The organism is Rhizobium sp. BK376, assembly GCF_004341625.1.
GTDB lineage: Bacteria > Pseudomonadota > Alphaproteobacteria > Rhizobiales > Rhizobiaceae > Rhizobium.
Genome location: NZ_SLZG01000006.1, coordinates 57,672 through 115,342 on the forward strand (window position 1 = coordinate 57,672; position 57,671 = coordinate 115,342).

General features: G+C 59.2%; 54 protein-coding genes and 1 pseudogene (1 of these 55 only partly in view). 43 read left to right on the forward strand and 12 right to left on the reverse strand.

Translation table 11 applies throughout. From position 1 onward, the window contains the following. The first annotated feature begins 63 nt into the window (after positions 1–63). Complete coding sequence (locus tag EV561_RS16635) at positions 64–2,772, forward strand: sensor histidine kinase KdpD (protein WP_132523417.1); 2,709 nt, start codon at positions 64–66, stop codon at positions 2,770–2,772. Continuing rightward, positions 2,769–3,461, forward strand: a complete 693-nt coding sequence (locus EV561_RS16640) for a response regulator transcription factor (RefSeq protein ID WP_132523418.1) — start codon at positions 2,769–2,771, stop codon at positions 3,459–3,461. Before EV561_RS16635 ends, EV561_RS16640 begins: the two co-directional genes overlap by 4 nt. 72 nt (positions 3,462–3,533) lie before the next feature. Here the strand turns inward: EV561_RS16640 and EV561_RS38540 are convergent, their stop codons facing one another. After that, positions 3,534–3,743 (reverse strand): KTSC domain-containing protein, encoded by a 210-nt coding sequence (locus tag EV561_RS38540; protein WP_132523674.1) that lies wholly within the window; start codon positions 3,741–3,743, stop codon positions 3,534–3,536. Positions 3,744–4,295: 552 nt separating this feature from the next. On the opposite strand from EV561_RS38540, the gene EV561_RS16655 reads away from it, so the two are divergent. The 12 genes from EV561_RS16655 to cax all read left to right on the forward strand — a co-directional run bounded on the left by EV561_RS16655 (position 4,296) and on the right by cax (position 18,288). Beyond that, complete coding sequence (locus EV561_RS16655) at positions 4,296–4,766, forward strand: hypothetical protein (protein ID WP_132523419.1); 471 nt, start codon at positions 4,296–4,298, stop codon at positions 4,764–4,766. Between the two features lie 159 nt (positions 4,767–4,925). Further along, entirely contained in the window at positions 4,926–6,503 is a 1,578-nt protein-coding gene (locus EV561_RS16660) for an AMP-binding protein (RefSeq protein WP_132523420.1), read from the forward strand. Next, positions 6,503–8,002, forward strand: coding sequence for a hypothetical protein (locus EV561_RS16665; RefSeq protein WP_132523421.1), 1,500 nt, complete (start codon positions 6,503–6,505; stop codon positions 8,000–8,002). Before EV561_RS16660 ends, EV561_RS16665 begins: the two co-directional genes overlap by 1 nt. Further along, positions 8,002–8,253, forward strand: coding sequence for an acyl carrier protein (locus tag EV561_RS16670; protein WP_132523422.1), 252 nt, complete (start codon positions 8,002–8,004; stop codon positions 8,251–8,253). The genes EV561_RS16665 and EV561_RS16670 overlap by 1 nt, the downstream gene beginning before the upstream one ends. A gap of 92 nt (positions 8,254–8,345) precedes the next feature. After that, positions 8,346–9,272: an ArsR family transcriptional regulator gene (locus tag EV561_RS16675; RefSeq protein WP_132523423.1), complete on the forward strand. Its 927-nt coding sequence runs from the start codon at positions 8,346–8,348 to the stop codon at positions 9,270–9,272. 220 nt (positions 9,273–9,492) lie between these two features. After that, positions 9,493–11,001 carry an alpha-N-arabinofuranosidase gene (locus EV561_RS16680; RefSeq protein ID WP_132523424.1) on the forward strand — a complete coding sequence of 503 codons (1,509 nt, stop codon included), beginning with the start codon at positions 9,493–9,495 and terminating at the stop codon, positions 10,999–11,001. A 201-nt stretch (positions 11,002–11,202) separates the two neighbouring features. Continuing rightward, positions 11,203–13,104, forward strand: a complete 1,902-nt coding sequence (locus EV561_RS16685) for an ABC transporter substrate-binding protein (RefSeq protein WP_132523425.1) — start codon at positions 11,203–11,205, stop codon at positions 13,102–13,104. A gap of 123 nt (positions 13,105–13,227) precedes the next feature. Beyond that, positions 13,228–14,232 carry an ABC transporter permease gene (locus EV561_RS16690; RefSeq protein ID WP_132523426.1) on the forward strand — a complete coding sequence of 335 codons (1,005 nt, stop codon included), beginning with the start codon at positions 13,228–13,230 and terminating at the stop codon, positions 14,230–14,232. 3 nt (positions 14,233–14,235) lie between these two features. Then, positions 14,236–15,093 carry an ABC transporter permease gene (locus EV561_RS16695; RefSeq protein ID WP_132523427.1) on the forward strand — a complete coding sequence of 286 codons (858 nt, stop codon included), beginning with the start codon at positions 14,236–14,238 and terminating at the stop codon, positions 15,091–15,093. 2 nt (positions 15,094–15,095) lie between these two features. Further along, positions 15,096–16,085, forward strand: a complete 990-nt coding sequence (locus tag EV561_RS16700) for an ABC transporter ATP-binding protein (protein ID WP_132523428.1) — start codon at positions 15,096–15,098, stop codon at positions 16,083–16,085. Continuing rightward, a complete protein-coding gene (locus EV561_RS16705) occupies positions 16,082–16,888 on the forward strand; it encodes an ABC transporter ATP-binding protein (RefSeq protein WP_132523429.1) in 807 nt (268 codons plus the stop codon). Before EV561_RS16700 ends, EV561_RS16705 begins: the two co-directional genes overlap by 4 nt. 254 nt (positions 16,889–17,142) lie before the next feature. Continuing rightward, entirely contained in the window at positions 17,143–18,288 is a 1,146-nt protein-coding gene (gene cax / locus EV561_RS16710) for a calcium/proton exchanger (RefSeq protein ID WP_132523430.1), read from the forward strand. Between the two features lie 75 nt (positions 18,289–18,363). Here cax and EV561_RS16715 read toward each other — a convergent pair whose 3' ends face one another. Both EV561_RS16715 and EV561_RS16720 read right to left on the reverse strand, forming a co-directional pair. Next, positions 18,364–18,672, reverse strand: coding sequence for a potassium channel family protein (locus EV561_RS16715; RefSeq protein ID WP_132523675.1), 309 nt, complete (start codon positions 18,670–18,672; stop codon positions 18,364–18,366). Between the two features lie 297 nt (positions 18,673–18,969). Next, positions 18,970–20,772, reverse strand: a complete 1,803-nt coding sequence (locus EV561_RS16720; protein ID WP_132523431.1) for a chloride channel protein — start codon at positions 20,770–20,772, stop codon at positions 18,970–18,972. Between the two features lie 259 nt (positions 20,773–21,031). On the opposite strand from EV561_RS16720, the gene EV561_RS16725 reads away from it, so the two are divergent. Continuing rightward, positions 21,032–21,466, forward strand: a complete 435-nt coding sequence (locus tag EV561_RS16725) for a helix-turn-helix domain-containing protein (RefSeq protein WP_245512713.1) — start codon at positions 21,032–21,034, stop codon at positions 21,464–21,466. On the opposite strand, the gene EV561_RS16730 is transcribed toward EV561_RS16725, so the two are convergent. The 3 genes from EV561_RS16730 to EV561_RS16740 all read right to left on the reverse strand — a co-directional run bounded on the left by EV561_RS16730 (position 21,463) and on the right by EV561_RS16740 (position 23,127). Further along, positions 21,463–21,786, reverse strand: coding sequence for a cupredoxin family copper-binding protein (locus EV561_RS16730; protein WP_132523433.1), 324 nt, complete (start codon positions 21,784–21,786; stop codon positions 21,463–21,465). The two genes, EV561_RS16725 and EV561_RS16730, sit on opposite strands and share 4 nt — an antisense overlap. Positions 21,787–21,796: 10 nt before the next feature. Beyond that, positions 21,797–22,318, reverse strand: coding sequence for a DUF4142 domain-containing protein (locus EV561_RS16735; protein WP_132523434.1), 522 nt, complete (start codon positions 22,316–22,318; stop codon positions 21,797–21,799). Positions 22,319–22,434: 116 nt separating this feature from the next. Continuing rightward, positions 22,435–23,127: an RNA polymerase sigma factor gene (locus EV561_RS16740; RefSeq protein ID WP_245512714.1), complete on the reverse strand. Its 693-nt coding sequence runs from the start codon at positions 23,125–23,127 to the stop codon at positions 22,435–22,437. 427 nt (positions 23,128–23,554) lie between these two features. Between EV561_RS16740 and EV561_RS16745 the strand changes: the two genes are divergently transcribed. Next, positions 23,555–24,190: a VOC family protein gene (locus EV561_RS16745; protein ID WP_132523436.1), complete on the forward strand. Its 636-nt coding sequence runs from the start codon at positions 23,555–23,557 to the stop codon at positions 24,188–24,190. Between the two features lie 123 nt (positions 24,191–24,313). Here EV561_RS16745 and EV561_RS16750 read toward each other — a convergent pair whose 3' ends face one another. Then, a complete protein-coding gene (locus EV561_RS16750) occupies positions 24,314–26,791 on the reverse strand; it encodes a glycogen/starch/alpha-glucan phosphorylase (RefSeq protein WP_132523676.1) in 2,478 nt (825 codons plus the stop codon). Positions 26,792–27,325: 534 nt separating this feature from the next. On the opposite strand from EV561_RS16750, the gene EV561_RS16755 reads away from it, so the two are divergent. The 15 genes and pseudogenes from EV561_RS16755 (at position 27,326) to EV561_RS16825 (ending at position 41,317) form a co-directional block, all read left to right on the forward strand. Beyond that, a complete protein-coding gene (locus tag EV561_RS16755; RefSeq protein ID WP_245512696.1) occupies positions 27,326–28,246 on the forward strand; it encodes a MurR/RpiR family transcriptional regulator in 921 nt (306 codons plus the stop codon). A 73-nt stretch (positions 28,247–28,319) separates the two neighbouring features. After that, entirely contained in the window at positions 28,320–29,324 is a 1,005-nt protein-coding gene (locus tag EV561_RS16760; RefSeq protein WP_132523437.1) for an extracellular solute-binding protein, read from the forward strand. Positions 29,325–29,340: 16 nt separating this feature from the next. Further along, a complete protein-coding gene (locus tag EV561_RS16765) occupies positions 29,341–31,146 on the forward strand; it encodes an ABC transporter permease subunit (RefSeq protein WP_132523438.1) in 1,806 nt (601 codons plus the stop codon). After that, on the forward strand, positions 31,143–32,186 hold the full coding sequence (locus EV561_RS16770) for an ABC transporter ATP-binding protein (protein WP_165927827.1): 1,044 nt from the start codon (positions 31,143–31,145) through the stop codon (positions 32,184–32,186). The genes EV561_RS16765 and EV561_RS16770 overlap by 4 nt, the downstream gene beginning before the upstream one ends. 30 nt (positions 32,187–32,216) lie before the next feature. Continuing rightward, complete coding sequence (locus EV561_RS16775) at positions 32,217–32,972, forward strand: COG4280 domain-containing protein (protein ID WP_132523440.1); 756 nt, start codon at positions 32,217–32,219, stop codon at positions 32,970–32,972. After that, complete coding sequence (locus tag EV561_RS16780; protein WP_132523441.1) at positions 32,969–33,175, forward strand: hypothetical protein; 207 nt, start codon at positions 32,969–32,971, stop codon at positions 33,173–33,175. Before EV561_RS16775 ends, EV561_RS16780 begins: the two co-directional genes overlap by 4 nt. A 474-nt stretch (positions 33,176–33,649) precedes the next feature. After that, a complete protein-coding gene (gene phnC / locus EV561_RS16785; RefSeq protein ID WP_132523442.1) occupies positions 33,650–34,474 on the forward strand; it encodes a phosphonate ABC transporter ATP-binding protein in 825 nt (274 codons plus the stop codon). 55 nt (positions 34,475–34,529) lie between these two features. Beyond that, positions 34,530–35,171 (forward strand): annotated as a pseudogene (gene phnD / locus EV561_RS37900) (phosphate/phosphite/phosphonate ABC transporter substrate-binding protein); the annotation flags it as partial. A gap of 34 nt (positions 35,172–35,205) precedes the next feature. Further along, positions 35,206–36,201: an MFS transporter gene (locus EV561_RS16795; protein WP_207910549.1), complete on the forward strand. Its 996-nt coding sequence runs from the start codon at positions 35,206–35,208 to the stop codon at positions 36,199–36,201. A 159-nt stretch (positions 36,202–36,360) separates the two neighbouring features. Next, entirely contained in the window at positions 36,361–36,747 is a 387-nt protein-coding gene (locus EV561_RS16800; RefSeq protein WP_132523678.1) for a cytochrome c family protein, read from the forward strand. Positions 36,748–36,889: 142 nt separating this feature from the next. Further along, positions 36,890–37,705, forward strand: coding sequence for a cytochrome c oxidase subunit II (locus EV561_RS16805; RefSeq protein WP_132523444.1), 816 nt, complete (start codon positions 36,890–36,892; stop codon positions 37,703–37,705). Positions 37,706–37,759: 54 nt separating this feature from the next. After that, on the forward strand, positions 37,760–39,538 hold the full coding sequence (locus EV561_RS16810) for a cbb3-type cytochrome c oxidase subunit I (protein ID WP_132523445.1): 1,779 nt from the start codon (positions 37,760–37,762) through the stop codon (positions 39,536–39,538). Continuing rightward, positions 39,535–40,239, forward strand: coding sequence for a cytochrome c oxidase subunit 3 (locus EV561_RS16815; RefSeq protein WP_132523446.1), 705 nt, complete (start codon positions 39,535–39,537; stop codon positions 40,237–40,239). The genes EV561_RS16810 and EV561_RS16815 overlap by 4 nt, the downstream gene beginning before the upstream one ends. A gap of 12 nt (positions 40,240–40,251) precedes the next feature. Continuing rightward, positions 40,252–40,974, forward strand: a complete 723-nt coding sequence (locus EV561_RS16820) for a heme-copper oxidase subunit III family protein (protein WP_132523679.1) — start codon at positions 40,252–40,254, stop codon at positions 40,972–40,974. A gap of 10 nt (positions 40,975–40,984) precedes the next feature. Further along, positions 40,985–41,317, forward strand: coding sequence for a cytochrome C oxidase subunit IV family protein (locus tag EV561_RS16825; RefSeq protein WP_132523447.1), 333 nt, complete (start codon positions 40,985–40,987; stop codon positions 41,315–41,317). Positions 41,318–41,325: 8 nt separating this feature from the next. Here the strand turns inward: EV561_RS16825 and EV561_RS16830 are convergent, their stop codons facing one another. The 3 genes from EV561_RS16830 to EV561_RS16840 all read right to left on the reverse strand — a co-directional run bounded on the left by EV561_RS16830 (position 41,326) and on the right by EV561_RS16840 (position 44,091). Further along, entirely contained in the window at positions 41,326–42,138 is an 813-nt protein-coding gene (locus tag EV561_RS16830; RefSeq protein ID WP_132523448.1) for a PfkB family carbohydrate kinase, read from the reverse strand. Between the two features lie 166 nt (positions 42,139–42,304). Further along, positions 42,305–43,111 carry a pyrroline-5-carboxylate reductase gene (locus EV561_RS16835; RefSeq protein WP_132523449.1) on the reverse strand — a complete coding sequence of 269 codons (807 nt, stop codon included), beginning with the start codon at positions 43,109–43,111 and terminating at the stop codon, positions 42,305–42,307. 74 nt (positions 43,112–43,185) lie between these two features. Continuing rightward, positions 43,186–44,091, reverse strand: a complete 906-nt coding sequence (locus EV561_RS16840; RefSeq protein ID WP_132523450.1) for a sugar-binding domain-containing protein — start codon at positions 44,089–44,091, stop codon at positions 43,186–43,188. 199 nt (positions 44,092–44,290) lie between these two features. Between EV561_RS16840 and EV561_RS16845 the strand changes: the two genes are divergently transcribed. The 12 genes from EV561_RS16845 (at position 44,291) to EV561_RS16900 (ending at position 55,677) form a co-directional block, all read left to right on the forward strand. After that, a complete protein-coding gene (locus tag EV561_RS16845) occupies positions 44,291–45,232 on the forward strand; it encodes a tagatose-bisphosphate aldolase (protein ID WP_132523451.1) in 942 nt (313 codons plus the stop codon). Next, positions 45,225–46,637 carry an ROK family protein gene (locus tag EV561_RS16850; RefSeq protein WP_132523452.1) on the forward strand — a complete coding sequence of 471 codons (1,413 nt, stop codon included), beginning with the start codon at positions 45,225–45,227 and terminating at the stop codon, positions 46,635–46,637. The genes EV561_RS16845 and EV561_RS16850 overlap by 8 nt, the downstream gene beginning before the upstream one ends. Positions 46,638–46,859: 222 nt before the next feature. Continuing rightward, a complete protein-coding gene (locus EV561_RS16855; RefSeq protein WP_132523453.1) occupies positions 46,860–47,846 on the forward strand; it encodes a substrate-binding domain-containing protein in 987 nt (328 codons plus the stop codon). Positions 47,847–47,951: 105 nt separating this feature from the next. Next, the gene (locus EV561_RS16860; RefSeq protein ID WP_132523454.1) at positions 47,952–49,016 is read left to right on the forward strand and encodes a ribose ABC transporter; all 1,065 of its coding nucleotides are present in this window, start codon (positions 47,952–47,954) and stop codon (positions 49,014–49,016) included. Next, complete coding sequence (locus EV561_RS16865) at positions 49,009–49,755, forward strand: ATP-binding cassette domain-containing protein (RefSeq protein WP_132523455.1); 747 nt, start codon at positions 49,009–49,011, stop codon at positions 49,753–49,755. Before EV561_RS16860 ends, EV561_RS16865 begins: the two co-directional genes overlap by 8 nt. 106 nt (positions 49,756–49,861) lie before the next feature. Beyond that, positions 49,862–50,938 (forward strand): Gfo/Idh/MocA family oxidoreductase, encoded by a 1,077-nt coding sequence (locus EV561_RS16870; RefSeq protein WP_132523456.1) that lies wholly within the window; start codon positions 49,862–49,864, stop codon positions 50,936–50,938. Further along, positions 50,938–51,756, forward strand: a complete 819-nt coding sequence (locus EV561_RS16875; protein ID WP_132523457.1) for a sugar phosphate isomerase/epimerase — start codon at positions 50,938–50,940, stop codon at positions 51,754–51,756. Before EV561_RS16870 ends, EV561_RS16875 begins: the two co-directional genes overlap by 1 nt. Then, positions 51,756–52,583 (forward strand): alpha/beta hydrolase, encoded by an 828-nt coding sequence (locus EV561_RS16880; RefSeq protein WP_165927828.1) that lies wholly within the window; start codon positions 51,756–51,758, stop codon positions 52,581–52,583. Before EV561_RS16875 ends, EV561_RS16880 begins: the two co-directional genes overlap by 1 nt. Further along, on the forward strand, positions 52,583–53,308 hold the full coding sequence (locus EV561_RS16885; RefSeq protein WP_132523681.1) for a ribulose-phosphate 3-epimerase: 726 nt from the start codon (positions 52,583–52,585) through the stop codon (positions 53,306–53,308). Before EV561_RS16880 ends, EV561_RS16885 begins: the two co-directional genes overlap by 1 nt. Beyond that, positions 53,305–54,249, forward strand: a complete 945-nt coding sequence (locus tag EV561_RS16890) for an ROK family protein (RefSeq protein WP_132523458.1) — start codon at positions 53,305–53,307, stop codon at positions 54,247–54,249. Before EV561_RS16885 ends, EV561_RS16890 begins: the two co-directional genes overlap by 4 nt. A 177-nt stretch (positions 54,250–54,426) precedes the next feature. Then, positions 54,427–54,858 carry a hypothetical protein gene (locus tag EV561_RS16895; protein WP_132523459.1) on the forward strand — a complete coding sequence of 144 codons (432 nt, stop codon included), beginning with the start codon at positions 54,427–54,429 and terminating at the stop codon, positions 54,856–54,858. A gap of 240 nt (positions 54,859–55,098) precedes the next feature. Further along, positions 55,099–55,677 (forward strand): hypothetical protein, encoded by a 579-nt coding sequence (locus EV561_RS16900; RefSeq protein WP_132523460.1) that lies wholly within the window; start codon positions 55,099–55,101, stop codon positions 55,675–55,677. 19 nt (positions 55,678–55,696) lie between these two features. Here EV561_RS16900 and EV561_RS16905 read toward each other — a convergent pair whose 3' ends face one another. Continuing rightward, positions 55,697–56,563 (reverse strand): amino acid ABC transporter substrate-binding protein, encoded by an 867-nt coding sequence (locus EV561_RS16905; protein ID WP_132523461.1) that lies wholly within the window; start codon positions 56,561–56,563, stop codon positions 55,697–55,699. A 211-nt stretch (positions 56,564–56,774) separates the two neighbouring features. Continuing rightward, positions 56,775–57,671, reverse strand: the 3' portion of a protein-coding gene (locus EV561_RS16910) for an aldehyde dehydrogenase family protein (protein ID WP_132523462.1). Its footprint extends 495 nt past the window's final position; 897 of the gene's 1,392 nt are visible here — the last part of the coding sequence; the start codon falls outside the window, past its right edge; the stop codon is at positions 56,775–56,777.

Genomic DNA, 57,671 nt, shown 5'->3' on the forward strand with positions numbered 1-57,671 from the left:
GCAGGCCCTTGCGTCTTGTCGAGCCGGCGCAAGGGCCTCTTCCAGTGAACAAGGATCACGTGGATGCCAGATGATAGCCGCGAACAGGCCGGCAGGCCGTCGCCCGAGGCGCTGCTCGAAAAAGCGCGCGCCGAAGCACGCGGCCGTTTGAAGATTTTTCTTGGTGCCGCCCCCGGTGTCGGCAAGACATATGAAATGCTTGCTTCGGGCCGCGCAAAAATAGCCGACGGCCAGGATGTCGTCATCGGCATCGTCGAAACCCATGGCCGCAAGGAAACCGAGGCCCTTGTCGAGGGTTTCGAAATCATTCCCCGCATTCGCACCGACTATAAGGGCAGAGCGCTGGAGGAGATGGACCTCGACGCCATACTCGCGCGAAAGCCGGATCTGGTGCTCGTCGACGAATTGGCGCACAGCAATGCGGAAGGGAGCCGTCATCCAAAGCGCTACCTCGACGTCAAGGAATTGCTGGAGCGCGGCATAAATGTCTATACGACGCTCAACATCCAGCATGTCGAGAGCCTCAACGACGTTGTCTCGCAGATCACCCGCGTCCGGGTGCGGGAAACCGTCCCGGACTCCGTCATCGACATGGCCGACGATGTCGAGATCATCGATCTGACTCCGGATGATCTCATCAAGCGCCTGCACGACGGCAAGGTCTACATGCCGAGAACGGCGGAACGGGCGCTGACCAACTATTTTACCCCGGGCAACCTGACGGCCTTGCGCGAACTGGCGCTGCGGCGCACCGCGCAGCGGGTCGATGATCAGTTGCTCAACCATATGCAGGCCCATGCCATTCCCGGTCCCTGGGCCGCGGGCGAGCGTGTCCTCGTCTCGGTTGACCACCATCCGCGTTCGGCCTCGCTGGTGCGCTATGCGGCCCGCATGGCATCGCGGCTGCGAGCACCGTGGACCGCCGTTCACATCGAGACCGCAAGTTCCTTGCATCTGAGCGAGGCCGATCGCGATACGGCAGCAGCGACCTTGCGGCTTGCGGAGCAACTCGGCGGCGAAGCCCTGACGTTGCCGGGATCGAGCATTCTCGAAGAGCTGGTTCGCTATGCTACCAGCAACAACGTCACGCATATCGTCATCGGCGCGCCCAAGAAGCAAACATGGCGCGAGATGATGACGCGCTCGCTTGCCGACCAACTGATCCGGCGCGCCGGCGACATCAGCGTTCACGTCATTTCAGGGCGAGAAACGGACGCTCTGAAAAGCCGCGGTGTCGAGGCGGCGTCGACAGGCCAGCCATTCGATCTGAAAGGTTATCTCCTGGCGACCGCCTACGTCGCCATCGCGCTCGGCGTCAGCGTCATATTGGATCAGGTGCTCGACGTCCGCAATCTCGCGCTCGTCTTCCTGATGGCGGTGCTCACATCGGCCGTTCTTCACGGGCTACGGCCGGCGCTCTATGCCTGCGTGGCAAGCGCGCTCGCCTTCAACTTCTTCTTCCTGCCGCCTCGCTATACGCTGACGATCAGCGATCCAGAGAGCGTGATTGCGCTCGTCTTCTTCCTGGTCGTCGCGGTCATCGCCAGCAACCTGACGGCCACGGTGCAGCGGCAGGCCGCGGCGGCGCGGCAGCGCGCCCGCACGACAGAAGACCTATACCTCTTTTCCAAGAAGCTCGCAGGCACGGGCACGCTCGACGACGTCCTGTGGGCGACCGCCTTCCAGCTTGCCTCCATGTTGAAAGTCCGCGTCGTGCTGCTGCTGCCCGAAGGCGATACGATCGCCGTCAAGGCAGGCTATCCGCCGGATGATACGCTTGTCGATGCCGATATAGCCGCAGCTCGTTGGGCCTGGGAGCACAATCATGCCGCAGGCCGCGGCGCCGATACCTTGCCCGGCGCGCAACGCCTTTACGTGCCACTTCGCACCGGGCGTACCGCCGTCGGCGTTATCGGGCTCGACAGCGACCGCCGCGACGGCCCGCTCCTGACGCCGGAACAACAGCGATTGCTCGATGCGCTTGCCGACCAGGCAGCCCTTGCAGTCGAACGCATTCAGCTCGTCGCAGATGTGGACCGCGCCAAGTTAGCGGCTGAGGCCGACCGGCTGCGCTCCGCCCTGCTGACCTCGATCTCGCACGACCTCAAGACCCCCCTCGCCGCTATCCTCGGCGCCTCCGGGACGTTGCGCGAGTATTTCCACTCCATGCCGGAGGACGATCGCAACGATCTTCTCTCGACGGTCATTGACGAATCCGAGCGCCTGAACCGCTTCATCGCCAATCTGCTCGACATGACCAGAATTGAATCGGGCGCGATGGAACCCAACTACGCACTGCACTATGCCGGTGATATCGCCGGCAGCGCAATGCGTCGGGCAGCAAAAATCCTTGGGCATCACAAGACAGACATGTCGATCCCTTCGGATCTGCCGATGGTCCGCGTCGATGCCGTCCTGTTCGAGCAGGCGGTTTTCAACCTGCTCGACAATGCGGCCAAATACGCGCCTGAAGGCTCGGTCATCCGAATCTCAGCGAGAGCGGATGAGGAAAACGTCATCATCCAGGTCTCCGACGAGGGACCTGGTATTCCACCCGGGGACTTGAACCGCGTATTCGACACTTTCTACCGCGTGCGCAAAGGCGATCAGGTGCGCGCCGGAACCGGCCTCGGTCTTTCGATCAGCCGAGGCTTCATCGAGGCAATGGGCGGCACGATCGTTGCCGGCAACCGCACGGATCGGTCCGGCGCGGTATTCACCATTCGCCTTCCCATACCTAACGACATTCCCAAATTGGACGAACTGCCATGACCGGCTCAGCCGTCAAGATTCTCGTCGTCGACGACGAGCCCCCAATTCGCAAGTTGCTTCGTGTCGGTTTGACCGCGCAAGGATATGACGTCAACGAGGCTGCAAGCGCAGGTGCTGCGCTGCAATCCGCAACCGATGACCCGCCGGACCTTATTGTCCTCGACCTCGGTCTCCCCGACAAACCAGGCCACGACTTGCTGCGGGAATGGCGCGAGGCGGGTCTGTCCGTGCCCGTTGTTATCCTTTCGAGCCGCACCGACGAGGCCGGTATCGTCAAGGCGCTGGAGACCGGCGCCGACGACTATGTGACCAAGCCCTTCGGAATGAACGAGCTTGGCGCCCGTATCCGCGTGGCACTTCGCCACCGCCTGCAGCAGCAGGGCGAGAAAGCAATCTTCAAGACAGGTGGCCTGTCGATCGACCTGGTCAAGCGCATCGTGAAGATCGATGACAAGGAGATCAAGCTTTCACCGAAGGAGTACGACATCCTGCGCGTGCTCGCCCAGCATGCCGGCAAGGTGCTGACCCATCAGTTTCTGCTGAAGCAGGTGTGGGGACCGGCCGCGGATGTGCAATATCTGCGCGTCTATGTCAGGCAACTGAGGCAGAAGGTCGAGCAAAGCCCGGATCAACCCCACTACATCACGACGGAGACGGGGGTCGGATATCGCCTGCGCGAGCCCGACTGAGAACTGAGATTGGCGGCACCCGTCGCGTAGTCGGGAGGTGCAAGGACAGCGGTCCGCGCGTGCTGGCAATCTCTACGCGGCGATGCGCTTAAAGTTCGGTTTGATCCGATCGGCATAGTATCGGCCCGGCGACGGGGCCACGGCCATTGCGAGTGCCTCTTCTTCGGGAACGCCTTCGAACAGACGCTGCTCGCCATTCCTGAACCGTATGCGCAGGCGCCCGTCGGCCTGACCGAAATAGATCGATTCGATCAGCCGTGAATCCACGGCCAGTCGCGTCACCGGGTTGATCCCGTCACTCAAGGCCGGTAAATGCCGCCCAGGCCGCGATTGACGCGAGGATTTCAGCGGGCCTCGCCTTGATGAGATCTTGCGCTCACGGATGATGTTCGCGGCTTGGGCGAACAGCGCTCCAGCCAAAGCTCCTGCGGCCTTGACAGTTGCATCGTCCAATCTCGCGTGACGTGTCGGAGATAGCTGCTGCAGAAGTTCGATACCGCCTGCGCCCATGACGGCGAGGACGGAGTGAGCAAACCAGTGCCTGGGATAGGCCGCGACGAATAGTGCCGTCATTGCCGCAAAGGCGAGAGCCCGATCGATGTCGACGGGCAAAATGTCCCGCGGTCGCCACTCGATCGGTGATATCGTCACGAACACGATCGCAACGAGTGCTGCCCAGGCGGCAAATTGAATAGTTCTCTTTTTCATGCTTCGAGCCTAAAACAACGGTCGTTAAGGCCCGGTCATGACCCCTCCGGCAAGTGTCGGCACGGTTAAAGAATGGTACTGCGGACGATGGGACGGCTGGCAAAAGCGGGGAGCTTTTTTGCGCGAATGATGTGTATCAAGACCATGGCCTTTGCGGCGCTGACAGTGCTTGGCTTCTCGACCATCGTCTATGGACAGACGATCCAGGTGCCATTGTCCTCCACCTCGTCAGTCGGCTTGACGTTGCAATTTTCCTGCGGGGAACCCAATCCGGGGATCTCGGTGGACCTCGATCGCCCGCCTGCTGAATTTCGCAACTCCGAGGAGGTCGTCGCAATCTTCGACCAACAGACCGCCAACCCGTTTTCGGTGCATGGATTTACGGTCCCGATCGAGCAGGAGCGGGAAAGACTTGTGCTCGACCCAAGCTACAAGACCGTCGTTCGCGACCTGTTTGATATATGGGGCCAAAATGGCAGCAATCACGACTTGACGATACTGGTGCCCAAATACAGCCTGACGGTAAACGCGACCATCAGCCAGGAAACCGTGTCGAAAGTCGAAAGCGACTATCGACAGGCGTGCCCTATTCAATAAGCAGATGGCAATCACAAAGGCCACGTTCACAAAGCGGTGAACGTTAGTACTTCGCCCCCTCCACGGTAACCATACCGCCGGAAATGCGTTGCATCGCTTCGGCTTTCGGAAAAACTGCGCCGGTCACGAACGGGAGGTCCTTTCCGGACCACGATTGCCATGACCGCCAACCTCGCATCGCCGCTATACAACCACAGTCTCGAGAGACCGGACGCGCTTGCGCTTTCCGTCAACGGGCGGGATCTGAGCTATCGCGAGCTTGCGGCTTTGGCGAGGGGGATAGGCGGCCGGCTGGAGCAGGTTGCAAAGACTGGCCGCGTCGGCATTCTGGCATCCCGCAGTCTTGCTGCCTGTGCCGGCATCCTCGGCACGGCATGGGCCGGCGGGACCTATGTCCCTCTTAACCTCAAATTGCCGGAAGCAAGGCTCGTTCACCTGCTTTCGACACTCGACCTCGATGCCCTGATCGTCGACTCTCGCGGCATGGCGCTGCTGAGTACGGCAGCCTTGGCTGCCGCACCGCGCACAATCATCGTTTCCGACGATATTGAAGTCACTCCATCGGTCGAGGGCAAGACATTCGTCTCTTTCGCTGCCATCGAGCAAAGAGGCTCGCCGCGACCCGTTGAAATTTCCGACAATCATCTCGCCTATATCGAGTTCACCTCGGGCACGACGGGTTTGCCGAAAGGTGTCATGGTGCCGGTCCGCGCGGTCAATCACTATCTGAAAGTGATGCAGGACTGGATCGGTCTGACACCGGACGATCGCGCCGCCGAGACCTGCGACATTACCTTCGACCTTTCCGTGCATAACATGTTCCTGACCTGGCAGGCCGGCGGTTCGCTGCATGTGATGAACCCGTTGCAGATGGTCGCGCCCGCGCGCTTTATCCGTGACCGTGCGATCACGACATGGCTCTCGGTTCCGTCAATCATCGCGATGATGCGGCAGAACCGGACGCTGGAAGTGGGAAGCCTGCCGAGCCTGCGCCATTCCTTCTTCTGCGGAGAGGCCTTGCCTGTGGGTGCAGCCCGCGCCTGGGCAAAAGCCGCGCCGAACAGCCGCGTCGAAAATATCTATGGCCCGACCGAGGCAACGATCGCCTGCCTGCGACAGCCAGTCATCGAGCCCATTGCGGTGACAGTCAATCGCGAGATCGTGGCGATCGGCAGGGCCTATCCCGGCATGGCCGCCCAGATCGTCGATGCTGCATTGCGCCCGCAGCTACCAGGCGTCCCCGGCGAAATCGCACTTTCAGGCGCGCAGATCGCCGAAGGATATTTCGGACAGGCAGAGCTTACCGCCAGCCGATTTCCGACGATCAACGGTAAGCGCTGGTATCTGACCGGCGATCTCGGCGTCGAGGATGACGACGGCGTCTTCCACCACCTCGGGCGGCTCGACAATCAGGTGAAGGTTCTCGGCAATCGCATCGAGCTGGAGGAGATCGAGATGCATCTTCGCACCGCCTCCGGCTCCGACCACGTTGCCGCCGTAGCCTGGCCGATTTCGGATGGCTCCGCCAAGGGCATCGTCGGTTTCCTCTCGAACTCGCGGCAGAGCGCGGAGACAATCAAGAACGATCTACGCAAGGGTCTGCCTGCCTATATGGTGCCGAGCATCATTCGACACCTCGATGACCTTCCGCTCAACAGCAATGGCAAGGTCGATCGAAAGGCTCTTGTGGCAATACTCGATTTCGAGGCGGCCGTCCCGGTCGCGGAGCGCGCCTGATGACCGACAGCACGTTTCCCGGCGTCACTAGCCGCCCTTCCGCAATCGGGCGCCTCCTTGCTATGCGCCGCGCATGGCTGGAGATGGACAAGAATCCGGATGCCATCCGATTTGCCGGCACTGCGCGCGGCGTCACCGTCCTTCACCTCGCCTTCTTCGCTGTCCTTCTCGTCGCAGGGCCGGACATCGGCTTCGGGACCGCGGCAATCGCCATTGCCGGGCTCACCGGCTGCGCGATCCTTCCCTCGAAGCGATCGCTTGTGATTTCGGTTTCGACGCTGATCTTTCTGGTGGTGCGCCCGTTCCATGCCTATGAACTGGCGGTGATACCGCCGGCCATCCTCGAGCGCGTCGGTCTGACAAACATAAGCGCCCGAAATCTTGCCTGGGCGGCGACGGCCGCCTTCATGGTGCTGGCCTGGCTCGCCTTGTATCTGCAGGGTCGCTATCGCGACACGTCAGCCGCCAAACGCCCCTTGCTGTCCATGGTCATTGTCTTCTGGTGCCTGGTTCTGGTTGCGGTATCGGGCTTCCTGCCGGCGCTGCCGCTTGCTTTCCTGTGGACCTTCCTCGCGGCCTTTGCCTCCGGCTTCTGGTTTCTTGCCTATGCGCTGGCAGATCAAAAGGCAAAGGATCCGACATCCAACGCAAAGCGGCTCGGTCTCTTTCACCCCTTCTGGGAGGGCCCACCTCTGCCGACGGGCAAAGGGGCGGCCTACCTGCGCAAATTCGAGGCCAAGGATGACGCCGGCCTTGCCGTCACCCGGCTGAAGGCGCTGAAACTTCTGGTCTGGGGCGTCATGCTGACCGGCCTCTATCTCGGCCTGTCGAGACTCATCAACGAGACGGCCGGCCTGCCGACGCTGCACCATGCGATGGAGCTTTCTTCAAGCGGCACGCCGATCCCGGCTTATGAGGCGTGGACATCGCTGGTTGTGCATTACCTGCTTGATGTCGCTTTCATCGCCGGCTGGAGCCATGTCGTGGTCGCTATCGTGCGCATGACCGGCTATGCGATCCCACGCAACACGGCACGGCCCCTCTCCTCGCGCACGCTCGCCGAATTCTGGAATCGCTACTATTTCTATTTCAAGGAACTATTGGTCGATTTCTTCTTCTTTCCCGCCTTCCTTCGCTATTTCAAGAAGCAGCCAAAGCTAAGAGTCGCCTTCGCTACGCTATGTGCGGCGTCATTCGGCAATGTGCTGTTCCATTTTACCTGGAACCTCAATCTGACGCTCGAATACGGCCTTATCGGCGCCATGCGGCATTTCGAGAGCTATGCAGTCTATTCGTTGTTGCTGGCAGGCGGCCTCATTATCTCCCAACTGCGCGGCCGCAAACCGAAGCCGGAAGATGGCTTCCTGCGTTATGAGGTCCTGCCGCGTGTCGGCGTTGGCCTCTTCTTTTGCCTGGTCGCAGTCTTCAACGAAACGCCGGAGCTCTTTTCGATGCATGACCGGGCCGTATTCTTTCTCAGCCTATTTGGAGTGATCTAATGACCATCATGGTGATCGACCGACTGCGCAACACTGTTGCCGACCTGCTTGCCGCAAGAGGCGACCGCAATCCCTTCTCGGATAGTGAACCGCTCTTCACAGCCGGCCGCCTGGATTCGCTTGCCGCAACCGAACTGATCGTCGCTCTGGAACAGGACTATGGTCTCGATCTCGCAAGCGCGGATTTCGACATTTCGGCTCTGGACACGCTGGCCGATCTCTCGAAACTTGTAGCAGCTTCCAAGCCGTAAGAACGTCCCGGAAAATCCAGCTACGAAGGTCTTACTTGTGAAATCAGGATTATTGATATAAATGAAGCCAATTGATGGGGCTTCAGAAACGAATGAAACGCAGCTTTTTGACCATTCATGCCGGCGAAAATGCCGAGGCATTGCGAGCACTTTCGATTCCGGCTCGCGTAGACATGCTAAAGTTGCTCTGCTCCAAAGGCCCGCTGAACGTCAATGAAATAGCGCGGGCACTGAACCTGCCCCAGTCGACCGTTGCCACCGGGATCATGATCCTCGAAGAAGCCGGTCTTGTCGAGACCAAGGCGGCAAAGGCCAAAAAAGGCTACCAGAAGATTTGTTCCGCACTTTACGACGAGATCCTTCTGAGCTTCGAGGACACAACCCTGAAGCGCAGCGAGGACGTGATCGAAGTCGCGATGCCGATTGGTCTCTATACGAGTTGCGAGACCCATGCTCCTTGCGGTCTTTGCTCGACGGAAGGCGTGATCGGGCTGCTCGACGTTCCGGACTATTTTCTTGATCCGCAACGCATGCAGGCCGGGTTGCTTTGGTTTGGGCGTGGGCATGTGGAATACAAATTCCCCAACAATGCCAAGATCTTGAACAAGAATGTCAACGCCATAGAGTTCTCGATGGAATTGTCTTCCGAGGTCCCCGGAACCAATCCCGACTGGCCTTCTGATATCACCATCTGGGTCAACGGAGTTGCCGTCGGCACATGGACGTCGCCGGGCGATTATGGCGACAAACGCGGCGCCTTCACGCCCGGGTGGTGGAAGCTTGAAGGGTCCCAATACGGCAAGTTGAAGACATGGCGGATATCAAGGAAGGGGACCTTCATCGACGGTACCGTCGCGTCCGATGTCACCATAGGCGATCTCGCCATTGGCCAGCACTCCTCCATTCGCCTGCGGATCGGCATCGCCGACGACGCGCGCCACACCGGTGGCGTGAACATTTTTGGCCGCGGCTTCGGCAATTACGGTCAAGACATCCTGATGCGGATCGATCTCGATTGAATTTAGATCATAAATTTTGATACATAGCCGTATTTCTATTAGATATTATTTTTCTCGCTTTTTTATCGAACTGATATTGCTCCAGAAATTTGGCTTTTCCATCGAAATTACGCATTTTTTGAATAAAATCGCCGACAGTTTGGCGTTGACGCATCCCCAAAGTTATATCAGGATCGGCGCATTATAACATAATATCTGATACAATACAGGAGGGTTAGCCGTGAAGGCGCAAGTGGTCATCCATCGTGACTTCCGAATTGCCGATATCGACGATCGGCTCTACAGCGCTTTTCTTGAACATTTGGGCCGGGCGATCTATGGGGGCATCTATGAGCCCGGTCACCCGACAGCCGATGCGGATGGATTTCGCCAGGATGTCATCGAGCTGGTCCGCGATCTGAATTCCCCCTACTGCCGCTATCCCGGCGGCAATTTCGTATCAGCGTATAACTGGGAAGACGGCGTGGGTCCTCGATCCGAGCGTCCCGTGCGTCTTGATCTTGCCTGGCGGACGCGTGAGAGCAACCAGATCGGCGTCAACGAATTCGTCGACTGGTGCAAGAAGGCCAACACCAAGCCGATGCTGGCCGTTAATCTCGGATCACGCGGTCTCGACGCTGCGCGCAACTTCGTGGAATATTGCAATCATCCCGGTGGCACCTATTGGTCCGACCTGCGCCGCAAGCACGGTTGGGCAGCGCCTCACGATGTAAAGCTTTGGTGCCTCGGCAACGAGATGGACGGCCCGTGGCAGGTTGGCCACAAGTCGGCCTATGAATATGGCCGGCTGGCCGACGAGACGGCCAAGGCGATGCGCGGTTTCGACAAGTCGCTGGAGCTGGTCGTCTGCGGTTCTTCCAATTCGGACATGAAGACCTATCCCGATTGGGAAGCGCAGGTTCTCGAACAATGCTACGACAGCGCCGACCACATTTCCCTGCACATGTATTTCGCCAACCGGGAAAAGAATACGCTCAACTATCTCGCCAAGGCGGAAAAGCTTGATCGTTATATCAACACCATTGGCGGGGTGATCGACTATATCAAGGCCAAGAAGCGGTCGAGGAAGACGATCGGTATTTCCTTCGACGAATGGAACGTCTGGTACCATTCGAACCAGCAGGACAAGGATATTCTGGCACGTAACGAGTGGCCGGACGCCCCACATCTCCTGGAAGACGTTTATAATTTCGAGGATGTTCTTCAGGTCGGCGGCATTCTGAATACCTTCATTCGCCGCTCCGATCGCGTGCGCATCGCCTGCATCGCCCAGCTTGTGAATGTCATCGCGCCGATCATGACCGAAGATGGCGGCCCCGCATGGCGGCAGACCATTTACTATCCGCTCTATTTCGCCTCGAAATATGGTCGCGGCTACGCGCTTCGGCTTGTCACCGACGGTCCGACCTATGACAGCGACGAGGCCGATGACGTGCCTTATCTCGATGTCAGCGCGGTTCACGACGCCAACTCGAATGCAGTCACCCTGTTTGCGGTGAACCGCCACCCGGACACCGCGCTCGATCTCGATACAAGGCTGGAAGGCTTCCCCGCCGCACGCGTCGTTGAACAGCATGAGATGACGCATGGAAATCTTGCGGCAGTCAATACGGCCTCGCAGCCCAATGCCGTCGTTCCCGCGACAACAGGGGATGCCAAGATCGAGGACGGCCGGCTTCGCGCCACGCTGAAGCCGCTGTCTTACAATGTGATCCGGCTGTCGGTATGACGCCGGTCGCCGGGACGCGAAATAAGTCACGTCTCGGCCTGTAATGACATCAGGCTATCTCGCGAGGAGGCGAGATGCGCCGGATAAGGGCAGATTTGGGCAGGATCTGTCCAAGGCCGAACTGACAAAGGAAATTGGAAGATTGCGGCGTGCTTGACGTTGCTCGACGCGCCCTCGGAGGAACAATTTAGGGAGGAGATTATGCAGCATTGGAAGAAGCTTGCCTTCGGTGTCGCGCTGGCCGCAATCGGCCTCATGGCGACGGCCAAGGCCGATGACTATACCTCCTTGCCGCGCAAGGAGACGCTGATCGTTGAAAATCCGGAAGGGACGATCAAGAATCCCGGCTGGTTCAATATCTGGGTCAACGGCGGCGGCGGTGTCTCCACCGGCCTGCAGCAGTTGACCATGGACACGCTCTGGTACATCGATCCCGAAAAGGGCCTTGGCGGCTCCACCTGGGATAATTCCCTCGCCGCCGACAAGCCGCAATACAATGCCGATTTCACGGAGATGACCGTGAAGTTGCGCAAGGGGCTCTACTGGAGCGACGGCGTTGAATTCACGGCCGACGACGTGGTCTACACCGTCAAGACACAGATGGACCATCCAGGCATGGTCTGGAGCGCGGCCTTCTCGGTGCAGGTGGCAAGCGTCGAGGCGCCCGATCCCTATACTGTTGTCTTCAAGCTCAAGAAGCCGAATTCCCGCTTCCACGCCCTCTTCACGGTGCGCTGGAACGGCGCCTGGATCATGCCGAAGCACGTCTTCGAGAAGGTGGCCGATCCTGTCCGCTACGACTTCGCTAATCCCGTTTCGCTCGGCGCCTACAAGCTGAAGTCCTTCGATCCGCAGGGCAAATGGTACACCTGGGAAAAGCGTGACGACTGGCAGCGTACCTCGCTTGCCCGCTTTGGCGAGCCGGCCCCGAAATACGTGACCTATGTCGATCCCGGCCCGCCGGATAAGCGCACCATCGCGCAGCTCGAACACAATCTCGATATCATCCACGACAACACGCCGGAAGGCATGTTCACGATCAAGGAGAAGTCGAAGACGTCGCAGAGTTGGTTCCCGGGCTTCCCCTTCGCCCATCCAGATCCGACGCTGCCGGCCGTGATCTTCAACACGCAGGATCCGACCTTCCAGAATCCTGATGTCCGCTGGGCGCTCGCACTACTGATCGACATCAAGGCGGTCGATATGGCGAGCTATCGCGGTGCTGCGACGCTCTCCGCCCTTGGCGTGCCGCCGACGGCGATCGCGATGACGGACTATCAGGCGCCGATGCAGGACTGGCTGAAGAACTTCGAGATCGACACCGGCAAGCGCAAGATCAAGCCCTACGATCCGACTATCGGCCAGCAGATTGCCGATCTCCTGCGCAAGCAGCCGAAGTTCAAGGACCAGATCCCGACCGATCCGGCGGCCATCAATAGCGCCTTCGGCTATGGCTGGTGGAAGCCAGATCCACAGGCTGCGGCCGAGCTTCTTGAGAAGGCCGGCTTCAAGAAGGTGGGCGGCAAGTGGATGATGCCTGACGGCCAACCCTTCAAGATCCGCATGACCGTTGAGGGCGATACGCGCTCGGTCTTCACGCGCGCCGGAACACTGATTGCGCAGCAATGGGCCGCCGCCGGCATCGATTCCAAGGCCACGCCGACGACCAGTCTGTTCCAGACCGCCCTGCCGACAGGCGATTTCCAGGTGGCGATCGCCTGGAGCGTCGAAACCTGGGGCGGCGATCCCGATCTCTCCTTCTTCCTCGACAGTTGGCATTCGCAATTCGTGGCCAAGAAGGGCGAGAACCAACCGCCGCGCAACTGGCAACGCTGGTCCAATTCGGATCTCGACAAGATCATCGAGAAGATCCGAACGATCAGCGCCGACGATCCGCAGGGCGTCGAACTCGGCAAGGACTATCTGAAGCTGGTGGCGCAGCAGATGCCGACCATTCCGCTGATGTCCTATAACGTCTTCACTTCGATGGATACGACCTACTGGACGGGTTATCCGACGATCGCCGATCCCTACACGGACCCGGTTCCGAATTGGGCGAACTCGCGCCTGATGATGGTCAAGCTGAAGCAGGTCCAGAAATGATCTCCCGCCACCGACGCGGTCCGCCGCGTCGGTCTCCTGTCGCCGGACCCTAGCCAAGTCACGCTAGTCAAGTCCGGCGAACCCTATGATCCGGCGTGAGAATATAGCAAGGAAAGAGGCCTGATGGCGTCCTATCCGATTTTCGTATTGAAACGCTTCGGCCAGTTTCTGCTGGTGGTGTTCCTCGGCATTACCGCCACGTTTTTCATTACGCACCTGACACCGATCGATCCCGTCGAGCAAAGCATCGGCACGCTGCAGCAGATGGGGCAATCCGATCCGCGCGCCGTCGAGCTGATGCGCCAGTCACTGAGAGAACTCTACGGTCTCGAAGGCTCCGTCTGGCAGCAATACCTGCATTTCTGGGAAAGGCTCGCCGTCGGCGATCTCGGCCCTTCGCTATCCGCCTTCCCGACGCCGGTTTCGACAATCATCCTGCGCTCCCTGCCCTGGACAATCGGGCTGATGACGGTAGCGACACTGATAATGTTCGTGCTCGGCAATGCCATCGGCGCGTTCGCCGGCTACTACAGGAAAAGCATGCTGCTGAAGGCTGTCAGCCTGGTCTTCATCGCCATGCAGCCGATCCCCTATTACATCCTCGCCTTCGTTCTCCTGATCATCTTCGGCTACGTCTGGCCGATCCTGCCGATCAACGGCGGCTATGAGATGAATACCAATCTGGACCTCTCTTTCTCCCTCGTGCTGGACATCCTCAAGCATTCGATCTTGCCGGCGCTTTCACTGATCCTGGTCGGCACGGGCGGCTGGCTGATTGGCATGCGCGCGCTCGTCTCCAACATCATCACCGAAGATTATGTGGTCTTTGCCGAGCTCGGCGGCGTGCCGAAGAGGCGCATCCTGAGATCTTACATCGCCCGCAACGCCATGATCCCGCAGTTGACCGGCCTGGCGATGTCGCTCGGCGCAATCTTTAACGGCACCGTCATAACAGAGATCGTCTTCGGCTATCCCGGCATCGGGAACCTGCTCATCTCGGCCGTGCATGCGGGCGACTACAGCCTCGTGCTCGGCTTGGCCGCCTTGTCGATCGTCGGCGTCGCCGCCGCCGTTTTCATCATCGACATCCTGAGCCCGCTGATCGATCCGCGCATCAAGGTGGAATAACGCATGCTCACAATCGTTCGCGACCTCGCGCGGCAGAACCTGGAATTTCTCTGCGGCCTTGTGCTCTTCGCCATCATCGTCGCTTTTATCATTGCATCCTATTTCTCGCCCTACGGCGCGACCGACCTCTATCTCCTGCCCCCGGACATGCCGCCGGATGGCGACTATTGGTTCGGCACGACCTCGCGCGGGCAGGACGTCTTCTGGCAGTTGGCAACCGCGCTGCGGAACACGCTCTATTTCGGCATCGGCGTCGCCTTCCTGTCGCGCATCATATCTCTGATGGTGGGGCTGGTAGCCGGCTACGCCGGCGGTGCAGTCGACCGCGCCCTGATGGCGATCAACGACAGCGTCATGGTCATTCCGCAGTTTCCGCTGCTGATCCTGTTCTATTTCGTGCTGAAGGACAGCATGACATGGACCGTCCTCATCGCCATCATGGCCGGTCTCGGCTGGTCCTATGATGCGCGCCTCATCCGCTCTGTCGCGGTCAGTCTAAAAAGCCGGCCCTTCACCACCCAGAGCGTCTATTCCGGCATGAGCATGCGGAAGATCCTGGTCCAGGAGCATCTGCCCTATGTGCTGCCGATCGTCTTTGCGACGACCATGAACAACATGATCTGGTCGATCGGCATGGAGATCACGCTCTCCGTCCTTGGTTTCACCGATATCGAAACCCCGACCATGGGGATGATGATCTATTGGGCGAACGCGCATTCCGCCCTGATCGCCGGGAACTGGTGGTGGGTGGCCGCGCCCGTCGCCGCCATCGTGCTTCTCTTCATGTCGCTCTTCCTGCTGTCGATGTCGATGAATGAATACAACGATCCGCGCAGCCGACTGAACCGGATGGGAGGCTGAGCATGGAAGCGGTGGTCGAGGTAAAAGATCTCAAGGCCTACTATCGAGCATTCCTTTACGGCGTCGATCGCGAAGTGCGCGCGGTCGACGACATCAGCCTGACGATCGGTCGCGGTGAGATTTATGGTGTTGCCGGTGAATCGAGCAGCGGTAAGACGACGCTCATCAAGACCATTGCCGGTGCCATCCGTCCGCCGCTAAGGGTCGTTTCCGGCGCAGTCACCTTTCACTTTAAGGGCGGCACGCAGGATATCTATGCGATGACTCCAGGCGAGAGGGCGGCCCTGCGGTGGCGGCATCTGTCCTACATCATGCAGGGCTCGATGAACGTGCTCAATCCGGTGCGACGCATCCGCCACTCGTTCACGGATTTTGCCTTTCGCCACATGAAGGTCGAACGATCGGTCTTCTTCGACCGCGTAGCCACACACCTCCAGCGGCTGAAGCTGGATCCTCAATTGCTCGATGCCTATCCCCATGAATTGTCCGGTGGCATGCGTCAGCGAATGACCATTGCGCTCGCTACCATTCTGACGCCGGAATTCATCATCGCCGATGAGCCAACCACGGCCCTCGATGTCATCGTTCAACGCGACGTCCTGACGATGATCCGCGAAATTCAGCGTGAGATGGGTTCGTCCTTCCTGTTTGTAACCCATGACATGGGCGTGCACGCCACCGTCTCCGACCGCATCGGCATCGTCTATGCGGGTCGTCTGGTCGAGGAGGCACCGACCCGCAAGCTTTTCAACCTGCCGCTCCATCCCTATACGCAGCATCTGGTCGCAAGCCTTCCGCGTATCGGCGATATGACCACCCGGCCTTCGCTGGAGGGGCGGCCGCCAAATCTCGCCATGCCCCCGGAAGGCTGTCGTTTTCATCCGAGATGTCCCAAGCGTATGGAGATTTGCAGTCACAAGGTGCCACCGATGGTCACAGTCGAGCCGGGTCGACGTGTTGCCTGCTTTGCCGTGACAGGAGAACAGAGTTGAACGATCTGCTTTCGCTCTCGCATGTCACGAAAGTCTACCGACAGGGCGGCATGCTTGGCCGCCGCCACGTCACGGCGGTCCGGGATGTCAGCCTGACGCTCGGGGATGAGCCCGAGATCCTTTCGATCGTCGGCGAATCCGGCTCGGGAAAGTCAACCATCGCGGCAATGATCCTCGGCCAGACGGCGCCGACGGAAGGAAAACTGGATTTTCGGGGGCGACCGGTGGCGGTTCACGGTAAAACTGAGCGGCGCGCCTTCATGCGAGAAGTTCAACCGGTATTGCAAAATCCGTTCGAGGCTTTCAATCCGCTAAAGCGGGTAGATCGCTATCTCTTCGAAACGGCGCGGAATTTCGCGCCCAACGGCAAGCGGACGAACCGCGCGGAAATCGAGCGCATGGCCGATGTCGCGCTCTCGCATATCGGCTTGACGCTCGCGGAGGTGAAGGGCCGGTTTCCCCATGAACTCTCGGGTGGCCAGCTCCAGCGCACAGCGATCGCCCGTGCGCTGATACCACAGCCGCGGCTGCTCGTCGCCGACGAACCCGTCTCGATGGTCGATGCGTCGCTAAGGATGGCGATCGTCAATCTCTTCAGCCAATTGAAGAAGGACCTCGGCCTTTCGATCATCTACATAACGCACGACCTCGCTACCGCCTACTACATCAGCGATCGCATCATCATCATGAGGAAGGGCGAGATTGTCGAGGAGGGCAACGCAAGAATCGTTCTGGACAATCCGCAGCATCCCTATTCGCAAGCGCTGAAGGATGCGGTCCTTTCCTCTGTGGTTTCGGATTAACTTCGGGAAGGCTCGGTCGTGTTCGCACGAATTCAGAACTCCACGCTCGCTCCTTCTTTTCACTATCGCCGCCGCGGCTCCAGCAAAGACGCAAAATTGGTGCCTATTCCTACCGTATTGATCCAAATCAGTGCATTTCTTTCGGCACCGTGCTACGGTTGAGTTTGGCATCTCTAAGATGCAGCCCTGCAAGCTCCACCGTCGCTGTGAAATGGCATGCTACGCTGCGGGTGCTCTGACTCCGGGGGGAGGACATGGGCAACTTCGAAGAAGGAAAATCCAGCGCGCCGAGCGGCTCTGCCGTCGGAAGGGCCATCCTGTCCGAATTTCGACAGATGCCGCTTCTGGCACTCCTCGTTTTTGTCCCGATCGTCATTATCCTCGAGCGCGTCTCGCCCGAGGCCCACACCATGCTGTTTCTCCTTTCGGTGGTCGCCATCGTCCCCTTGGCGGCGGTGCTTAGCCGCGCGACCGAGGCGGTTGCCGCCAAGACGGGAGATGCTATCGGCGGCTTGCTCAACGCCACGCTTGGCAACCTGACCGAACTTGTGATCTCACTGGCAGCTCTGCAGGCAGGACAATATTTGCTGGTCAAGGCATCGATTGCCGGCGCGATCGTCACCAACACCCTTTTTATGCTGGGGGGCGCGTTCCTTTTGGGAGGGCTCAAGCATCATATTCAGGAATTCAACAGGGTAAATGCCCACTTCCAGGCGTGCCTGCTGTTCCTCGCAACGATCGCGATACTCGTCCCTTCCCTGATCAGCGGAGTTGATCAGGTGCCCGCTGCCGATTTCTTCCAAAAGCTAAGCCTGGGGCTGGCCATTCTTCTCATTGCCGTTTACGCGCTCGGCATGTTGTTTTCGCTGAAAACCCATCGAGAGCTCTTCGCCAGTGTCAGTCACGCCGATGAAGATGAAGCGCTGTGGCCGCTCTCGGTGAGCGTCGTCATCCTTGTTGTCGTGACCCTCCTTGTCGCCGTGGTCAGCGAAATCTTCGTGGGTTCGGTCCAGGTTGCCGCCCAGCATCTCGGCATGACACCCGCTTTCGTGGGCTTCATTGTCGTCGCTTTAGTTGGCGGAGCCGCAGAAATGACGACCACATTTGCAGCCGCGCGTGCAAATCGCCTCGACCTGAGCGTCGGCATCGCTTTGGGCAGTGCGGCACAAATCGCCCTCTTTGTTGCTCCGGTCCTGGTGCTCGTCAGCTACTTCATCGGTCCGCAGCCGATGTCCCTGCAATTCTGGCCCGGCGCGGTCACAATGATGCTGATCGCCACTATGGCGGCATCTCTCCTGTCGAACGGCGGTCGCGGCGCATGGTATGCGGGTGTCATGGCGCTGGCGGTCTATGCCATTTTCGGGCTCACGCTGTTTCTTCTGCCTCCCGGGGGTGCGTAGTAACGGAGGCCGCCCGCTGCCACAATTGGCCGAGCCGGGTTGTTTCCGGATGCGGCTTGGCTGATTGCATTCATTTCATTCTTGATCGGGATCTGTCGCCTTGAGCGCCTGCACGCTGACGGCCGCCACGAGGCCGGTCAACACAATACCGGAAAAGCCGATCACCAGGGCCAGCAGCCGAGCCATAAGATGTTTAGGCGTAATATCGCCGTAGCCGATGGTCAGTCCCGTGACGAAGGTGAAATAAAGAGCTTGGTCGAGGCGCCAGTCTTCAATGCGCCCGATCACGACTCCACATCCGGCCATGAGGACAAGAAGCCCGGAAAAGATCGGCCATAGCAGGTGAATTTGCTGGTACAGCGCATAGAAAAAGAGACGTCTCATCCGTCTCGATTGCGACCCGACGCGTGTTTTTGGCACCGCGATCCTCCACCACTCCAGGCGCAGAAAATCCGGCAACGCCAACGACGCCCTTATCGGGCCATGACAGTTGCATCGGCGCCGCTCAGAAACTGCCCGTTGACGTCTCTATGCGAGGTCTCCAACTCCCATCATACCTCCGCACGCCGCAAGCGACCATGCCTTCGCATCTCGAAATTCTGGTTGGTGGCACCTGCTATCGGATAGAGCGGAAGAGATTGCCCATGCAAGGCGGCTGCATGGGCAACGAGAAAACGGAACCTATCCAATCTTTGCGGATCGAGATCCAAGATAAGGCCGACGTTCGGACTCCGACGATTTCAGCGCGCTTCGCAGCCGCAACAGATCCTTGCGGGTGATAAGTCCGACAAGCCTGCCGCTATCCGGATCAACCACAGGAATGCGCCCGGTGTCGGCTGAGATCATCAGGTCCGCAATGAATCCCACGGTGTCATCGGGATGGCCTACGGGAATGGATTCGTCTGAGATCTTTTCGGCAAGCGTTTGGCCCGCCAGATCATCGTCCCCCTGCCAGCTCAGCGCGTCGCCTCGCGAAACGACCCCTATCAGCCGGCCATCATCATTTACGACCGGATAGACCCGATGCGTCTTTTGCTGCGACGCAAAGAATTCATAGGCCGCCTCGAGCGTGATGGAGGCTGGCAGCGTATCCACCTCTTTGATCATGATCTCGCCGGCGCGCGACAATTCGAAAGGATCGATGCCGTATTCGCGCGTTATATGCTGTCCGCGACGTGCAATCTTTTCAGTCAGGATCGAACGGCGAAGGAGGAGCACGGTTACGGCGTAGGCAGCGACCGTAGCAACAAGCAACGGCAGAAGTGCGCTCATGTCTCCGGTGATCTCGACCGCAAAGAATGTTCCGGTCAGCGGCGCTCGCATGGTCCCGCCCATCATCGCAGCCATGCCAAGCAGCGCCCATAAACCAGGGTCGCCAGGAAATACCAGACCCACAAGCCAGCCAAGCGCGCCGCCCAGAATGAGAAGAGGCGCAAGAACGCCGCCTGATGTGCCCGACGACAACGCTACGAGCCAGATGCCCGCCTTGACGAGAAGGATTGCGAGAACCGCCTTTGCGACAATATGGCTCGCAAGGAGATCGGAGATGATATCGTAGCCGACGCCAAGCGCGCGCGGCTCGATCAGTCCACCTAGCCCGACGACGAGACCGCCCAATGCCGGCCACCACATCCAGTGGATCGGCAGCTGTTCAAAGGCATCCTCGATCTTGTAGAGCAGCGTCGTCAGCAAGCCCGACTGCAGACCCGACAGAATGCCCATGGCGGCGAAGAGAAAGATCCCCCACCAGGGAAGATTGATTTGGAAATGCGCGGGAAAGAGCGCCCCCGTTCCGAGGAGAAACGGCCTCCAGGAGACCGAGACGGCCGCTGCAACCGCGACCGGAATGAAACTACGCGGCTTCCATTCGAAAAGCAGCAATTCGACAGCCAGCATCACAGCAGCGATCGGCGAACCGAAGATGGCCGTCATGCCTGCGGCGGCACCGGCAACCAGCAGGGTTTTACGCTCGGCGGCGCTCATATGGAAAAATTGGGCAAAGAGCGAGCCGATCGCGCCGCCCGTCATGATGATCGGACCTTCGGCGCCGAAGGGTCCGCCGGTGCCGATCGAAATGGCCGATGACAAGGGTTTGAGGACAGCGACCTTTGGCGACATTCGGCTGCCGCCGATCAGAATTGCCTCGATTGCCTCAGGAATGCCATGTCCGCGGATTTTTTCGGAGCCGTAGCGGGCCATCAGACCGATCACCAAACCGCCGAGAACAGGCGCCGCGACCATCCATGGGCCGCGCGGGGCGTCAGCGATCGATGAAGCTGTCGTGCTCAGCCGGCCCATCCAGACGAGATTGGTCACAAGCGCTATAAGCTTGATCAGCACCCAGGCGGCAAGGGCGCCTCCCGTTCCAACGATAACGGACATGCCGATCAACAGAAGGACTCTGCGGTCGGTCGTAAAGTCACCCGCCTCACGGCGCGCAAGCCCGCCTGTAAAATCATGGCGCCTTTGGGAAGATTTCGACATGGTTGAAAGCCTGTTCGAACGGCCGCAGCCGTCATTATTCCGATATTTGTTCAAAGCGTTTCGAGCTTTTATATCGTGATACGATATAAATCAATACTGTTGTCGTCGGCAAAATGAGATGCGCGATGCACATGGCGGGACGCTTTGCGGAGCTGTCATCACAAGAGCGTCAGGCATTGCGCGTTTTGCAGGACCGCCGAAAGATGGAGCAATTCGCCTGGATGCGGTAAGCAACGCCGTTGGCCGCCATGAGGATGGAATTTTGAAGGATAGAGATGAAGCACTGACCCCCGCTGACTACGAGGCCCTGGCAAATCTGCGCTATACGCTCAGACAATTCCTGGATTTCAGCACCTCGGCGGCCCAGCAGGAGGGCTTGCCGACACAGCAGCATCAGGCCTTGCTTGCCATCAAGGCGCATTCGGCGACAGAACCGATGACGATCGGCATCCTTGCGGAACGGCTGTTGATCGCCCCCCATACGGCAACGGAATTGGTGGGCAGGCTGGTCGCTGCAGACTACGTTACCCGCCAACCCGATCCGATCGACAAGCGCCGTCAGGCTCTTCGCCTCACGGAGCATGCAGAGCGGGTCCTACGTAAGCTCAGTTCCATCCACTTGACCGAGATTCGCGACATGGCGCCACGGCTGATCCAGATTCTGACGGCATTGCAGTCGGTCCGCGAGGACTAGTTCGCCGCGACATTCAGCCGGGCGCGCATATTGGGATGGAACCGGCAATAGTAGTCAAAGGCCCCACTTTTCGTGACGGTGAAGGACGCGGATTTATGGGCCGGGATCATCACGTCGAAGCGCCCGTCAGCGGTTGCCGTATGCACCATGATGTCTTTGTTCACCCACTCGATCGTATCGCCGATCTTCGCATCGACGGCGGGCGGGTTGAATGTGAGCTTCTCGATCGTGATTTCGATCGTGGCCGCCTGGGCTGGAAAGGAGGCCATGATGATGGCCGCCCCACTCAGCGCCGAGAAAAAGAGGCGCTTCATTTGCATTGCGATGGTCCTATTTCAGCATGGCTGCGACGTGTTCGGCATGCTGTTCATGCCCCTGGAAGACCTTCAGACCCGTCTCCAGCAGATCCTTCAGTTCCGCATTCTTAGCTGAAGGGATGAGCAGCGTTTCAAGCGCGCCATTGACCTGCTTGTGATAGGCAACCTCGTTTTCGACATAGGCCTTGTCGAAGGCAGCGCCCTTAAGCTTGGCGAGCTTTTCCCGCTCGGCGGCGGCGGCCTTCGTTAGGGAACGGCTCGTGTCATTGTCTTTGGGCGTTACCTTGAGCTTCTTGACGAGATCGAGCGCCAGGGTGTTGACGGCCTCATGGTCGCGCAGCATGTCCTTTGCGAAATCAACGACTTCCTTGTTCTTGGAGACCTTCAGCGCCTGCTTTGCAGCCTCGATGTCGATGGCACCGGCCGTGTAGGCTATATGCGCTATCTCTGGATCGGTGGGGGTTGGGCTGGCTGCATAAGCCGCTGGGCTCAGAAAGCAGATGACGGCGATTGCTGCGCTCAATCGAACAGACATAGGTTTGGCTCCTGCTTGGCCGGCTTTTGCTGCCGGGCCGTTATCGACCATCATTGGATGCCGAAGCGTCGAAAACGTTCCCAATTCAGCGAGTTTTCCTGAGGAAATTGCGCGCTCTAATCTTTTAGGCCGAGCCGGCTCATCACGGCTTCTGTCAGCCGCTCGCAACGCCGTCCCGCAAAAGGGAAGGCATCGAGCAGGACCGGTCCGATGCGCTGGTCCAGATGCTGTCGCAGCAGTTTTCTTGCGCGGTGCAATCGCGTCCTGACAGTTTCCGGCCTGATGCCGAGAAGTTCAGCCGTCTCCTCAACGCTCATTCCCTCGATCACGCGGGCAATGAAAACCAGCCGGAACTCGTCCGGCAATTCATCGGTTGCCTCTTCCACAAGACGCAGGATCTGCCGTTGTGCCATTGTCTTTTCCGGATCGTCCAGGGACGAATTGCTTGGGAAATTCAGGATCTGTGCGCCGCTTCCGTCTGTCGGAATGGCAATCTCGCGGCGTCGCGCCGATTGACGGACACGGCCAAGCGCTTCGTTGAGAACGATCCTGTGCAGCCATGTCGACAGCGATGATTGCCCGCGGAACTCCTTGAGATGCCTGAATGCCAGCAGATAGGCCTCCTGAACGACATCCTCGGCAATGCTGTCATCGCGAACGACCCCTCTCGCGATGCGGAACAGTCTTTGATTGTGGCGACGCATGATCGCTCGAAAGGCATTGGGATCGTTTGCGAGCGCCGCGAGAATGAGGTCGCTTTCGCCGGCGTCATTCTTTGACAAGGCTGGATGTGCATTTATGGGCTTCATCGACATCGTGGTGCTCCGATCACCCAGTTGGATGTTGGATGGATCAAAACGTTCCCCAAAATATCATAATGGTTCGAGCTGCGATGTCAGCTTCTCAGGCGTTGCGCCATGCATCATGCAGTTATCATTGATCGCGCGTCTTCGGTGGCCAGCATTTAGAGGGAACAACCTCGCCTTTTTTGCTCGGAAGATTATGTTGATATCTGCTGCCGTCAGTGCCTTTCCCGATGAACCATATGAAGCATCGCAATTCCGGGCGGAGGGCGTTTCTGAAGCTCGTCCACGATTACCCGCCGCGATAAAACGGCCGGGAACAATGCAGGTCTTCACCCCGGGACACGGGGATCGTTCAAGTCGTTGCGTCAGTCGAGTTGAGACAAGAAGGGGCGCCCCGCGCCTTCAGCTACCAGTCACAAGGAGAGAACCCATGACAGCTACCGTCAGCAGAGGCGTGCAAACCGTTGATCTGAAGCTCGAGGTCGTCTTGATCCCTGTCTCGGACGTCGATCGCGCCAAGCGATTTTACGATGGGCTGGGTTGGCGGCTGGACGCCGACTTCCCGGTCGGCGATGCGTTCCGGGTGGTGCAGTTCACGCCGCCGGGTTCGCCGGCATCGATACACTTCGGCATCGGGCTAACGACTGCCGCACCCGGCTCGGCGAGCGGGCTCTATCTGGTCGTATCAGACATCGAGACCGCGCGTGCAGAACTCGTCGCTCGCGGCGCTAATGTCAGCGAAGTCTTTCACCGTGAGGGTCCTGGACAGCCGGCGGTCAGCGGCCGGGATCCTCAGCGGCGCAGCTATCGCTCCTACGCCACCTTCACCGATCCTGATGGCAACGGCTGGTTGCTTCAGGAGGTGACCGAGCGATTGCCCGGACGTGTGGATACGGAGATCACGACCTTTACCTCCTCGCCTGAGCTTGCATCGGCTCTCCGGCGTGCTGCGACCGCGCATGGCGAACACGAAAAACGAACCGGCGGCCAGCATGATGAGAACTGGCCAGATTGGTACGCCGAGTACATTGTGAAGGAACAGGCCGGGAAACCGCTACCCTCGTAAGCGCCTGCGACAAGGCCTTTCTGCGCGTGATCCCCCAACGGGCGGATCACGCGCAGTTTCAATTCTTACCGCAGGTCAACGGCTCCGGATTTAGCCGCTAAGCGACTATATCGCACCGAGATGTCAGCGCACCGGGCAGGGCTTTACCTGCCAGATTTCGGAAGCGTATTGCGCGATTGCACGGTCGCTCGAGAACTTCCCGGAGCCTGCGACATTCAGGATCGCCTTCCGCGCCCATGCATTGCGATCCCCGTAGAGTTCAAAGAGCGCCTGATCTGCCTCCAGATAGGAAGTAAGATCCGCAAGGTGCATGTAGCGATCGCCGTTCTTCAACAGAACGTCGTGCAGTGAGGTGAACGCGCCTCGCTCGTCCTCATTGAAATAGCCGCTGGCAATCAGGTCCAGAGCCTGTCGCGTCTCCGGCTCGTTTTCATAGTGCCAGTACGGATTGTACCAGCCACGGCTTTCGGCGACCTGGTCAGCCGTCAGGCCGAACAGGTAGAAGTTTTCTTCTCCCGCCTCTTCCGCCATCTCGATCGTCGCGCCATCCCGCGTTCCGATGGTGAGCGCGCCATTCATCATGAACTTCATGTTGCTGGTGCCGCTGGCTTCGAAGCCCGCTGTCGAGATCTGGTTGGAGACGTCGGCGGCGGGGATCAGCCGCTCGGCGAGCGAAACGCAATATTCCGGGAGGAAGACGACCTTGATCCTGTCGCGGATGACGGGATCGCTGTCGATCTTGATCGCAAGGTTGTTGACGAACTTGATGATCTGCTTTGCCACTTTGTAGGCCGGCGCTGCCTTGCCCGCAAAGAAGAAAGTGCGGGGCGTGACATCGAGTTGCGGGTTCTCGCGCAGTCTGTTGTAGAGCACGATGACCCTCAGCGCATTCAGCAGCTGCCGCTTGTATTCATGTATCCGCTTGATATGGCAATCGAATATGCTGTCGGGATCGACCGACTGACCAGAGGTTTGCTGCAGCCAGTCTGCGAACTTTGCCTTTGAATCGCGTTTTGCCTTCAGGAAGGCATTGCGGAATGCCGCGTCTTCGGCGATTGGCTTCAACGCGGCGATCTTTTCGAAATCGGTCATCCAGCCATCGCCGATTGCGTCGGAGATGACGCGCGACAGGTCCGGATTGGCAAGCAGCAACCACCGACGCGGCGTGACGCCGTTCGTCTTGTTGTTGAAGCGCTGCGGGAATATGTCGGCGAGGTCGCGGACCGTGGTCGTGCGCAGCAGGCCTGAATGGATAGCCGCAACCCCGTTGGTGCTGTGCGAGCCGACAATGGCCAGATTGGCCATGCGAACTTTGTCTTCCGCGCCCTCCTGGATCAAACTTACCCGCTCGACAATTGCCTCATCGCCGGGATAGCGGTTGCGCACGTCGTCGAGGAAGCGCCTGTTGATCTCGTAGATAATCTCAAGCTGACGTGGCAGCATCTGCTGGAAATAGTGCAACGGCCATTTCTCGAGGGCTTCGGGCAGCAGCGTATGGTTGGTGTAGGCAAGCGTGCGCCGCGTAAGGTCCCACGCATGTTCCCAGCCAAGCTGCGCTTCATCGAGGAGGATGCGCATCAGTTCGGGCACTGCCAGGGCGGGATGGGTATCGTTGAGCTGGATGGCGATCTTTTCCGGCAGCCGGTTCCAATCGACGTTGTCGCGGCGGAAGCGACGGACGAGGTCGGCCAGCGAGCAGGCGACCAGGAAATACTTCTGCGCAAAGCGCAGCCCCTGCCCCATCTCGGTGGAATCATCAGGATAAAGGACACGGGTCAGCGTTTGGGCTGCAATGCTGCCAACCAGCGCGCCAACGAAGTCCCCGGAGCTGAATTCCTGGAAGTCGAAAGAATCCGGAGCGGTGGCGCTCCAGAACCGCAGGCTGTTGATGGTCTTTGCGCCGAAACCCATGATCGGCCGGTCATAGGGGACGCCGATCAATGTCGAGGGGCGATTGCCGACAATCCGCAGATTGCCCTGATGCATCTCGAAGGTGCAGCCCAGCTTGATCTCGACGGCTTCACTGCGGCGTGAAATCTCCCATGGGTCCTGGCGGCGCAGCCAGTTATCCGGCTGTTCGCGCTGCCAGCCACCCTCGATCGATTGCCGAAACATGCCGTACTCGTAGCGCAGCCCGTAACCCATCGCCGGGAGTTCCATCGTCGCCATCGAATCGAGGAAACATGCCGCCAGCCGTCCGAGGCCACCATTGCCAAGCCCGGCATCGGGCTCCTGTTCCATCAGCCCCAACCAATCCAGATTGTTCTGCAGGGCGGTTTGCTCGATGAAGGGATGGAGCATAAGGTTTACGAGGTTGTTGGTCAGCGATCGGCCGATCAGGAATTCCATCGACATGTAGTAGACGCGCTTGGGATTTTCCTGATCGTAGGTCTGCTGGGTCTTGATCCAGCGCTGCGCCAGGATGTCGCGCACGGATCGCGCCACGGCCTCGAAGTGCTGCCGCTTGTAGGCAGTCTCTGGCACCACCAGGGCGTCGGATAGCAGATGGCGCTCAAACATCGCATCGGCGCGCCCGACGAAGGGAACCGAGTTGAAATCGTGAAGTTGAAGATGCTTCTGCACTGCATCGACGTTGGTCATCTCGTCCACGATATTCTCCTCTAATCAATGGATTTTGATTATCATGCCAGTCCGAATGCCATCGCTGCCGATTCAACCCAGCGTCGTTCCCGTTCGCTCGGATGCAGCAGCTCAAATTCTGCGGCGTGACGAAGCGCTATCGGAAACCCTGTTTGGCACAATCCATCTGCAGCGGCCCAAGTCATCTGACCGGGGTCGATAAGGTATTGACGTCGTTAAGATCTGCGACCCAAGCTATGATTTTTCGACGCAAGAAATATGACATGGGCTAACAAATTTCGTGGCCGACGGAAGACGTCGATTCCTGCCCCCACCAGCCCGAGATAGTGGTGCGGCTCTATCGCGTAGGCACATTTTCAGGTGCCTGTCAGCAATCGGGCGGATGGTTCCGCACTATCAGATCAAAACCTCGGTCGCTCGCCGCTTGAGAATGGTGTCGGTTTTGTGATGCCATTCGCCCGGCTGTCATGCGCATGCAATATTTACTACCTAATTGTGATCTTGGTAGCAGATACTACAGACAGGAATTTGAGCGTGGTCGACAACACCGAGCGGCAGGCAACGACATTCGAACAGCGCGTGCACAGCGTGATGAGCGAACTGAAGCCAGCGGAGCAGCGGGTCGCACAGTTTTTCATCGATCAGAAGCAGGCGGCACTTCTGGGATCTGCCGCGCAGATCGCGGAGCTTGCGGGCGTAAGCGATGCGACAGTCGTGCGTACCGCGCGAGCACTTGGCTTCGAAAGTCTCTCCACACTTCGCGCAGCACTCCTGTCGGAGCTGACCGGCAGCGCATCGCCTGGAAATCGCCTGGCTCGAACATTGGCTGCAACGCATGGAGACGGCGGCGGCGCGCTACAGCATGTCATCGGAATTCATGAGAGTGTTCTCGATGTCCTGCGGCGGCCGAGTATCGCCGAAGGCTTCGAGCGCGCCGTCGACATATTGGCAAAGGCCAAGCGCCGCCATGTCTTTGGCATCGGCCCTTCGGGTTCGATGGCGGACTACGCCACTCTGCAGTTCAACCGAATTGGCCTTCCGACCAATGCGCTTTCCTCCCCAGGCATAGCGCTCGCGGACCATCTGTTGAACCTTGGCCCGGATGACGCGATTTTGATGATGGCCTACGCGCCTCTTTATCGTGAGGTCGAGGTCGTGCTTGAGGTCGCCGGCCGCCTCTCCTTGCCTGTTGTCCTGATCAGCGACAATCTCGGCCCCTTCGTCGCCGATAAGGTCGCGGAGATCCTGCCTGTCCCTCGCGGCAAGGCCGACCATCTCGCCATGCATGGCGGCACCATGGTGCTCCTCGAGGCCATGATCATTGCCCTTGCCGGACGATCTCCTGAGGCAGCCTTCGACAGCCTTGATCGACTGAGTGCTTTGCGTGGTTCCATCGACAAGGCCTGGGCCAAAAGAGGAACCAGGAAGAAAAAGCTTCAGAAAACACCGAACTGACACAAATAGTTTAAAGTAATGTTTTAGTATAAAATTGTCATAATCCTGAAAATTTAAGTAATGGAGAGCGGAGATGCTAAATAAATCTATCACTATGCTTGCGTTGAGCGCGGCGATTACGTCGTTCTCGGCCCCGGCATTTTCGGCTGATCTCGTACTTTACGATGCGCTGGATTTCAGCGGCAAGGTCGCAAAGGCATTCGAAGCCAAGACCGGACTGAAGGTTGACGTTGTCGAGCCCGGCAGCACCGGCGAAGTATTGGGCAAGATTGCAGCCGAGGGTGACAACCCGCAATTCGATATCGTCTGGCTCGACGGATCGGCGGTCATGGAGCGCATGGCAGCAGATCATATTCTGCAGCCGGTTCCCGCCGACCTCATCGACAAGGCAGCCTTCACGGATTTCGGCAAGTCGCTGATACCGACGAGCCATGCTTTCCTTCCGACCGGCGCCAGCACCACGGCGATCGAAGTCAACACCAAGAAGGTTGCAGACGACAAGACCCCCAAGTCCTGGGCTGACTTGAAGAATTTCGCGGGCGAAGTCGCCGCCAAGGATCCAAATCTTTCCGGCCCCGCCTATCAGTGGCTGGCAGGGTTCTTCCAGACCAACGGTCTCGATACGGGCAAGGATCTTCTGGCCAAAGTCCTGACCAACAAGTCTCAATCCGGCCTGTCGAGCGGCGGCAAGGTCAATGCTGCGGTTCTGACCGGAAAGGCTTCGGTCGGCATCAATCAGGACAGCGCGATTTTCTCCAAGATTGCCAGCGGCGAACCGGTCAAGGCGGTCTATCCGAGCGAAGGCTCGATCGCACTGCCGCAGGGCCTGGGCATCAGCGCCAAGACGCAGCATATGGACGCGGCCCGCAAGTTCATCGATTTCGTGACGAGCGCCGAGGGCCAGGCTGCGATGCAGGATGGCAAGGATACGGATTTCTACTTCATGCCGCTAATCGTCGGCGTCAAGGGCAAGCCGGGCCGTCCGGCAGACATCGCCTTCATCAAGCTGGACGACAAGGTGGCTTCCAGCCACGAGGCGGAATGGAAGCAATGGTATAAGGATCACTTTGTCCCGTGATTGAACAGTGTCAAAGATGACAGTTCTCCAGAACTTCGGAAGCGCCGCGACATCAGTTCGCGGCGCCGGCATCGGGCGGCTTTTGCCGGGGCGGATATTCGCTCGGATCGGCGGGCTTGCCGCGCCCGTTGCGATCTATACCGTCTTCCTGTTGCTGGTCGGGCTTCCGCTATCCCTCGTGCTGGTCCAGGCGATCATGCCGAAACTGTTCGATATCCAGGCTGCGAGTGCGGTTTTCAGCCTCGGACCGCTGGAAAGAGCCTTTGCCTCGCCGCGCATCGTGCAATCGATCCTGAATTCGCTGGAGCTTGCCGCAACTGTCGCGATCACGACCACCGCACTTGGCGGCGCGTTTGCGGTTCTCATCCAGCGATGCAATATCCCCTTGCGTGGGCTCATCGGCGCCGCGCCCTGGCTGGTGTTCCTGACGCCCTCCTATCTGAAGGCGCTTGCATGGGTCTTGCTGATGTCGCCCGGCGGCTACCTTGTGCAAATCGGCTTGCTGCCCTCAGGATGGAGCGAAGCTTTTTTCAGTATCGCGGGTCTTGTTTTCGTTCATACGCTCGGTCTCTTCCCGCTCGCCAGCTTCATCATATCAAGTGCTCTGACCGGGCTCGGCAGTGAACTCGAAGACGCCGCACGGCTCGCGGGCGCGTCGCCCTCCACGATATGGCTTAGGGTTAATGGTCCTTTGCTGGCACCGGCGATCGCCCTCAGCATTATCGCCACCTTCGCGGAAGTCCTGTCGGATTTCGGCCTGGCGTCAACCATCGCCAGGACCTCGAATTTCGGCGTCCTGACCTATGGGATATATTCCGCAACCAGCGACTACCCCGTCGACTTTGCATCCGCCGGGGCGCAGGCGCTTATCCTTCTGACATTGGTTCTTCTGGTCGTCATGGCCGATCGTCTTTTGCGACGCAGGGCGGACCCACGCCTGATCACAGGGCGCGGCCGGCCTGTTCGTCGTTACGAGCTCGGCGCCTTTCGATGGCTCGCTGCCGGGGCAGGCCTGGCGGTCGTCTTCCTTGCACTGTTCTTGCCGATTATTGCCGTTTCGATACGCGCGCTAAGCCAGACCCTGGGTCTTGGGCTCAGCTGGGATAATTTCACGTTGGAAAATGTCCGTGCTGCCTTGGCTTCGGACACGCCAGCGCATGCGGGACTATTGCGCAGCCTCGGATACGCAGGTCTGGCGGCGGCAATCTCGACTTGCCTGGCCCTTCTCCTCTGTGTGCGACTGGACAAAGCCAATTCCGTGATGCGAACGATCGCCGTCGGCCTGTCGCTCGGCGCCGTTGCCATCCCCGGCATTGTACTCGGCTTCGGCTACATACTCGTCTGGAACCGGCTGCCCGGCTTTCGGGATTGGCCTTTCCCGCACTATGGCGACGGCTCGCTGCTCGTGACCGGTTATGTCGCTGCGGCGTTGCCCTATTGTCTCGTCGTGATCCTGTCGGCCATCGGCCAGCTCGCCCCGAGCCTGACCGATGCGGCCCGCCTGCAGGGGGTTGGTGCATTTCGTCGCCTGCGGGCAATAACGGTGCCGTTGATCTTCCTGAGCACGGTGACGGCTTTCCTGCTGACGTTCATTCGCACCGTATTCGAGCTGCCGATGTCACAGATGCTCATACCGCTCAACGGCCCGGTCGCGCCGACGCTCATTCTTAAATTGTTCAGCCACGACCAGGACGGGCTTGCATGCGCGATCGCGCTGCTCGCCATGATCTTTGCCGGCGGCAGCGCTTCGTTGATCTGGATGGTCGCGCGGCGCTTTCAACCGCAGAACCATCGCCTCATCGCCGGAAGGAGCCACTCATGACCGCTTCCCTGGATTGCGTCGGCATCAACAAGAGCCTTGGGGGCGCGCCGGTTCTTCGCAACCTGCATCTGAAGATCAATGCGGGTGAAGTCGTCTCATTGCTTGGAGCCAGCGGCTCGGGCAAGACAACATTGTTGCGGATCATCGCCGGCCTGATCAATCCCGATAGCGGCCTGGTGAAATTCGACGACACCGTTGTCTGGAGCGACAGATCAGTCGTTCCCCCGGAAAAGCGCCGCGTCGGCATGGTCTTCCAGGATTATGCGCTCTGGCCGCACATGACCGTTTCGCAGAACCTGACCTTCGGCCTTCAATCGCAGCGGCTGTCCGACACCGAGCAGACGATGCGGGCGGAGCATGCATTGGAGGTTACGCGGCTTGCCCCCTATCGCAATCGCTATCCGGCCGAGCTTTCCGGCGGCCAGCAGCAGCGTGTTGCCATCGCTCGCTGCCTGGCGGCGCGGCCGGCACTGATGCTGTTTGACGAACCTCTCAGCAATCTCGATGCAGCCCTGCGGGAAGATATGCGCGTCGAAATGATGGAGCTGGTGCGCCGGGAAGCGATCACGGCCGTTTATGTCACCCACGATCAGGCGGAGGCCATGGCGGTGTCCGACCGCATCGCGGTCATGCGATCAGGGGTCATTGCCCAGCTCGACACACCTCAGGCCATTTATGAGACACCCGCTGATGCCTTCGTGGCAAGCTTCATCGGCGGCTTTTCGATCGTGCCCGGTCAGGCCAGCAACGGCCAGTTCAAGATCGAGAATGCGTCGAACGAACCGTTGCGGACATCCGGCGCCCACAATGGCAATGCGCTTCTGGTCGTTCGCCCCGAAGACGCTCGCCCCCGCGATGCCTTCCCTGACAACAGCGTTCAGGGTATCGTTCAGTCCTCGGCGTTTCAGGGACGTTGCTGGCGTCTGATACTCGATATCGGGCCGCACCGCATCAAGCTCGATTGGCCGCAGGCGATGCCCGCTGGAGCGCCGCTGACCTTCTCCCTCCCGCCCGAACGCTGCGTCGTGCTCGCCGCTTAACGTCTTTCAGTTGAATCCAGGACCATTGCATTGAACAATCTCACCCCCATTCTATCGACCGTCACGGCGTCCTTTCTCGGCTCCTTCGTCGAAGTGGTCGAAGCCTTCACCATCGTCCTTGCCGTCGGGATCACCAGAAGCTGGCGCCCGGCACTGACGGGAGCGGCTCTTGCGCTCGCCGTGCTTGCCGCGCTGGTGGTTGTTTTCGGCCCGCTGCTGGCATTGGTGCCGATAACCACGCTGCAATTCGTCGTCGGCGTTCTGCTGATCCTGTTCGGCATGCGCTGGCTGCGCAAAGCGATCTTGCGTTCACTCGGCGTCATTGCGCTCCACGATGAGGATGCCGCCTTTTCGAAAGAGACGGCCGCCTTGCGGCAGCAGGCGGGGCATAGCCGCGCGGACTATCTTGCCGGCCTTGCCTCGTTCAAGGCAGTGCTGCTCGAAGGGGTCGAGGTCGTATTTATCGTCATCGCGGTCGGCGGCGCCCATGGCCTGACCTTCTATGCCAGCCTCGGTGCTTTGGCCGCTTTCATCCTCGTCATGCTGATCGGCCTTTTGGTCCACCGTCCGCTTGCGACAGTGCCCGAGAACACGCTGAAATTCGTTGTCGGTCTCATGCTGACGAGTTTCGGGATTTTCTGGACGGGAGAAGGATTGGGAGCGGATTGGCCAGGTGCCGATCTCGCCCTCATCGCAATCTTCGCCGTCGTGGCCGCTGCGTCCTACGCCATCATCCGCAGCATGCGCAACGCCAGCCAGACATCTACAGCAAAGGCCGCCAAATGAGTGTCATTCGTATCGCAATTTCCGAACTGATCGGCATGTTCATCGATGACGGCAGCCTTGCCGCATTGGCAGTGATCCTGATTTTGGCCGTAACAGCCGCAATCAAGCTGGCTGCATTGCCTCCGCTGATCGGCGGTCTTCTCCTCCTGGTCGGTTGTCTCGCGATCCTCGCCTACAGTGTTCGCCGGGCAGTCAAGCGGTAACCCATCGCGACGCGTAGCCGCCGCATAACGCTCCGCAAAGCGATCATACCCGGCTGCGATCGGGATCCGAGATTGCGAGAAGTCCATCCGAGCCATGATGGACTTCTCGCGCGTTGTCACGCGCCATGAAGCCGAGACAAAGCCCAAATCAGATGGGCTGCCAGGCTGCGCAACAGCGCCGACTTCCGCTCAAAAAACCCTCCTCTAAAGATAGTTTGTCCTGCTAAAGCGCCGATACGACGCCTGCGCAGGCGCCTGCCGATGCGTCGCACGGCATCCAAAAATCCAACGCGTAATACAAATGTCACGTTTCTAAGTATAAGATAACACATCAGGATGTACAAACGGACCCATCCGAAATAAGAACCTGTATTTTTGCAGAATAAAACATTTTTATGATCATACCACCAAGCATATATGTTCGCTTCTCGCGCGAATCTTCTTGGTGATAGGTACGATAGGATTGGAGACAGCATGCTGAAACTCAGCGCTGTAACGAAACGTTTTGGCTCATCTATAGCGGTCAACGGTATCGATCTCGACATAGACAAGGGTCAAATCATCGGCGTCATCGGACGCTCGGGCGCGGGCAAATCGACATTGCTGCGGATTATCAATCGGTTGATCGATCCGAGCGAAGGCACGATCGAATTCGACGGCAAGCGCGTGAGCGAATTGAGGGGTCGGGATCTTCGGCTGTGGCGTGCGCGCTGCGCCATGATCTTCCAGCAATTCAATCTGGTGAACCGCCTCGACGTGCTCACCAACGTGCTCGTCGGCCGCGTTGCGTCAAGCGGAACCCTGCCGATCCTCTTCAAGCAGTTTTCCGCTGAGGAGCGTACGATGGCGGCCAAGGCGCTCGATCGCCTCAACCTGCTCCCGCACGCCCTGCAGCGCGCCGATACGCTGTCCGGTGGCCAGCAACAGCGTGTAGCGATCGCCCGCGCGCTCGTGCAGATGCCTGACATCGTTCTTGCCGACGAGCCGATCGCTTCGCTCGACCCGCACAATGCGCGTCTCGTCATGGAGGCACTGAAGACGATCAATCGCGAAGACGGCATCACCGTCATCTGCAATCTGCACACGCTCGATGCCGCCCGCACCTATTGCACCCGCATCATCGGTCTCGCCAAGGGCTCCGTCGTCTTCGACGGAGCGCCGGAAGCTCTGACCAACGACATATTGCAACGGATCTATGGAGAGGATGGCGGCGCACCGGTCGACGAACGTCTCACCTCCGGTCAATTCGGGCGTCCCCAGACCCACCCGGTCTGGACGGAACCGCTCGCCACAGCTTGACGGGCACCCGCCCGTCATATGTCCAGTAAAATATTAAAATGTATGGAGTTTTTCAATGACGTCCAATATCACCCGCCGCGCCACGGTCGCGGCATTCCTGGCCGGCGCCCTGATGATCGGCGCCGTTCCTGCTAAAGCCGATTGGCATGACCAGTTCAAGGAACTCAATTTCGGCATTTCGAGCTCGGAAAACGAGCGCGATGCGGTTGCCCGCTACGATGCCTTCGCTGCCTATATGACGAAGAAGCTCGGCGTTCCCGTCCATGTCATCTGGGGCACGGACTACGCCGCCGTCTTCGAAGCGCTGCACTCCAACAAGATCCAGTTCGCCACGATCGGCGCCGCGAACTACGCGCTCGGTCGCAAGGTCATGGGCAACAACATCACCGCCGTTGCCACCAGCGAAGACAATTTCGGCTCGACCGGCTATCACTCGGTCATCGTCGTCAAGGCTGACAGCCCGTACCAGAAGATCGACGACCTGAAGGGCAAGGTACTTGCCTGGGCCGACCCGAACTCGACCTCCGGCTATGCCGTGCCGCTCTACTTCATGAAGAAATCAGGCATCGATCCTTCCACCTTCTTCTCCAAGACGCCTTTCTCCGGCAGCCATGAACTCGGCGTCGTCGGCGTCGTCAACGGCACCTTCGATGCGGCCGCCGACGACTGGACCAATCCGCAGAAGAGCAACGCTCAGCGCATGGAATCAAAGGGCATGGTCGGCATACATCATGAACAACCGTATCGTGACCACCTGGTTTCCGGAGCGGGAGCGCGCCAGCACGATCGGCATCTACACCTCGGCCCAATATGTCGGACTTGGCTTTCTCACGCCGCTATTGGTCTGGATGGAGGCTGGCTACGGCTGGCGGTCGGTCTTCGTCTTCACCGGCGTGCTTGGCCTTGCGGTCGCTGCGATATGGGCACTTGTCTATCGTGATCCGGATCGCTTTCGCGGCACCAATCAGGCCGAACGCGATCTTATCGCCGAGGGCGGCGGCATTCCTGACCTCAGCACGCGCCTTGCCGCACAGCAGTCCAAGCGCGATGCCTTTTCCTGGCACGATCTTGCCATCGTACTCAGTCGCAAGAAGCTCTGGGGCATCTATATCGGCCAGTTCTGCTACCTGGCATCAGCGAATTTTTTCCTGACCTGGTTTCCGACCTATCTGGTTCAATATCGACACCTTGATTTCATCAAGGCCGCATCGATACCGTTTCTCGCCGGGTTCGCGGGGGTGCTCGTGTCCGGTTTCTTTTCCGACGCTCTGCTTCGTCGGGGCTTTACGCTCGGTGCTTCGCGCAAAATTCCAGTCCTTGTCGGCATCGCCCTATCGGTGCTGATCATTGGCGCGCAATTCGTCGATGCTCCGGAACTCATCATTCTGTTTCTCTGTCTCCGCTCTTGCTCCGGAGCGCCTGATCGGCCTGACCGGCGGGGTCTTCAACCTCTTCGGCGGGCTCTCCGGCGTGATCATCCCGATCGCGATCGGCTATCTCGTCCAGGCAGGCGGTTTCGGGGCAGCATTAGCAATGTGTTCCTTGCTGGCGATCATCGCGGCGTTTTCATACATTTTCCTGGTCGGGAAAATGGAGCGCGTCGCCGAGTGATCTCCGATATAGGAAGAGCTGCGCTTCCTGAAAAATCGGACTTGCGACTGCGAAATGCGCGGTCGCAAGTCCCGCCTGTTCCTCCCCGCGCAATGTCCACCTTCAGTAAAAATTGAATAGAACGGCGGCTCGTTCTCGAAAGAGATGCCGGTCCTGTTTTCGCAACGCACCATATCGCGCCGTCTGTTAAACGGTGAATGGAATTATACTCGTCTTTCATGTATAAAATGGAATTCAGCTTCGTTCAGGGCAGCCTTTTGGAGAGGAGAGTTGCCATGTGGAACCGTTTTGCTTTGATCAGCCTGTTTATTGTAAGTCTTTCGCCTTACTGCGCGGTGGCTCAGGAAGGAGATGTTTCAGCCGGTGCCGTCGTCTTCAAGAAATGCGCCATCTGCCATATTGCCGATACGGACAAGAACAAGATCGGGCCATCACTGAACGGCTTATTCGGCAGGACGGCCGGCACTCACCCCGACTTCAGCTATTCGCCGGCAATGCAACAGGCAGGCAAGGGCGGACTGGTATGGAGTGATACGGAGCTACGCGATTACCTTCATGATCCCAAGACTAAGGTTAAGGGAACGAAGATGACCTTCGTCGGCCTGAAGGATGATACCGAGATCACCAATCTCATCGCCTATCTGAAGCAATATTCCAAATAGAGGGCGAAATCCCGCGAGCTTCGCTGCCGGACTGTTTTCATCCCCTAATTGTCCGCTCAGGCTTTGTGTGAGATAATACTAATAAGCTTCTCCGACAGATTGTGGATATGTCCACCGCCGGGTCGCGGTCAGGGGGCAGCGCATGATTGTCGTGCTGATTCTTGTACTTGTCGTGGTGGGATCAATCGTCTTCCACCTGCTTAGTCCGTGGTGGTGGACACCGATAGCGTCGAACTGGAGCTACATCGACAATACCATCGTCATAACATTCTGGATTACCGGCTTCGTATTCGCGGCGGTCATATCCTTCATGGCCTATTGCGTCTGGCGCTTCAGGCATCGGCCGGGATCAACGGCTGCCTATCAACCCGAAAACAAGCGCTTGGAGTGGTGGCTTGCCGGCGGAACCGCGCTTGGTGTCTCGGCAATGCTGACGCCCGGCCTTTTCGTATGGAGCCAGTTCGTTACCGTCCCTGCCAATGCCAGCAAGGTGGAAGTCGTCGGTCAGCAATGGCAGTGGAGCTTCCGCTTGCCGGGGGCGGATGGCCGGCTCGGTCGGGCAGAGACGCGCAACGTCACGTCCGACAATCCGCTTGGTGTTGACCGAAATGATCCGGCTTCCCTCGATGACGTCGTCATTTCAGGAGGCGAGTTGCATCTGCCAATCGGCAAGCCGGTCGAGGTTCTGCTGCGCTCGATCGACGTTCTCCATGATTTCTACGTTCCCGAATTTCGGGCCAAGATGGACATGATCCCCGGCACCGTCACCTACTATTGGTTCACGCCGACGCGAACGGGAACGTTCGAAGTTCTCTGCGCAGAGCTGTGCGGCGTCGGTCATCCGCAAATGCGCGGAACGGTGGTCATCGATGACGACGACGCCTACCGGACCTGGCTGCAGCAACAGCCGACATTTTCGCAATCCTTAGCATCAATAGAAAATCTGCCGTCGAAGTGAGGATGAGGCGGTCAGAAATGAAAGGCGTGCCGTAGGGAATAGGGAGGATGCAGCATGGTCGACATTCGATCGGGCGTTGGGGAAGCGATCCCACCTGCCGAAGTTGAGGATGTGGAACTTTATCACCCGAAGAGCTGGTGGACGAAATATGTCTTCAGCCAGGATGCCAAGATCATCGCCATCCAATATGCCATGACCGCCATTGCGATCGGCATGGTGGCGCTGGTTCTGTCCTGGCTGATGCGGCTGCAGCTCGGATTTCCAGGCTCTTTCTCCTTTATTGATGCGGAACATTATTATCAGTTCATCACCATGCACGGCATGATCATGGTGATCTATCTGCTGACGGCGCTGTTTCTTGGCGGGTTCGGCAACTATCTCATCCCGCTGATGCTCGGCGCGCGCGACATGGTCTTTCCCTATGCGAACATGCTGAGCTATTGGCTCTATCTGCTGGCTGTACTGGTGCTTGTCGCCGGCTTCTTCGCGCCCGGCGGACCGACGGGCGCCGGCTGGACGCTCTATCCGCCGCAGGCGCTTTTATCCGGCACGCCCGGCGGACGCGACTGGGGCATCATTCTGATGCTTTCCTCGCTGATCCTGTTCATCATCGGCTTCACCATGGGCGGCCTGAACTATGTTGTCACAGTGCTTCAGGGGCGCGCCCGCGGTATGACGCTGATGCGCATGCCCTTGACCGTGTGGGGCATATTCACCGCAACAGTCATGGCGCTCCTTGCCTTCCCGGCACTCTTCGTCGCCGCCGTGATGATGCTGTTCGACCGGCTGCTGGGCACCAGTTTCTTCATGCCCGCAATTGTCGAAATGGGCGAACAGTTGAAGCAGGGTGGCGGCAGTCCCATTCTCTTCCAGCACCTGTTCTGGTTCTTCGGACATCCCGAAGTGTACATCGTCGCCCTGCCCGCTTTCGGCATCGTTTCCGATCTGATCAGCACCCATGCCCGCAAGAATATTTTCGGTTACCGGATGATGGTCTGGGCGATCCTCATCATTGCGGCGCTAAGCTTCATTGTCTGGGCGCACCATATGTATGTCAGCGGCATGAATCCGAACTTTGGGTTCTTTTTTGCGACCACCACCCTAATCATAGCGATCCCGACTGCGATCAAGGTCTATAACTGGGTGCTCACCCTCTGGCGCGGCGATATCCATCTGACGCTGCCGATGCTCTTCGCACTCGCCTTCATCGTCACCTTCGTCAATGGAGGCCTCACCGGGCTCTTTCTCGGCAATGTCGTCGTCGACGTGCCGCTATCAGACACGATGTTCGTCGTCGCGCATTTCCACATGGTCATGGGCGTGGCGCCGATCATGGTCGTGTTCGGCGCGATCCATCACTGGTATCCCAAAGTGACGGGTCGCATGCTGAATGTGACGATGGGCCATATCCACTATTGGATCACCTTCCTCGGCGCCTATGCAATCTTCTTTCCCATGCACTATCTCGGCCTGCTGGGCGTGCCCCGCCGCTATTACGAACTGGGCGAGACCGCCTTCATTCCGCCATCGGCGCATACGCTGAACGAGTTCATTACGGTTGCCGCCCTGATCGTCGGCGCGGCACAAATATTGTTCCTGTTCAATCTGGGCTGGAGCCTGTTCCGGGGCAAAGCATCCGGCGGCAACCCCTGGTGCGCGACGACGCTGGAATGGCAGACGCCGCAAACGCCGCCCGTTCACGGAAACTGGGGCAAGGAGCTGCCCATCGTCTATCGCTGGCCTTACGACTACAGCGTTCCGGGTGCGCCCGAGGACTTCATACCGCAGAACCAGCCACCTTCAAGCGCAACGGCAAGGGGTGCCGCGTCATGAGCGCGATCCTCGTCTTCCTCGCGGGCATCTTTGGCATCGTCGGCTGGTGGCTGGCAAGACAGCGGCTGACGTCCAAACCCTGGCTGGAGACCGAGCGTGCTGGCGATTTGCCCGATATCCAGCGATCCCCTTTACCGACCGCCAAGATCGGTCTTGGCATTTTTCTCGCTGTCGTCTGTGCGCTGTTTACCCTGCTTATCAGCGCCTACCTTACACGCATGGGCAGCGCCGACTGGTGGGGAATGCCCGTGCCGCGTTTGCTATGGGTCAACACGGCAGTTCTCCTGGTTAACGGCGCATCGATGGAATGGGCGAAAGCCGAGGCCAGGCTCAGCCGCGGCGAGACCCTCAACACCGCGTTGGCTATGGCGTTCGGAACGGGTTTTCTGTTCCTTCTCGGCCAGCTTCTCGTGTGGTGGCAGCTCGTGTCGGCTGGCTATGTGCTTGCCGATAACCCCGCAAACAGCTTCTTTTACATGATCACCGGAATTCATGGCCTGCACATCATCGGCGGGCTTTTCGTGCTGGGACGCGCGACGGTCCGCGCCCGAAGCATTCTCACATGGTCGAAGATGCGTCTCAGCGTGGACCTGTGCGCCACCTATTGGCATGTCATGCTCATCATCTGGCTCGTCATGTTCGCGCTTTTTGCCGGATGGGCCAACAGCTTCGCCGATCTCTGCCGCCAATTGGTCACCTGAGGAGTTTCGATGATGGAGCAATCACTGGAGACACAGACTGACACGCCCCTTCCCCGCCCCCAGGGACTGCAGGGCGTCGCGGCCGATCTGTCCTCGGATCAGCGGGCGTTCAAGAACGTCTCCTGGGGTAAGGCCATGATGTGGATCTTCCTTCTCAGCGACACCTTTGTCTTCGGCTGTTTTCTGCTTGCCTACATGACGGCGCGGATGTCGACCGTCGTTCCGTGGCCCAATCCAAGCGAGGTCTTTGCCCTGACGATCGGGGGTACCCAAGTTCCCCTGATATTGATCGCCATCATGACATTCGTTCTCATCAGCAGCAGCGGAACAATGGCCATGGCCGTCAATTTTGGCTACCGTCATGACCGGCGCAAGACCGCCGCGTTGATGCTCGCGACCGCCGCCCTTGGCGCGACCTTCGTGTCCATGCAGGCCTTCGAATGGACCAAATTGATCCGCGAAGGCGTCCGTCCCTGGGAGAATCCCTGGGGAGCCGCGCAGTTCGGCTCGTCCTTCTTCATGATCACCGGCTTTCATGGCACCCACGTCACGATCGGCGTGATCTTCCTCCTCGTCATTGCCCGGAAAGTCTGGCGCGGAGATTTCGAACAGCAGAGGCGTGGCTTCTTCACCAGCCGGAAAGGCAATTACGAAGTGGTGGAGATCACCGGGCTCTACTGGCACTTCGTCGATCTGGTCTGGGTCTTTATTTTCGCGTTCTTCTATCTCTGGTGAGGAGAGCACCATGTCGCAGCCGCACGCACAAGCAGACCAGCATCACCCGATAAAGCTCTATCTCGTGGTATGGGCCCTGCTCTTCGTCCTCAGCACATGCTCCTACCTCGTCGATTATCTCGGCATCCAGGGTTACCCGAGATGGTTCCTGATCATTGTGTTCATGATCATGAAAGCCGGGCTCATCGTCGCGATTTTCATGCATATGGCATGGGAGCGGCTGGCGCTGATATATGCCATCCTCCTCCCCCCAATCATTGTGTTGGTCTTCGTGGCGCTGATGGTATCGGAATCGCAATATACGCTGCTGACCCGGCTCGCCTTTTTCGGCGCCGGCCCCTGATACGCGCGTCAGGCGGAAGCGTCTCTCTGGCTCAGCCATTCAGCAGTGAGCCGGCTCGCTTCGGCGGCGGCAGCGGCAAGATCTTTGCCGCGAAGCAACTCTGAAACGAAGCATCCGGCGAAGCTATCGCCGGCGCCGAGCGTGTTGTCGACGTCGATCTTGGTTGGCGGTTCGACGTGTGTGAGGCTTTGTCCATCGTAGAGCGAAATAGGACGAGGTCCGTCGGTCAATACTAGCGTCCGCAAACGGGTTCCGGCGATTTCTTGAGCCTGCCTCCAGATGGCATCCATCTCCTTGCCGGCGACATCCGTCCTCGACGTAATGACGATATCCGCCGGACGAGACACTGCCGGACGAAGCGGAAGTTGCGATATGACCAAAGGAATATGATCAAGACTGGAAAGCAATGTCTCGTCGAGAAGCAAGGCATTGATATAGGCCGCATTTCCCGCGATCCTTTCACGCGCTGAAAGAGCTATTCCTGGCCGACCGGCATCGGCAATGATTGTGCGCTCACCGTTTGGTTCAAGGAGGATTTCAGCCAGCGCCGTCTCACCGGAATGCATCGCGACGAAGCGGACATCGAAGCCCATGGTCCCGAGTTCTTTGAGCGCTGCATGGCCGAGTTCATCATCCATCAACCTGGTGACGATCACCACCTCTTCGCCGAGGCGCAAAAGCTGGCTTGCAGTATAAAATCCGCCACCGCCGATCATGACCGTGCGCTTGGCATAGGACAGACGGCTGCCGGACCTGAGCGGCCCGTTCAACGTCCAGACCCGGTCGTGATTGACGCTGCCGATAACGATTATCTTGCTCATAATCACACTTATCTGTGGTCCACGTCGGGTGCCAGAGCATCGACGATAAAGCGCTGAGGATATCGCGAGAGATATAGCAAGCGTTCGCATTGCCTGTGACACGCAACGGCCCAGGGAAACAGACCCTGTGCAGATCGAGCAAGGCCAACGCACCCTCGTTCGGACTTCAGGAGAGCTTGCTTTCTACGGGACGAATGCGCGTAAGAACGCGATCAAGGCCCTTCTGCAGCGCCGCGGTCCCGCCGAAATCGCGAAAGTCCTGCAATACCTGTTCGTTCAACCCGCCCTTGGTCGAATGCTCGCCGATGAGGTCTTCAAAGCTCGCAGTTGGCCTTGATCGAGCGGCATGGTCGAGACCGGAGAACAGCTGACGGAGGTAGGCGTCGCCGGCGGCCCTCGGAAGACCCTGGCTCTCCAGCCAGTTCGCCGTCGCGTCCAGGATGCCAAAATAGGTGCCCATCATGGCGCTCGCCACAGCGAGAAGATCGAATTCTCGTTTGCTTTCAACCTGAACCGCCGTGCCGAGCGCCGAGAAGACAGCGTTTGAAACCTCGTCCGGCGGATGGATAGCGGTCGCGCCCTGGAGATCGGCGACGAACGGAAGCGGAATGGCCTGGCTCACCCTAACAGGCTGACCGATCCACGCCAGCAGTCGATCGAGTGGCGTGGCTGCGACGAAGCTGATCACATGGTGGCTCGGCCGAAATCGGAGTTCACGGACGACTTCCTCGGCAATCTGCGGCCTCACCGCCACGAATACGAGGTCGGATCGGTCGAGGACATCCTGGTTGCCTGAAGCGATCGACACGTTCCGGTTCGCCGCCGCAAGGCGGGCGGCAATGCTTTCGTTACGAGGCGACACTATGATCGGGGTGTCGCGAAACTCTGTTTTGCACAGTCCGGTGACGACCGCTTCCGTAATCGTTCCCGTCCCGACGAACCCGATCGTGATCCGCTTCGGATCGATTTCCATTGGCATCCTCCTATCAGGCCGTTTTTTCCTTGGAACTACGATATCGCCTGAAGGCGAGGTTCCGAGATGTGGCCCTAACCTTTCTCCGCCAGCGACAAGCGATCGAGAACGGCCTGCGCCGTATTAGCGTCCGTAACGAGAGCGTTGATCATCCCTGATCGAGCCGCACCGATAATGCCTGCCGCCTTGGCAGGTGTCGCCGCAACCGCGATGGTCAAAGGCGTTTGCCGCAGTTGCTGCGGGGATGCGGCGATCATACGGTCTTCACCATCCCAATGAAGGATTTCGCCTGCTTCGGTGACATAGTGGCGCAGAACATCGCCTGCCGCGAGGCTCAATGCCTTCTCCGCCGGGAGGGCCGCCGTCGCCTCGGACGGATTTGCCGCATGCGTCAGACCTACGCCGACGATAGCCGCATCGAGCCTGTCCCAGTGGGACGTCACCTGCTGCACCGTCGGATCGGCGAGGAACGCGTCACGCAATTCGGATGACGAAATGTAAGGAGCGTGCAGAAAGTGCGGTACACCGCCCATCTGTTCCGCCGCCTGGCGCACGAATTCGTTGATCTGGAAATGCGGGGCGGCCTGCTGCATTCCTCCATTCAGGGCGGTGACTGCTATGCCGGGAAAACGCGGTAAGCCGGCAAGCGTTACTTCCCGAACCGCCCGTCCCCAGCCGACGCCGAGCGTCGAACCGGAACGCAGCCCCGCTTGCCGAAGCATTGCTCCCACCGGCTGGGCAAGTGCGCTGAGAACATTGGAAGGCGGCGTGTCTATCACGGCAGCCTTGCTCAATTTCAAGCCTTCGACGAGCCCCGCGCTCAGATCCTCCGAGGAGGAAAGATCAATGACTTCAATCCGGACGATCCCGGCCTGGCGCGCCTTGCTGAGCAACCGCGAAACCGTAGCCGTCGATAGGCCAAGCTTCTTGGCGATATCAACCTGCGACATGTCGGATTGGTAGTGCAGCTTCGCAACCATGTGCAGAAGCGCGCGGTTTGCCGCAGCCTCGTTGGTCTGAGACGGATTCAGGTTGAAATTCCTTTCTGCAATGTGTTACACATTCCGGACATGAGGGATTTATCGCTCAAAACGGCCGTTCTCGCAACGACTATGCGGCGCAGGAGGGCGGGATGTTCATTCAATGTCCTATTTCGGATAAGCTAGCAGGGAGGAACAGATGTCGAGATTAACGACAGCGGAGATGCGTGGCTACCAGCAAATCTGCGGCAGTGACGGAGCCATGATGGTTATCGCCTGTGATCAGCGCGGCGGTATGCGCAGCCTGCTTGCGAAGGAACCGGAGGCGCAAGCGGCGATCTCCGACCAAACCCTCGGTGACACAAAGGCCGACATCGCGAAATTTCTTGCAAGCAAGGCCTCCTGTGTTCTTGTCGATCCGATCTGCGCTGTTCCAGCCCTGGTGGATGATCGTATCATTCAACGCGAAACCGCACTTCTGATCGGCCTGGACGCCTCCGGGTGGGATACGTCGCCGGAAGGCTATCGCCTTTCCAAGCTGGTTCCTGGCATTTCCGCCCGACGTGTCCGCCAACTTGGGGCAACCGGCGGCAAGATCATGGTCTATCTGCGCTCGGATCGGGATGAAGCCAACGTTCATAACATCAAGATCCTGCGCCAATGCATCGAGGACTTCGCAAACGAGGATCTGCTGCTCGTCGTCGAATTCCTGACATACAGGTTCGATGGCGAAGACGAGGCCGACTACAAGGCGAAGCTGCCATCGCTGATCGTCGGCGGGAGCAAAATTTGCCTGGATTGCGGGTCGAAGGTCCTAAAGATCCCCTATCCCGGCACTCCGGAAGCCTGCGCGGAAGTCACAAGGCTCGCAGGCGACGTGCCGTGGGCTGTCCTGTCGGCCGGCGTCGACCATTCGACGTTCCTGAGCCAGGTCGAGGATGCCATGCGCAACGGAGCCTCCGGCGTGATCGCGGGCCGCTCTCTGTGGAAGGACTGCATTTCGCTGGACCGGTCGATCACCAAGGATAGACTGGAATCGGTCGCGGTTCCGCGACTGCGTGAAATTCAGGCTGTGATCGCGGCCCATTTTAAAGGCGCCCGGTCTGCAGGCATCGACCGGGGACAGAAAGCAAATGCCTGAACTCGCCATCGGTGTCGACATTGGTGGCACGAACATTCGTGCCGCTCTGGTCTCCGATCGGGGCGAAATACTGAGGAAGCTGTCGGAGCGGACACCATCCGATCCTTTGCAGGTCGTCGAGCGTATCGCGGCGATGGTGGGCGAACTCGATATGGCTGGTGTAACCGGGGTCGGTATCGGCATCCCGGGTCGTGTCGACTGTGCCAGCCGCACGATCCTGTCAGGCGGTATTCTGAATTTGGCCGGCATCGATTTTGCCGATCGCCTCGAGGCAATTGTTGGCAACAGCGTCGTCATCGAAAACGACTGCAGCATGGCGCTGATTGCTGAAATGAGGATCGGTGCTGCCAAAGGCTACAAAAACGTCGCGATGCTGACGATCGGCACAGGCATCGGCGGCGCAGTTGCCAGCAACGGTAATATCTATCACGGCCACAGGGCGGCCGGGCAGCTGGGCCATATCTGCGTCCTGCAGGAAGGCCCGTTATGTCCATGTGGAAGACGTGGTTGCGTAGAAACCTTCAGCTCCGGAACCGCGTTGCGCCGTCACATTACCGAGGCCGGGCTGGCAGCCTCATCCGTGGGCGAAGTCTTTGAAATGGCTGAGAGCGGAAACTCCGCCGCCGAGGCAGTCCTGCAGGCATGGGCGTCGCCGCTACGGGCTGCCCTCGACAATATCGCAGCGACGATGGATCCGGAGGTCATTGTTCTGGGCGGCGGCCTTGGCGCCGATGCCGCACGAGCCGTCGCTTGTCTTCCCGTGGTAGCACCCTGGTTTCGGCCGACGATCCTGCCCGCAAAACTCGGAGACGACGCGGGCGTGATCGGCGCTGGCCTATCGGTGTTGACGCCTGACCGCAACCTTGCCGAAAAGCGCGTGGTACTCGTCAACGGTGTGCCGGCATCGGGAAAAAGCAGCCTTGCGAAATTGCTGTCGCAACGCACCGGATGGCCGGTCATCTCCCTAGATGGCATCAAGAATCCTTTCCTGGAGCATATCGGCGGTGTGGACCGGGAGTTTAATCGCACATTGGGAAAGGCCAGCTATCAGGCGATCTGGTCACTAATTCGTGAAGCGCCACCGGGGTCCACATTCATCGTCGATGCATGGTTTGGCTTTCAGTCGAAAGCCTTGCTCGAGGCCTATATCGAAAAGGCAGGTGTCGATCGCGTCGCAGAGTTTTGGTGCAAGGTTCCCGGGACGGTCGCAGGAGAACGGTACGCCAGCCGGTTGAAAGACAGACTGCCGGGCCACCCCGGCGCTGAATATGTTTCGGAACTGGTGGTGCTCGCAGATCAGGCAGAACCCATGGGATGCAGTCCCGTGATGATGCTTGATCAGACCAAAGAACCGGACATGGACGAAGTGATGGCCTGGATTTTAGGGGTTTTTGATCCGGATTGAAGACGGCCGCGCTATGCCGTCAGCCAAAGCTCGTCATGGATGCGTCTGCGCTTTTCCGCCGAGCAGATCATAATCATATTGCGCCATAAAAGCCGGCTAAGCGCACTGTTATTCATCAGAAAGAAATTAATTACAGAAAAAAATTACTTGACGACCTTATGCCCGCTACGTGATTATTTATTCCGCCGGACAGGGGAGGTCCGGTTTCCAGAGGAGGAAATTATGGAACGCCGTTCATTTCTAAAAGCCACCGCTGTGGCGACGCTTGCCACTGGCGTGGCCGCCGCCGGCAGCGTCAAGGCACAGGATAAGAAGTTCACGATTGCCCTTATTCCGGGCCTGACGACCGATGCTTTCTACATCACCATGCGCAAGGGTGCCGAAGCCGCCGCCAAGGCAGTTGGTGCGCAGCTCGTATTCCAGGGCGCACCGGACTTCAACCCGGTTACCCAGGTGCCGGTTCTCGATGCCGTCATCGCCAAGAAGCCGGATGCGATCCTGATCGCGCCGACCGACAAGGATCAGCTGATCCAGCCGTTGAAGAAGGCTTTCGATGCGGGCATTCCCGTTATCACCGTCGATACTTTCATCGGCACCGGTGTATACCAGACGGGTGCCGGCGACGCCGATTTCCCGCTCGCCTACATCGCCTCGGACAACCTGCTGGGCGGCGCAATTGCTGCGCGCGCACTTGCAAAGGCCGTCGGTGAAAAAGGCAAGGTTTACGTTTCAAACGTCAAGCCGGGCATCTCGACAACCGACCAGCGCGAGCAGGGTTTCAAGGACGAGATGAAGAAATATCCGAACATCACCGTTCTGGAAACGCAGTACAATGATGACGATGCCAACAAGGCAGCGTCGCAACTGCAGGCAGTTTACGCCCGCAACTCTGATCTGGACGGCGTGTTCGGTGCCAACCTGTTCTCGGCCCTCGGCGCTGCGAACGGCGTGCAGCAGGCGGGCCAGACCGGCAAGATCCGTGTTGTTGCTTTCGACGCTCCGACGACAATCATCGACAACATCAATTCCGGCCTCGTCGATCTTGCGATTGCCCAGCATCCGGCCGAAATCGGCTATTATGGGGTGATGTCAGCCTATGCCCATCTGACCGGCAACTCGATCCCGACCGCAATCGGCACCGGTTTCACGGTCATCGACAAATCGAATGTCACCGACAAGAACGTCGCGAAATTCATCTACTCCGATTGATCGGATGACGTCAGGTGCCTCGCTCACGGAGCGAGGCACATCCTTGGCCACAGTAGAGGAAAGGGCGTGGCGATCCGTACGTCTCGCCTGAGTTTGGGTTGATCCATGACAATCGACAACATCGAGGCCAGCAAGGCGGACCAGCATGTGGCGCCGCAGGCAGACCACGCCGACCAGACAAACACCATCGTCAACTACATCGCCCAATTGCGCGCCTGGCTCTTCCTGGCCGCGCTGGTCGTTATCTTTGAGATCTGGGCGCGGATTGATTTCGGCGGCACCTTTGTCGGCTCGGCCTACAACTGGCAGTCGGTTGCAGTCTTTGCCGTGGCGCCGCTCCTGCTCGCAATAGGGCAGACCTTCGTCATCATTTCAGGAGGCATCGACCTCTCGACCGGCTTCATCATGGGCCTGGCTGCCGTTGTCGCAGCACATATCACCAATGTTGCCGGCCTCTATATGCCGCTGCCGGTGGCGATGATCATCGGAATTCTCGTTGCGATGGTTGCTGCCGCTGTGCCGGGCCTTATCAACGGCTTGCTGATTTCCCGTCTGAGGGTACCGCCCTTCATCGGGACGCTCGGCATGTTCGGCGTTGCCCGCGGTACTGCCTTTCTTCTAGCCGGCGGCACGACCGTGCCGGTCAAGAATTCCTATTTCGCCGAACTCGGCAACGGCCGCTTTTACGGCGTGCCCTATCTCGTCATCGTCACCATCCTTTTCGTGGTGATCATGCATTACATCTTGAGCCAGACGCGCTTTGGCCAGCACAATTATGCGATTGGCGCCAATGTGCAGGCGGCGCGGCGCGCGGGTATCGACATAAAATTCCATATCCTGCGGCTCTATATCCTGTCGGCAGTCTGCGCAGGTCTCGGCGGCGCGCTCTATGCCGCCCGGTTTACCGCCGGCGCTGCGCAGGCCGGCGAGCCGCTGCTGCTCGACAGCGTGGCCGCGGTCGTCATCGGCGGCGCCAGCCTGTTCGGCGGCTCCGGCACGATAATCGGCACCATTGCCGGCGCGCTTGTCATTGCCGTCATTCAATACGGTCTCGTCTTCATGAATGTCGAACCGTTCTGGCAGTTCATCGCCGTCGGCATCGTCATCATCATATCGGTTCTCATCGATCAGGCGCAGCGCCGGTTCAGCGGAGCAAAACAGGATGAATAGTGCAGCCCCTCTCCTCGAAGTCCGGAACCTGTCGCGATACTTCGGCGCCGTCCGCGCGCTGGATGATTGCTCCATGACCGTTCATGCCGGCGAAGTGGTTGCGCTGGCAGGCGACAATGGCGCGGGCAAGACGACGATGATCAAGGCGATCTCGGGCGTCTATCCGCCAACCGCCGGCGAGATCCTGATTGACGGCCAGGCCGTCACCTTCTCCTCGCCGCAGGATGCGCGAGAAAAGGGGATCGAGACGATCTACCAGGACTTGGCGCTCGCCGACAATTTGACGATCGGCGCCAATATCTTCCTCGGCCGCGAACCGATGAAGAAGCTTTTCGGCTTTCTCCCCGTCATCGACCGCAAGGCGATGGCCGATGCGGCTGCTAAGACGATGCAGCAACTCGACTTCCATGTGAAGAGATTGAAGGCACCGGTCAGCAACTTTTCCGGCGGCCAGCGGCAAGCGGTCGCGATCGGACGTGCGGTCTACTGGAACGCCCGCATTTTGATCATGGACGAGCCAACTGCTGCTCTCGGCGTCCCCGAGCAGCGGAAAGTCGTCGCCCTGATCAAGTCGCTGAAAGCGAAGGGACACGGCGTCATCTTCATCTCGCATAACCTGCAGGACATATTCGCCGTTTCCGACCGCATCGTCGTCCTTCGCCGCGGGATCGTAGCGGGAGAACGGAAGATCAGCGAAACGACGCATGACGAAGTCGTCAAACTGATGATCGGCGGATAGCCGTTTCTCTCGAAGAAATCCCGATGTCTGGATTTGCGTGAGCGGCCATTGTGGCCGTTCAGTCAGCGTCGCGAAGCGATGTGCATATGGCGCCTGAGGAGGGACCATGATCGAGAAAGAAAATCGCCGTCTTCGCGTCGGGGTGCTGGGGTGTGGGCCGATTGCTCAATTTGCCCATCTGGAATCCTGCGTGAAAGCACGGAATTCCGATCTCTACGCGATCTGCGACGCCGCACCCGACCTGCTGGCACGCATAGGAGCGACCTACGAGCCGCAGAAGATGTTCGGCGATTTCGACGCCATGCTCGCCGACCCCGATTTGGAAGCGGTGATCATCGCCACATCGGATGCCTATCACGTACCGATGTCCATCAAGGCGCTCGATGCCGGCAAGCATGTCCTGTGCGAAAAGCCGATCGGCGTTTCGGTCGAAGAAGGCGAGAAGCTTGCGGCTGCCGTCAAGCGCTCGGGCAAGGTCCTGCAGGTGGGGCACATGAAGCGCTTCGATCCGGCGCTTGAGGCAGCGCGTGACTTCGTCCGCGACGATATCGGCCAGATCCTTGCACTCAAGGCCTGGTATTGCGACTCCACACACCGCTATACCAATACCGATGCGATCCAGCCCCTCCCGGTCACCAGCAAGCTGGCACGAAAGCCGGCCGGCAATCCCAAGGCCGATCTGCGGCAATATTTCATGCTGGCACATGGTTCGCATCTGGTCGACACCGCCCGCTTTTTCTGCGGCGATATCGTCGCCGTGCGAGCGCGCCTGCTGGAGCGTGCCGGCGCCTATTGCTGGTTTGTCGAGACCGAATTCGCCAATGGTGCCTTGGGTCACCTCGACCTGACAGTCGCCGTGCGCATGGATTGGCACGAGGGTTTCCAGCTCTACGGCGAAAATGGCTCCGTTCTCGCAAAGACCTTCAATCCCTGGTATTTTCGATCAAGCGAGGTCGAGATCTTCCACGAGAAGGATGCAACGACCAGAAAGCCGCTTGGCGCCGACGGACACTTTTTCCGCAGGCAGCTCGAAGGCCTCGCCGACACGGTGCTGAACGCTGTGCCGATGCGCGGCGCCGATGTCGAGGACGGCATTGCCTCCATCCGCGCGATGGTGGCGATCGCGCGATCAGTGGAGACAGGCGAACGGATCGAACTCGCCTCGGTAACGGGGGCGGTCTGATGCAGATCGGTATCTTCGCCAAGACTTTTCCCGGAACGGATCCTCTGGAAGTCTTGTCTGCCGTGCGCGACAGCGGCTACGCCACCTCGCAGTTCAATCTTGCCTGCTGCGGACTTCCATCCATGCCGGAGGCGGTGCCGGGCTCCGTCATCGATGCGGTGCGCTTAGCGGCGGAGAAGGCGGGCATTTCGCTTGCGGCCCTGTCTGGAACCTACAACATGGCTCATCCCGATATCTCGGTTCGAGAGGCAGGCCTGCGCCAGCTCTCCGTGGTCATTGAAACCGCGGCGGCTTTGTCCATTCCGCTGGTGACGCTGTGCACGGGGACGCGCCATGCAAGCGATCAATGGGCCTATCATCCCGACAATGGCGATCCGCTGGCATGGGCCGATATGGCAAGGGAAATGGCGAAGGCCCTGGCTCTGGCCGAAGAGCATGGCGTGGATCTCGGCATCGAACCGGAACAGGCGAACATCGTCACCTCGGCCACTGACGCCAGGCGACTGATTGCCGAGATGGGCTCCGCGCGGCTGCGTATCGTCCTCGACCCTGCCAATCTCTTCGAGACGGCAACGCAGCGCGAGGCACTTTCGATCGTCCAGCGGGCTGTTGAAACGGCTGCCGGGCATATCGCCATGGCGCACGCCAAGGATCGCTACGCTGACGGACGGTTCGCGACCACTGGCCAAGGCGTGGTCGATTTTCCCGATTTCATCGCTCGGCTGAAGTCCGTCGGTTTCGATGGACCGCTTATCACTCACGGCCTGTCGGCCGAAGAGGCCCCCGGTGTCGCACGCTTCCTCAAGGAGCTTGTCTAGTGGGCGAAAAGACAACCCTCATGCGCGACGATGCAAGCCTTGCCGTTTATGATTACGGCGAAGGGCTTCCGGTCCTCTTCCAGCATGGCCTCGGCGGCGATGAGGCGCAAGTGGCGCAAAATTTTCCTGAAACCGTGGACATCAGGCGTATCACGGTCGAGTGCCGCGGACACGGCGCATCATCGCTTGGCAGCACGCGGCCGTTCTCGATTGCAATGTTTGCCGAAGATGTTTTGGCCGCCGCGAAGGATCGTGGGCTCGATCGCTTCGTCGTTGGCGGTATCTCGATGGGTGCGGCGCTTGCCCTGCATCTTGCCCATCACCATTCGGAGCGCGTCGCCGCACTCGTCCTCGTTCGCCCTGCCTGGATGTTTGACGTCGCGCCGGACAATATGGCGGCCGCCCGCGCTGTCGCCTCCTCGATCCACTCGCATCCTCCTGAGGAGGCCAGGAGCCTTTTCGAACGCTCCGAAATCGGTATGCAGATGAAGGCAGGCTCTCCCGACAACTTCGCCTCCCTGCTTGGCTATTTCGACCGACCAAATGGGTTTGAATTTGCCTCCGTGCTGGCGGATATCGCGTCGGACGGTCCGGGCGTTTCGCAAGCGGCAGCCGCGGCCCTTGCCATTCCCACGCTTGTCATCGGCAACCAGCAGGACGCCATTCATCCGCTCTCATACGCGCGCGTACTTGCCGAGACCATCCCCAACGCGACCTTCGTCGAGGTCGCTGCCAAGGCTGCCGACAAGGAACGGCATTTCGCCGAGGTCCGGGATGCCATCGCTCTTTTCCTTGCGTCCAAAACAATCCGGAGCCTCACTTCATGATGCCGTCCAAACCTCTTTCAGGTCCGGCAGCCATCGCCGCATTGCCCCGCAACCGGCTGCTGGGCGAGTTCTCGCTCTGGTCGGCTGACCTTGCCAATATGGAAACCGACCTGAAACGCATTGAACCCTACGTCGATCTGCATCACATCGATGTCGCCGATGCGCGCTTCACACCGGGCTTTCTATTCTTTCCCGACTTCGTCGCGCGCATCGCGAAATCGACCGCCAAACCGATCCATGTCCATCTGATGGTAGAGGCCGAGATCGTCGAAGAGCAGGTGCGCCAGTTCATTGAGGCGGGCGCGGATCTCGTCAGCGTCCATGCCGAGAACGGCGAGGCCGGCCTGCGCGCCATCGCCCTTATAAAGACACTGGGCGCCGAGGCCGGCGTGGTGCTACGGCTGGAAACGCCTGTTTCCGCGGTCAAGCCATTTCTCGATCAGGTCGCCTTCGTGACCCTGCTTGGAACGTCGATCGGCGTCAAAGGCCAGAGTCTCTCGGAAAAGGCGTGCGACAGGCTGCTGGAAGCGCGCGCACTGCTGAGAGACGCCAACCGCGAAGACCAAGTCATTCTGGCCGCGGATGGCGGCATCCGCGAGCAGACCGTTCCGCTCCTGCGCGCAGCGGGCGCACAGACCGTCGTGCTCGGCTCGCTTGCGTTCGGTGACAAGGATCTCGGAAGCAGGATAGCCTGGCTACATGGACTGGAGACCAGATTCCAGTGACAAAGGTCGCCCTCGCATTCGATCTTGGTGGGACCGAGCTTCGCGCTGCGCTGGTGAACGATGCGGGAGACCTTCTGTCATTTTCGGCGGTACCCACACGCGCGACCGACGGACCGGCGGCCGTAATCGATCAGATCGAACAATTGGCGACCGCGATACTAACAAAGGCACCTGATCTTTCTCCGATCGGCATCGGCATCGGCGCGCCCGGCCCTCTCGATCCTGAAGCCGGCGTCGTGATTGCAGCGCCGACATTGGCCGGCTGGAACGAAGTGCCGCTAGCCGATATTCTCTCGACCCGTTTCCAGCTGCCCGTCCGCCTCGAAAATGATGCGAATGCGGCAGCGCTCGGCGAATGGCGATACGGCGCGGGTCGCGGTGTACGCTCGATGGTGTTCGTCACCGTCTCGACCGGTATCGGCGGCGGGGTCATCGCCGACGGACGTATCTTGCATGGCAGACGCGGCCTGGCTGCTGAAATCGGCCATATGACGATCACCGGTGAGGGAGAGCGCTGTTTCTGCGGCGCAATAGGCTGCTTTGAGGCCGTCGCTTCCGGCACCGCGCTTGGAAGACGAGCAACGGCCTGCACCAAATGCGCTGACGGTTCCCTGCTGCGCGAACTCTCGGCCGGTGCGGATATTACCGGACGGCATGTCGTCGAGGCCGGGCGAAAGGGAGACGCGCGGGCCATCGAACTGTTGAATGAGGAGGCGCTGTGGCTGGGGATCGGCTTCACCAACCTCCTTCACCTCTATTCCCCCGACATACTGGTCATTGGCGGCGGCATCTCCCATGGGTTCGATCTTCTGAGCGAGGCCATTGTCGCGACGGTTCGCGATCGTGCCATGCCTGCCTATCGCGACGTTCCCATCGTCCCTGCTAAACTCGGCCCCCATGCCGGTCTGATAGGCGCAGCAAGCCTCATTCTTGGGGAATGATGAACGTAGCCCCGGGTCACTGAACTCCCGTGTAATCTCCGCGGACTGGATGCGTCAGCCAACCGAGAGCCGGCCGGGTGCTATCGTGATTGGACTTCGCAGCCCAATGGAGTCACCCTTATCGTGGGATGAATTCCCAAATGGATGGACCAGCTATCGTCTGAACAGGAGGCCAAGATGAAGCACCATGCAATTGAGCAACTGCAGACTGTCGCCAAGATCGATCAGGACTACCCACGCGCCGCCACACGCATTGAACGTCTAGAACGCTGGGCGGAGCTTCTCGAGCGCAATCCCACCCGCGCCCTGGCGACGCTGCACCAGACGGAACATCAGCCAATCGCGGAACGCTACGCAATGCGCGGCAACGGTTCGCCGATATCGGTCGCGTTTGATGATCCAATTCTCAGAGCAGCCGGCCTGGAAAATGACAGCTACGGCGAAGCGAAGCGCTTTTTCGAACTCTCGGACAATCAACTGCACAACCTCGTTTGCTATTGCCATTTCGGTACGACGGTGAGCGCGGCGACGGCTGCCCATCACATCCGCACGACGCTTATGCGGCCGCCGGGTCTGGTAGGTCGGCTACTGGCAATATTTCAGAGATAAGGCCCTGTGCTCCCACGCCTTCTTTCTTGGTGCATCCTTTCGAGAGGCTTTGTGGGAAGCATCCAGGGTCGAATTCAGCGATAAAGCAGATCGGCGTCGCCATCAAAGCGATGCCGCCCTATCACGTCTTTGAGTTTTGGATTTCGCTCCACACTATTGCGCCCTTTAGGCGACTTCACCCGCTGCAACAGTATTGAAATTCGCCGCTCCGGTGCGATACTCCAGCAGGGGAACGGATCCATGACGCGTTGCTTGCGAATTCCGGCCGCATTGCTGTCACTGTCACTCATCAGTGCCGGGCCGGCTGACGACGGACGCTGGTATGCCGGGGACTATTCCTTCTCTGATGAGCTTGGCGGCTTTCGCATCCTGTCGATCAAAGGCTCAGGCACAGCAATCGATCCGATCGAAATCAGCGAGGAACTTTATACGGTCAACCCGGTGACGCTTGTTATGAGGGCCGCAAAGCCACTTGAATCTCTGAAATTTCCGGAGGGCGCCTTCCATCTGCGCGTTGTCACTCGGAACAAGAGCGGATTGGGCTGGATCGGATTCGACTTCGAGCTTCAGGAGATTCGCGGCAAACCGAGCGACTTCTATGACGGCCTGTCATTCGACCAGATGAACCCCAATCCTGACTTCATCTCGTCCGACCGGTTCGCCCATTTTGAGAACCACTTCGAGAGCGCCGACATGCTGCGCTTTGACGATGGTCATGTCGATCCCATGGACAGGGCGGCATTTGGCTTTTTCATCACCGACCTGACACCGGTTCCCGAGTTCTACCTGGTAGAGGATCCGCGCGTACCGTCGTCCTGAGACACGACTGTCCTGGATGCTACGGCACATGCTCCATCAGGATTTGCGTGTGCAACATCGGCGCTTCGTTGCCGAAATAAGTCTTGAGCAGCGGCAGAAAATCATCCGACAGGTAGAAATCCGTCAGCGCCCTATCGACCAGCAGACGGAAGTCGGCGTCGTCGCGCTTCAGGGCGATTGCATAGGGTTCATGGGTGAACAGGCGGTCGCCAACCTCGAGCGCCGACGGATTGCGGGCTCGCTTGATCAGGCTCATAAGCAGCACCTGATCGGCAAAATAGGCATCGATCTTGTGCTCCTCCAGCGCCCTAAGCCCGTCTTCATGAGTGTCGAAATCGGCGATCCGGGTTTTCGACTCCTCCATGCTGCGTGCCTCACCCAAAATCGCCCCCGTCGTCGTGTCTGCGCGCACGCCGATGACGCTGGTGGCGACAGGCTGGCTGACGGCACGGGCACCGGGCCTATCGAGAAAAAGATTTTGCAGGTAGTCGGGCGAATCCTTGCGCAGCAGCGCGCTTGCGCCAGTCAGGAAGATGGGCTGCGAGAAGTCGACGATTTCTCGCCTTTGCAGATTAACGGTGATCGCCCCGCAAAGCAGGTCGATCTGACCACTCTTGACCGCATCGAAGCCGTTCGCGAGCGTCATTTCGACGTACTCGCGCTTCACGTTGGGAACCGCGTGCTCGACTTCGTTAGCCACCTTTTCGCAGAGGTCGATGGCGTATCCCATCGGCTTTGCGTTCGGCTTGCTGGAGGAGAATGGCGCCTCGTCGGCGATGTAGCCAATTCTCAAGCTGCCGCGCTGGGTAACCGCATCAACGGTCCCGGCACTCGCAGCTGAGGCCGCCATGAACCCAACAAGACCGGCAAGCCGCAGCCATCTCATATGCTTGGCCAGATCTGCATGCCGCTCAAAGGCACCAGCATTGTCTTCGTCTCCGAAAAACGACAATTACCAAAGCTGAACGCAGATTATGGGCCTGCGGCAATTTGTCAACCGCTGGTGGCGGCGGAATGAACGCTCACCGTCCTCGGAGACGAAAATTGTTGCCGGGATTGTTGATCAGGGCGGGGCCGGCGAAACAAGCCGGCCTCACTCATCCCACGCCGTTGAACACCACCATCTTGTCGTCGGCCATCTCTTCCATCGTCCATGGAATGCCACCGACGCCATATCCCGACTGGCGACGTCCGGCAAATGGCATCCAGTCCGTTCTGAACGCCGTGTGGTCGTTCACGAGAACGGCGGCGGCGTCCAGATGCTTGGCGGCTTTCAGAGCAACCGCTATGTCCGATGAAAATACACTCGCCTGGAACGCATAGGGCAGCGAATTGGCGATGCGAATTGCCTCGTCCAGTTCCCGGTAGCCATAGACGCAGGTCAGCGGCCCAAAGACCTCGAGCTGCGATACCTTGGCGTCTGCAGGAGGGTTCACCAAAACCGAAGGAAGAAGCGTCGTCTCCGACAACCGCCCTCCCCCAAGCTGCACTGTTCCGGCGTCCGTCGCTTCCTTGATCCAGTTTGCCACCCGTTCGGTCTCGCGCGGCAGGATAAGCGGACCGACCTCGGTCTCTTTCAGGGTGGGATCGCCGACATGAAGAGCCGCGACCTTGGAGGCAAGCCTCTCGGTGAACTCCGCGACCAATTCCTCGTGCACGAAGATCCGCTGCACCGAAACGCAGACCTGCCCGGCGTGGTAGTAGCCGCCCTTGACGACCGGACCGACGACCGCATCCAGCTTTGCGCTTCGATCGACGATGACAGGGGCAGCGCCTCCGTGCTCCAGCGCACATCTCGTGCCTGGCGGCAGCTTGCTCTTCAGATACCAGCCAACCCTGGCCGAACCGATGAAGCTCAAGAACGCAACGCGACGATCCGTTGCGAGCGCCTCGGCCAGTGCGTTGTCGTCGGTAATGAATGTTTGGCACCAGCGCTCGTCGAGGCCGGCTTCCCGGAGCAGCTTGACGGCTTCGATGCAGGAGATCGGCGTCGT

Excerpts from the sequence above, each read along its gene's own strand:
- EV561_RS16635 (WP_132523417.1), top strand. The coding sequence starts at position 64 with ATGCCAGATGATAGCCGCGAACAGGCCGGCAGGCCGTCGCCCGAGGCG.
- EV561_RS16640 (WP_132523418.1), top strand. The coding sequence starts at position 2,769 with ATGACCGGCTCAGCCGTCAAGATTCTCGTCGTCGACGACGAGCCCCCA.
- EV561_RS16655 (WP_132523419.1), top strand. The coding sequence starts at position 4,296 with ATGATGTGTATCAAGACCATGGCCTTTGCGGCGCTGACAGTGCTTGGC.
- EV561_RS16660 (WP_132523420.1), top strand. The coding sequence starts at position 4,926 with ATGACCGCCAACCTCGCATCGCCGCTATACAACCACAGTCTCGAGAGA.
- EV561_RS16665 (WP_132523421.1), top strand. The coding sequence starts at position 6,503 with ATGACCGACAGCACGTTTCCCGGCGTCACTAGCCGCCCTTCCGCAATC.
- EV561_RS16670 (WP_132523422.1), top strand. The coding sequence starts at position 8,002 with ATGACCATCATGGTGATCGACCGACTGCGCAACACTGTTGCCGACCTG.
- EV561_RS16675 (WP_132523423.1), top strand. The coding sequence starts at position 8,346 with ATGAAACGCAGCTTTTTGACCATTCATGCCGGCGAAAATGCCGAGGCA.
- EV561_RS16685 (WP_132523425.1), top strand. The coding sequence starts at position 11,203 with ATGCAGCATTGGAAGAAGCTTGCCTTCGGTGTCGCGCTGGCCGCAATC.
- EV561_RS16690 (WP_132523426.1), top strand. The coding sequence starts at position 13,228 with ATGGCGTCCTATCCGATTTTCGTATTGAAACGCTTCGGCCAGTTTCTG.
- EV561_RS16695 (WP_132523427.1), top strand. The coding sequence starts at position 14,236 with ATGCTCACAATCGTTCGCGACCTCGCGCGGCAGAACCTGGAATTTCTC.
- EV561_RS16700 (WP_132523428.1), top strand. The coding sequence starts at position 15,096 with ATGGAAGCGGTGGTCGAGGTAAAAGATCTCAAGGCCTACTATCGAGCA.
- cax (WP_132523430.1), top strand. The coding sequence starts at position 17,143 with ATGGGCAACTTCGAAGAAGGAAAATCCAGCGCGCCGAGCGGCTCTGCC.
- EV561_RS16715 (WP_132523675.1), bottom strand. The coding sequence starts at position 18,672 with ATGAGACGTCTCTTTTTCTATGCGCTGTACCAGCAAATTCACCTGCTA.
- EV561_RS16720 (WP_132523431.1), bottom strand. The coding sequence starts at position 20,772 with ATGTCGAAATCTTCCCAAAGGCGCCATGATTTTACAGGCGGGCTTGCG.
- EV561_RS16730 (WP_132523433.1), bottom strand. The coding sequence starts at position 21,786 with ATGCAAATGAAGCGCCTCTTTTTCTCGGCGCTGAGTGGGGCGGCCATC.
- EV561_RS16735 (WP_132523434.1), bottom strand. The coding sequence starts at position 22,318 with ATGTCTGTTCGATTGAGCGCAGCAATCGCCGTCATCTGCTTTCTGAGC.
- EV561_RS16740 (WP_245512714.1), bottom strand. The coding sequence starts at position 23,127 with ATGAAGCCCATAAATGCACATCCAGCCTTGTCAAAGAATGACGCCGGC.
- EV561_RS16745 (WP_132523436.1), top strand. The coding sequence starts at position 23,555 with ATGACAGCTACCGTCAGCAGAGGCGTGCAAACCGTTGATCTGAAGCTC.
- EV561_RS16750 (WP_132523676.1), bottom strand. The coding sequence starts at position 26,791 with ATGACCAACGTCGATGCAGTGCAGAAGCATCTTCAACTTCACGATTTC.
- EV561_RS16760 (WP_132523437.1), top strand. The coding sequence starts at position 28,320 with ATGCTAAATAAATCTATCACTATGCTTGCGTTGAGCGCGGCGATTACG.
- EV561_RS16765 (WP_132523438.1), top strand. The coding sequence starts at position 29,341 with ATGACAGTTCTCCAGAACTTCGGAAGCGCCGCGACATCAGTTCGCGGC.
- EV561_RS16770 (WP_165927827.1), top strand. The coding sequence starts at position 31,143 with ATGACCGCTTCCCTGGATTGCGTCGGCATCAACAAGAGCCTTGGGGGC.
- EV561_RS16780 (WP_132523441.1), top strand. The coding sequence starts at position 32,969 with ATGAGTGTCATTCGTATCGCAATTTCCGAACTGATCGGCATGTTCATC.
- phnC (WP_132523442.1), top strand. The coding sequence starts at position 33,650 with ATGCTGAAACTCAGCGCTGTAACGAAACGTTTTGGCTCATCTATAGCG.
- EV561_RS16795 (WP_207910549.1), top strand. The coding sequence starts at position 35,206 with ATGAACAACCGTATCGTGACCACCTGGTTTCCGGAGCGGGAGCGCGCC.
- EV561_RS16800 (WP_132523678.1), top strand. The coding sequence starts at position 36,361 with ATGTGGAACCGTTTTGCTTTGATCAGCCTGTTTATTGTAAGTCTTTCG.
- EV561_RS16805 (WP_132523444.1), top strand. The coding sequence starts at position 36,890 with ATGATTGTCGTGCTGATTCTTGTACTTGTCGTGGTGGGATCAATCGTC.
- EV561_RS16810 (WP_132523445.1), top strand. The coding sequence starts at position 37,760 with ATGGTCGACATTCGATCGGGCGTTGGGGAAGCGATCCCACCTGCCGAA.
- EV561_RS16815 (WP_132523446.1), top strand. The coding sequence starts at position 39,535 with ATGAGCGCGATCCTCGTCTTCCTCGCGGGCATCTTTGGCATCGTCGGC.
- EV561_RS16820 (WP_132523679.1), top strand. The coding sequence starts at position 40,252 with ATGGAGCAATCACTGGAGACACAGACTGACACGCCCCTTCCCCGCCCC.
- EV561_RS16825 (WP_132523447.1), top strand. The coding sequence starts at position 40,985 with ATGTCGCAGCCGCACGCACAAGCAGACCAGCATCACCCGATAAAGCTC.
- EV561_RS16830 (WP_132523448.1), bottom strand. The coding sequence starts at position 42,138 with ATGAGCAAGATAATCGTTATCGGCAGCGTCAATCACGACCGGGTCTGG.
- EV561_RS16835 (WP_132523449.1), bottom strand. The coding sequence starts at position 43,111 with ATGGAAATCGATCCGAAGCGGATCACGATCGGGTTCGTCGGGACGGGA.
- EV561_RS16840 (WP_132523450.1), bottom strand. The coding sequence starts at position 44,091 with ATGGTTGCGAAGCTGCACTACCAATCCGACATGTCGCAGGTTGATATC.
- EV561_RS16845 (WP_132523451.1), top strand. The coding sequence starts at position 44,291 with ATGTCGAGATTAACGACAGCGGAGATGCGTGGCTACCAGCAAATCTGC.
- EV561_RS16850 (WP_132523452.1), top strand. The coding sequence starts at position 45,225 with ATGCCTGAACTCGCCATCGGTGTCGACATTGGTGGCACGAACATTCGT.
- EV561_RS16855 (WP_132523453.1), top strand. The coding sequence starts at position 46,860 with ATGGAACGCCGTTCATTTCTAAAAGCCACCGCTGTGGCGACGCTTGCC.
- EV561_RS16860 (WP_132523454.1), top strand. The coding sequence starts at position 47,952 with ATGACAATCGACAACATCGAGGCCAGCAAGGCGGACCAGCATGTGGCG.
- EV561_RS16865 (WP_132523455.1), top strand. The coding sequence starts at position 49,009 with ATGAATAGTGCAGCCCCTCTCCTCGAAGTCCGGAACCTGTCGCGATAC.
- EV561_RS16870 (WP_132523456.1), top strand. The coding sequence starts at position 49,862 with ATGATCGAGAAAGAAAATCGCCGTCTTCGCGTCGGGGTGCTGGGGTGT.
- EV561_RS16875 (WP_132523457.1), top strand. The coding sequence starts at position 50,938 with ATGCAGATCGGTATCTTCGCCAAGACTTTTCCCGGAACGGATCCTCTG.
- EV561_RS16885 (WP_132523681.1), top strand. The coding sequence starts at position 52,583 with ATGCCGTCCAAACCTCTTTCAGGTCCGGCAGCCATCGCCGCATTGCCC.
- EV561_RS16895 (WP_132523459.1), top strand. The coding sequence starts at position 54,427 with ATGAAGCACCATGCAATTGAGCAACTGCAGACTGTCGCCAAGATCGAT.
- EV561_RS16900 (WP_132523460.1), top strand. The coding sequence starts at position 55,099 with ATGACGCGTTGCTTGCGAATTCCGGCCGCATTGCTGTCACTGTCACTC.
- EV561_RS16905 (WP_132523461.1), bottom strand. The coding sequence starts at position 56,563 with ATGAGATGGCTGCGGCTTGCCGGTCTTGTTGGGTTCATGGCGGCCTCA.